Source organism: Negadavirga shengliensis, from assembly GCF_042652345.1.
GTDB classification, from domain to species: Bacteria; Bacteroidota; Bacteroidia; order Cytophagales; family Cyclobacteriaceae; genus Negadavirga; species Negadavirga shengliensis.
Genome location: NZ_JBHSJJ010000004.1, coordinates 519044 through 562760 on the forward strand (window position 1 = coordinate 519044; position 43717 = coordinate 562760).

Sequence of the window (43717 nt, forward strand, 5' to 3'; positions counted from 1 at the left end):
CGGGGAAACGGCGGCAGATGGCAGACAAAAGTACGATGATGCGCATTACCTGATCAAAAGGGAGGTCCTGCCCAACGGAGATGAAAAGCTGATTTTGAAGCATATCGCCACGGGAGAGGTGATCCAGAAAGTAAAGCAGGCCAGCGAATAACAAAGCCATCACTAACCCTGCTTTGTCAGGTTTTACCCCCGGCCCCTAAAGGGCAGGGAAAAATCAATCCGGTCCCCGTCCATCCACTCCACCCAGGAATTTTACAAATGACCGCAGATGGTTTTTCCCCTAAATCCAATCCGCTCTGTTTTTCATCTACCTGTTTCCATCCCGCCCATCGGAACCGTATCAAAAAAGACAGTAATAATACAATTGTAGTTTAAGGAATAAAGATTTAATTATAAAGTCATATTGTTAAAATATTATTATAATATATTTAAAAATTCATATATTAAATCATTAGGAAATTAATTTTTCTTCTTCTATTTTTCTTAAAAAAAGAAAATGATAAGGTATTTTTTAACCATCGTTTTTTTAGTGGGTTTCAGTGCATCCGCTTTATGCCAGCAAGGTAAGGCTTCCCCGGGAGAGCACCGGCTTTTTCCTGACAGGAACACCTACAGCTTGGGCATCAACACCCAGTTCGCGATAGACGGATTGCTGGACCAGAGCACCTTTACCCCGGTGGAAATATTATGGAGGAAGGGCATGAAAAGCAACCAGGCTTTCAGGACCAGGATAAAAGGCATGCTGGCCAATACCGACAGAAATGATGAGCAGGAAAGGCGGAAAACCCATCAATCCCAATTGGCCCTGGCGTTAGGGTACGAATGGCACCGGCCTCTTGGCAACCGATTCGGTTATTATTATGGGATGGAATTGGAAATGGGCGTTCAGTACCAGGATTCGGTAAGGAATTATATAGACTTTGAAATTGGCGAATTTCATACAAAAAGAAAAGAATCTACTAAAACCAATCACTTTATTATACTTCCTTTTGTTGGCTTCACATACCAACTATCTCCGAAGTTATATATATCTTCTGAATTTAAACTGGAAATAAATTATCATACAATTGAAAAATATTCCGAATTCTCATATGCTCTTTTCGAAAATCCAGACGATTACGTCATTGGATCATATGGAAAATTTGATGTTCATATTTTTAAATTGAACATGAGACCATATACAGGAGTTTATATTAACATAAAATTTTAAACGTGTGAAAAAGACTTATCCATTATTGCTGGCAAGATACTTTTTATCAATCATTTTTCTTACAGGTTTCAGTGCATCCGCTTTATGCCAGCAAGGTAAAACGTCCCCGGGAGAGCACCGGATTTTTCCTGACAGGAACACCTACAGTTTGGGCATCAACACCCAGTTCGCGATAGACGGATTGCTGGACCAGAGCACCTTTACCCCGATGGAAATATTATGGAGGAAAGGCACGAAAAACAACCAGGCGCTACGTGCCCGGCTAAAAGGCATGCTGACCAATACCGACAGAAATGATGAGCAGGAAAGGCGGAAAATCCATCAATCCCATTTGGCTTTGGCGTTAGGATACGAATGGCACCGGCCTCTTGGCAACCGATTCGGTTATTATTATGGAGGGGAACTGGAAATGGGAGTGAATAACGACAACGTTACAAGACATTTCATCAATAACACATCAATCGGGGATTTTTTTGTGAAGAGAACGGACTTTGAGAAAACGCGTAGGATTGGTGTTTTGCCTATAGCAGGTTTCACCTATAATCCATTATCTGGCGTGTTTGTTTCGCTTGAAATGCGGCTGGAAATTTTCTATGAAAAGCTCAAGTTTACTTCGGATTCGTTTATTGCCCCAATTGAAACTCCAAATGATTCCATGCCTGGTTCTTGGGGCAGATATAACATAACAAGCTGGAAATTGAATTTCCAGCCTTATTCGGGAATTTTTATTAACCTTGAATTTTAACCACATGAAACGAACGGTAATCATCACGTTTTTTGCCTTGATGGGCTGTATCCATGCATTTTCCCAAAACCATCCCAAGCAGGATGAAGCCCCGGTTTTTGTTCCCGATTCCTTGGGTAAATATGAGCTGGGGATCAACACCTATTTTGCCTTTGACAGGTGGATGGACCAAAGCATAAGGTCCCCTTTTGAGATCCTGTTACGTCGGAAAATAAAAACCGACAGGATGTTGAGGTTAAGGGTTTACGGCAATTTAAGCAGGTCCAGGAAGGTGGAATTCACCACCACGGACATGGACCGGCTAGGCAAGTACGGCCTGGCCATCGGGCACGAATGGCTAAAGGCCATCAACAGGAAATGGCAGTGGTATTACGGGCTGGAACTGGAAGGCAGCCAGGACCGCCGGCATATCCTTCATGAAAGGATGGGCTGGGATGCGGCAACGGATATTTCTTTTTGGGAAAAAAGGGATAACTACCATCACATTGACCGGCTGGCCCTGTCGCCTCTGGCGGGTATCCGGTTCTCCCTGTCGCCCCGGCTGCTGTTCAGCACGGAATTCCGCCTGGTCAGTTCCCTCGGGCGCCAAAGAATTACAATTGAAGATTCCACAAAAGCACTGGATGAGGGCGCCAGGTACCAGCTGCAGTCAACAGGTGGACATACCATAAAAGAAAACGGCATCCGGTTCCAGCCCTATACGGGAATATTTTTGAATTACCGCTTTTGATGGCAGTCCCTTTTTCTCCCCGGCTTGGTCCATGGATCTGATAAATTTCCACGGCTCAGGTTACTGATTTCTTCCGGACTTGCCTTCAAACCCTTGCTCTATATCTTGACCACAACCGCCTGTAACAAAATCTAACAGCCTGAGTAATTTTTGATCAACGGGATTATATTTGTAGACAATTTGCCAGATAAATTATTTTTGGATTTATATTGTCATTTGTCTAAAATTTACAAACAAAACGATGGGTTTTAGAATTATTTTTAAAACCTGTAGTGAAATAAGCATTGAATATGCGATCTGCATTGACCTTGGGTTTGTTGTTCCTTCTATATGGCGTGGCTTTTGGCCAGAAAATCAACCGTTCTTACCGGTTACACATCCAGAAAGCGGAATCCCCCATTATGATAGATGGGGTGGTGGACGAACAGGCATGGCTTGATGCGGATGTGGCCAAAGATTTTTATATGATTTTGCCCATGGATACCAGCTATTCGCAGGTGGAAACGGAGGTAAGGATGACCTATGATGATGAAAACCTGTACCTGTTGGTGATCAATCACCATGCCGTGCCGGGACCCTACTATGTAGAATCCCTGAGGAGGGATTTTGTCTTTGGAAAGAACGATAATTTCCTCCTGTTCATGGATACGTTTGATGACCAGACAAACGGCTTTTCATTCGGTGCCAATGCAGCGGGGGCACAATGGGACGGTATCATGTTCGAAGGCGGTAAAGTGGACCTGAGTTGGGACAACAAATGGGTTTCCAAGGTTCAGAATTACGATGACAAGTGGGTTTTTGAGGCGGCCATCCCCTTCAAAAGCATCCGCTATAAAAAAGGCATCAAAGAATGGGGCATCAATTTCAGCCGGCTGGATTTAAAAACCACTGAAAAATCCAGCTGGGCGCCCGTGCCCCGTCAGTTTCCCTCCGCCTCGCTTGCTTATACCGGTGTGCTGGTTTGGGACGAGGCGCCGCCGGAAGCCGGAGCGAATGTGTCCGTGATCCCCTATGTCATGGGAGGAAGAGTAAGGGATTTCGAAGGGGGTACGGAAACCAATTATCAAAACAGGGTAGGAGTGGATGCCAAAGTGGCCCTAAGTTCTTCCCTGAACCTTGATCTTACGGTGAATCCCGACTTTTCACAGGTAGAGGTGGACAGGCAGATTACCAACCTGGACCGGTTTGAACTTTTTTTTCCCGAAAGGAGGCAGTTTTTCCTGGAAAACGGGGATCTGTTCGCCAATTTTGGTTATGAAACCATCAGGCCCTTCTTTTCGCGGAGGATAGGGCTGGATGCCCCCATACAGTTTGGGGCCCGGCTTAGTGGAAAGATCAACCGGGATTGGCGGATAGGCGCCATGAACATGCAAACCGGCCGGGTGGAAGAAACCGGCCTTCCCGCCCAGAATTTCAGCGTGGTGGCCCTGCAGCGGCGGGTGGGCCAAAGGTCCAATATAGGCGCTATATTTGTCAACAAGACTTCCTTGGATTATGACCCGTCCCAGGAGCCCGGAGCACCGCAATATTCCCAGTTCAACCGCAATGTGGGGTTGGAATATAACCTGGCCTCCTCCAATAACCTATGGACTGGCAAAGCGCTTTTCCTGAAATCCTTCAGCCCGGATAAATCAGGTCATAACGGTATTCATGCGGCTAACCTGAGGTATTCCAGCGGCAACCTTACCTGGGAGTGGAAACATGAATACGTTTCCCCCAATTATACCGCAGAGGTAGGTTATGTGCCGCGGACGGGGTACTACAGGATCAATCCGAGTGTTGCCTACCTGTTTTTCCCAAAAAGCAAGAAAATCTTAAGACACGGTCCGCAAATCACTACCTCCCTTTTTTACAATATGGACCTAGAGCAAACTGATAATATCAGCATGTTGGCTTATACCGTCAGGTTCAGAAGCCAAAGCGATCTGACCGTCTGGACCGGACACGACCGGATACTTCTCCAGCAACCCTTTGATCCTACCAACTTCAGCGGGGATACTCTGGCCACCCATACGGACCACAATTGGAGGACCTTTGGAGCGGAGTATATTTCCAAACCCCAAAGCCTGTTCACTTATTCCCTTTCCTCTCAATTCGGGGGGTACTACGCGGATGGAGACCGATTTAATTTTGTGGGAGAAATGGGGTACCGGTTCCAGCCCTATGTAGGCATCACCATGAATGCCAACTATAATGAAATCCACCTGCCCAAGCCTTGGGGCAAGACCACCTTTTGGTTGGTGGGACCGCGGCTGGATGTGACATTCACCAATACGATCTTTTTGACCGCATTTGTCCAGTACAACGAACAGATAGACAACATCAACCTCAACACCAGGTTCCAATGGCGTTTTAAACCGGCATCCGACCTGTTTCTCGTATTCACCGATAATTATTTACCGGCTCCGTTTTATGTGAAGAACAGGACCCTGGCATTGAAATTCACCTACTGGTGGACCATGTAAAAAGCAACAAGAATTCAGAAAGAAGAATCAAGACCACTGGGGGGTGCATCTCAGGTATTTTTGTCATACGTGTAGTCTCCTCAAATTCCCACAGCAAAAATAGCCAAGCAATAAGGTAGTGTCATGTCAAATGTAAATTGACGGAAATATCGACGATTTTTTATCCACTCCTGACTTTTATCCACACCTCACTAAAATACATAAGGTAACCAGAATCTTAAAATGCCATGATGCCGGTTATATTTTGTGACATTCTTCTTATCTATTTTTAACTCAAAGACCATCGGACCAGCCAGAAACACCCCGGCAATTCCAGCCTATAGGAAGCGGCAGGAGTGTGGTCAACTTCTTCAAAAATGAAAGATCAATCTAAAAATAACACCCCTACACCTGTCGGGAAGTCAGAAAAAAGGTCATCTCTGGGATTTCTTCTACCGGTTATTTCGCTTGCTGCTTTTCTTTGGATGAGTAAAACGGGTCTTATCCCTGCAAAAGCACACCAATCTGACCATCCTGTTTGGCCGGCAATGCAGGAAAGTCCACCCTTCAAAGTTCTCTACCCTGCGGCGGATACAGTTCTGTTGGATACGGCTTTATATAACCGGATGATCTTGCATCTTGTTCATGACAGGCCGTCGGGGGGATGGCCAGTGGAAACCCCTTTTCCTTTACCTGATGCTGTCCTGCCCTTTAAAAGGATTGTGGCCTACTATGGTAATCTGTATTCACCGGGGATGGGGATATTGGGAGCCTTGTCTCCCGATGAAATGTTGGCCAAACTCCAGGAAGAAGTGAAAAGCTGGGAGGATGCTGATCCTTTTACACCCGTGCAGCCCGCATTACACTACGTAGCTGTCACGGCGCAGCCAGCCCCCGGTGCAGGAGGCAGATACCGGCTAAGAATGCCTTCCAGCCAGATCGATCGGGTATTGGAAATCGCAAAGGAAATCGAAGCACTGGTCTTTCTGGACATACAGGTGGGCCACAGTACGCTACAGGAAGAGATACCTTTGCTGGAAAATTACCTGTTGCTGCCACACGTGCATATAGGGATAGATCCTGAATATTCCATGAAACGGGGACAGGTACCTGGCAGCGCCATTGGGACGTTCGATGCTGCGGATATCAACTATGTTTCCGGATACCTGGCAGGCCTGGTAAGGGAGTACGGTTTACCTCCCAAGATCCTGATCGTGCACCGTTTTACCAAAGCGATGGTAACGGACTATAAAAAAATCGAAACCCTGCCGGAAGTTCAGATTGTTATGAACATGGACGGGTTCGGATTCCCCGCCAAAAAGATCAATACCTACCAGCGTTTTATAGCCGGAGAGCCCGTTCAGTTTACCGGATTCAAATTGTTTTACCGACAGGATACACGGGACAGCCGCTGGCCAGAGTTGATGCAACCCGGAGAAATTCTAAAGCTCTATCCCAAGCCCATCTATATTCAATACCAGTAAGACCATTACTTTTATGTAGGTCAGGGTCTTGACATTGAAATCCAAGTAATTAAGGGCTGATGCAACATCACTCCCAGCGATCCAGTCCCAGCAGCTTTTTGCCCAAGGGACTTAGTTCAGCTACAGGGTATTTGGTTTGTTCCCACTTTCTGGGATCCCCCGGGAAGGCAAAGCCCTCGGGAGGGAGTCTTTCTTTCCAGGATTTTATTCTCCATTGCCTCATCTCTTCATTGTCCTCTTCAGCCGGCATCATGGAAATATATTGGGCCATCCTGACTTTATTTTCACTGTGATTTGGCCTGATCCCATGGGGGAGGGTGCTGTTGAATATTAGCAGGTCTCCTTCTTCCAACAAGACTTTGGTCAGATCAAATCCTGTGATGTCCGGCTTGAAACGGTCCCTGTCTTCCGGCTGGTCTTTTTTCCAGGTGTCATAGCAACGGTACAATTCCGGCACACATTGGAAGCCGCCCTGCTTGGGATCCATCTGGTCATTTAAAGCGACTAACCCCTGGACATTTTGGGGCCTGGTTTCGGGATCATAATCCCAGTGGATAAACCCTTCGAATTCAAAGTCAGGCTGTACAGGAAGATTGAGGTTGGCCCGGTCTATGGTGACCCAAAGCTCGTCGATGCCCCAAATGTCGGTAAATGTATCATAAACCTTTGGATACTGCCTGATGTCCCATAAATATTGATGATGGTAGATTTCCACCATGCCGCTGTTGGTCAGTTCCTTCATTTTCATCTCTACCCCGCCAGGAGGGTACCAAGTACTTTTATCGTTGGGATCTTTCTCTTCAAATTCCCATAGTAAATCCGCAAGCCGGCCGGTATAGTCCCGGGGAACAGCATGCTTGATGATTACATACCCGTTTTGGATCCAAAACTCCCAATCTTCATCTGACAGTACTTTAAGCGGCTTACCGTTGGAGCGGTCGTTTAATTTTTTTCTACTGGAAGTTGCCGTAGAGGGGTTTCCGGGTATCTCCTGATGATATTTATTGGCTGCCATGGTTAGTTATAGTGGTTGTTTGCTGATCTTCTTAATTTACAACTTTATCTACAAATCACCAAAATCTACAGGCTAAGGTGCAGGAAAATCACTTTTGTCGATCGAGGGAGCTTTCTAGGGTTAACCTTTTTTGAGGACATACACCTAATTTAGGGAATTAGCCAATTTAAACCTTCGAAGGGGATGGCGACTGCAGGAAATCATCTTTTCGGAAGAATCAATTATATAAATAAATCGTTAACTTTAAAATGCAAATCATGACAGGAAACTGGAGAGAACCCGCCAATTAGAGGCCTTTTCCAAATCGGGATCACCCCAAGAGACCAACAAGGTAGTAAACCGTTCTTATCGCTATTTGATTAAAGGAAACTATAAGATCATCTATAGCATAGAAGGGAGATCTTTGTATATACAGGCAGTAGTAGATACTAGACAGGACCCAGCCAGTTCCAGAATTTAATCCCCGTCACTCCAACTGGATGTGGATTGTATTACATCCTTTTGTCCCTTTTGAAAACGGTGCAGAAGTGTATGTAATACCATTTTTTTAACCCGACGATAGCACAGTAGATGGTGTGGAATTACAAAGTAGGGCTACACCCATCGGCGCTCCGCCGGTTGTAAATGCCGTCTACAATTCGCTGGGATAACACCTGAAAGCTAACCTGTTGATGTATAGGGAGACAGGTCCCAGATCCTGGAGACCTGCTGATTTTCCATTTATATAAATTAGTTTTATGAACTTAATCACTTATTTTAGCTTGTCAGTTAAAACATCACTGTATGAACCTGGACAGATTTCTCAAAAAAACGGCGGGGCTATTGTTCTTAGCCCTCGCTGTCTTTTTGAACGGGCTGTATGCCCAGACCTCTTCTGAGATCTACCACGATCTCCTTAAACTCAAAGAAACCAAAAGGGTACTCTACATCGCGGCGCATCCGGACGACGAGAATACGAGGCTGATCGCCTACCTGGCCAATAAGGAACACATGCAGGTAGCCTACCTGTCCCTGACCCGGGGTGACGGTGGGCAGAACCTTATAGGAAAAGAACTGGGAATTGAATTGGGAATGATCCGCACCCAGGAGCTGCTCAGGGCCAGGGAAACGGATGGGGGCAAACAGTATTTTTCCCGCGCCATAGATTTCGGCTTCAGCCGCGATCCGGACGAAACCTTGAACAACTGGGACCGCGAAAAGTTACTATCGGATGTGGTTTGGGTTATCCGCAAGTTTCAGCCTGATGTCATCATCACCCGGTTCAATACCATTCCGGGGACCACGCATGGGCATCATACCACATCCGCCATCCTGGCAGGGGAGGCCTTCCAAAAAGCAGCGGACCCCAAGGTGTTTCCGGAACAATTGAAATGGGTTTCTCCCTGGAAAGCAAAAAGGATATTCTGGAATGCTTATAGTTGGGGGGGACAATATGAGCCCAAAGAAGACAAGCTTTATCATAATTTCCCGGTCGGGGAATACAATCCGCTCCTTGGCACTACCTATTCACAAATAGCCGCGGACAGCAGGACCATGCACAAATCCCAGGGATTCGGTGCCACAGCCCAGATCGGGGAAAGTGACGATTTCATGGAACTGGTAGATGGAGAAGAATTTGAAAATCATCCTTTTGAGGGCGTTGCAAACAGATGGGAGGAGCTGGATAATGGAAAACTTATCCAGCAGGAAATCGATAAGGTTTTGCGCGGATTCGATTTTTTGGTGCCTGCAAACAACCTGGCAGGTCTGCAGAAAATCAAAGCGCTTTTGGATCTCCGGAAGGATGGCCCCGGCTGGATGAAGGAAAAAAGGGAGCAGATCGACCGGATCATTTTGGACGTATTGGGATTCAAGGCGCTATTCACCTCCAACAAGGAATTGTCTTACCCATCCGATGAAATAAAAAGTACGCTAATAGCCAATAATCCTTCTGACATTCCCATTTTACTAAAAAATGTGAAGACAGTGGGGCATGCGGAAAACCTCCATGAAACCCTGGCAGGCAACCGGCCCTTTAATACCGCTATTGTCCTTCATTTACCGGATGATTATCCGGTTTCCCAGCCTTATTGGTTGGAGAGGGCGCCTGAAAACAACTTGTTTTCCATTGATGACCAGGAACGGATAGGAAAGCCTTTCAACGATCCTGCGGTAATGGCCGTCTTGACACTGGAAATAGAAGGTCAGGAAATCGAATGGCCTGTTCCCCTCCAATACCGCTACAACGATCAGGTGGACGGTGAGATCATCCAGCCATTTACCGTCTTGCCGCGCATTACCCTGGAAGTCAATGCCGATAACGTATTTTTACTCAATGATAACCCGGAGGAGATTACCGTCGAAGTAACTTTTGAAAATTCTTTTATAGAAGGGGATTTGGCGTTTGAAGGGTTGGATAAGGATGATTATGAGATATTGGAAAAAAAGGAGGACAAATCAAAAAGCAAAATCGTGTACAGGGTAAAGCTGAAAGGAGGGGATGGACCGGAAAAATCCACCATTTTGGCTCACTATAAAACAAGGGACGGCAGCATTTACAGCAAGGGCAAAAGGAGAATTTTGTACAAGCATATCCCGAACCTTACCTATTTCCCTCCGGCTGAGTTCAACCTTATCAGGCTTCAAATGGATATGAGTCTGCATAGAATAGGGTACATTCCGGGTGCCGGGGATGAAGTCCCAAAAGTATTGGCCGATCTCGGCTATCCGGTAGAGATACTGGACAACGGTCAGTTGACATTGAGCCGGCTAAAACAATACCAGACGGTAATCGTGGGAATAAGGGCTTTTAATGTCAACCAGGCGCTTGCCAACAGTACCGACCAACTTATGGAATATGTACATGGAGGAGGGAATCTTATTGTACAGTACAACACCATATCTCCTTTACTGACCAGGGAACTGGGCCCTTACCCGATACAACTCTCCAGGGACAGGATCACAGTGGAAGAATCACCGGTGGACATCAATTTTGAAGAACATCCGGTTCTCCGCTACCCGAACAAAATCCGACCCGCCGATTTTGACGGGTGGGTTCAGGAAAGAGGACTGTATTTTCCGGGTACCTGGGATAAACGGTATGTTACCCCTCTTACCATGCAGGATCCCGATGAGCCCGCCACCAAAGGTTCCCTCTTGCTCGCCGGATATGGCGAAGGCACCTATGCCTATTCCGGGATTTCCTGGTTTAGGTTATTGCCTGCGGGTGTACCCGGAGCCATCAAACTATTTGTCAACTTAATCGAGCAAAACGGTGAAGGGAAAAAATTATCTGAATTGGAATAGACTTTATCTGCTACAGGTTATTGTGCTCGCCATTTTAATCTTTTTGTTTTATTTCGTCACAAAAACTTATTCATGAGTACTTTTGATTGGATAATTCTATTTGGCACGCTCAGCGTCATAGCAGGATACGGCATTTACAGAACATATGGTCCAAAGGACATGGAGAGGTACCTCAAAGGGGGTAATGACATGAACTGGTGGACAATCGGACTTTCCATTATGGCCACCCAAGCTTCCGCCATCACTTTTTTAAGTACTCCCGGACAAGCCTATGCCGACGGCATGCGCTTTATCCAGTTCTATTTCGGTTTACCGGTGGCCATGATCATCCTTTCTATCGTGTTTTTACCGATATATTACAAACTTAAAGTATATACGGCCTATGAATACCTGGAGTCCCGGTTTGATCTCAAGACCCGGACATTGACGGCCCTTTTGTTTTTGGTCCAAAGAGGGCTGGCGGCGGGCATCACCATTTATGCCCCCTCCATCATTCTGTCCACACTGCTTGGCTGGAACCTTACCCTTACCAATATTTTCATCGGTTTTATGGTCATTATCTATACCGTATCAGGCGGTACGAAGGCCGTGTCCATTACACAGAAGCAGCAAATGGCGGTGATGATGGGAGGAATGATACTGGCGGGGATATTGGTCATCCAGATGATTCCGGTGAGCCTATCCGGTGCCATGCATGTGGCCGGAAAAATGGGCAAACTGAATATCGTCAATTTTGAGTTTGATTTGTCAGACCGGTACAATTTCTGGTCGGGAATGACGGGAGCACTTTTCCTTTTTCTTTCCTATTTCGGAACGGACCAGTCCCAAGTGCAGCGTTATTTATCAGGAAGGTCCCTTAACCAAAGCCGGATCGGGCTGATGATGAACGGCTTTCTGAAAGTGCCTATGCAGTTCATCATCCTTTTTATAGGGGTAATGGTATTTGTCTTTTATCAGTTTTACCAGCCTCCGGTTTTTTTCAATGCCATCCAACTGGATAAATTGAGGCAAACAGAACATCAGCCGGATTTGCAATCCCTTGAATCGGAATATGGCCAGGCTTTCGCATCGAAGAACCAAAGTATCTACCAGCTTTTGGAAGCCATAGAAGCGGGGAACGATGAGGAAATTCAAATACGCCAACGGGAAATTGAGGAAAAAGGCCAGAATCAGGAAGCAGTGCGTAACCAAGTAAAAGAACTTATCCTGGAAAGCGATCCTCTGGCAGAAACCAACGACACCGACTATGTTTTCATGCGCTTTGTGATGGATTATCTTCCAAAAGGTATTATCGGACTGCTGTTTGCGGTGATATTCTCCGCTGCCATGTCGTCCACCGCTTCCGAATTGAACGCCCTGGCTTCCACTTCCACGGTAGACATTTACAAAAGATCCATCAAAAAAGAGGAATCCTCCAGGCATTATATGTATTCCTCCAAATGGTTCACCGCACTATGGGGGATTTTTGCCGTGCTGTTTGCCACCTATGCTTCTCTTTTCGAGAACCTGATCCAGGCGGTAAACCTGCTTGGCTCTTTGTTTTATGGAACCATTCTGGGGATCTTTCTGGTAGGGTTCTTTATGAAGTGGGTAGGGGGGCATGCGGTGTTTTTGTCGGCCCTTCTCGCAGAAGCGTTTATCTTGTTGTTACATTATTTTAATGGGGGAGAGTTTTTGGGTATCCCCATCCGGGTGGGTTTTCTTTGGTACAACGCCATAGGATGTTTGTTGGTGATGCTTTTGGCAGCCGTCATGCAGCCATTAATTGGAAAAAACACCCCAAAATCCTTATAAGCCTGTCGGGTATAAAAACTGGATCATAATTAAATACCTCCGATAGCGAACCAAATATTGTTTCGATCTGGGGATAGGGAAGAAGCGCTCTTCAAGGGTTTAAAACCCTTGAAGAGCCTCATCATCAACTTATTCCGTTGACAAAAAAGGTTTGTAAGCAATTGAAAAGAATTGTGAGACAGCCTCATTTTGATCATTTTATGGATTTGATCAGCCTTTCGTTCAATCCCACATAATCCGGGTTGTTTGCTTCTCTGGCCAACTCCATGGATTGAAGCGCTGTCTTTTTGGCTTCTTCTTTCATGCCCAGACTGTGCTCGATTTTGGCTTTTAGATGGACTGTCCAGTATTTTGGATCGGCATCGACGGATTTTTCTATCCATTCCAAGGCCGTCCTAAGGTCTTTATTGTTGTTATAATAATAATTGGCGGCTTGAAAATACAGTCCGGGATTATCCGTGTTTTTGTCTATGATCATTTCCTTGATTTGCTGCATCACAATGGGATCCACTTCTGTTTCCACCCTGAATTCGGCTCTGGTTTTGTCCCACTGAATGCCGACAGTAGTGCCGGTATCGGTTATGCTGGAAAAATTGATTTCCATCGTTTCTACCGTGTTCTTCAGCTTTTTGGCCGGAACCGAAAAACGCACGATGTCATCAGCATCCGTATAACCTATGGAACCCCATAATTGGGTGTTGGTAGAGAGGATGATATCCCATTTCCCTTTACCGGGGATGGTGTAAAGCGCGTATTTTCCGGAAGGTATCCTGTTTCCCTGAATGATCACTTCCGTATCAAAAGCCAAAGTGGTGGCATTGTTGGCTCCTGTCCTCCATACCGCTCCATAAGGGACAAGTTCACCGAAAATTTTCCTTTCCCTTTTGCTTGGCCGGCTATACTCCAAGGCCATATTGGTCAGGCCAACCTGTTGGGTGACTTTGGTGGACGGGCTTGCCTGGGGCATTTTAATTTGGCCGTATGACGCAAAATTAATCAACAGTAAAAGGACCGACAGGACGTAAACATTTTTTGTTTTCATAGATTATTATAATTAAATTGTAGTTGTAATAGTCATGGGCTAGACTATCGGTTATATTTCCATTTGAATAGTAAAATATGCCGTTTCTTCTTGGTAAATTTATTAAATATTACCAATGTAGAACGACCATCACCCAAAGTATTTCAAATAAGTTAGATGAAAAGGAGTTTTGATTTTTGTTAGGTTTTAGGGGAATCATCAACTTTTGAAAATTAAATCATCAAATTTAAATCATTCATGAGTTTAGCGATAATAGCTCCCAACAAAGATGTTCAGGAATGGGTGGATTTATTCACCGAAATTGACCCCTCAATAACTATCCAGGTTTATCCCGAAATAGATGACCGGCAAAGTGTTGAGGTGGTGGTTTTATGGCAACATCCCCATGGTATCCTGGACAAATTCCCAAATCTGAGATTAATATGTTCCATGGGCTCCGGGGTAGACCATATTGTTTCCGATCCGAGTTTGCCCCGGCACCTGCCCATCACCAGAATAGTGGATCCCAGACTGACTTTTTCAATGACCAACTACGTGGTCATGGGGATACTGAATTTTCACAGACAGATATTCAGGTATATCAAAGATCAGCAAAGAAAAGTATGGGATATGAGTAACCCTGAAATCGACATTACTGTGGGGGTACTGGGAGTAGGCGAACTGGGAGGCGATGTTTTGGACAAAGTGGCCGGATTGGGTATAAAGACAGTTGGGTACGGCAATAACCCTAAAACAGATTTCCGCCATCCCTATTATTACGGTCACCAATTGGAGGAATTTTTGAAAAGTGTGAATGTCATTGTCTGTCTATTACCGCTTACGCAAAAGACAGAAGGCTTTCTAAACATAGGTTTTTTCAAAAAATGCCAAAAGGGAAGCTATCTGATCAATGTGGCCAGAGGAAAACACCTTGTAGAAGAAGATCTTATCACGGCATTGGATGAAGGATATCTTGAAGGCGCCATGTTGGATGTTTTTCATACCGAGCCCCTGCCGGAATCACATCCATTCTGGGACCATGACAGGATCATGATCACCCCCCACATCGCAAGCATAACCAATCCCTCTGCTGCTGCTCCCCAAATCATGACCAACTACAAAAACCTCAAAGAAAGCAAACCCCTGATCAACCCGATAAACCAACAACAAGGTTACTAAAGCTGTTACCTATGAAAAACTATACCATCCTTTGTCCAACGGACTTTTCAGAATGTTCATTGAACGCCATAGAGTATGCTACCAAACTCGGAGAGAAACTCCATGCGGAACTGATATTATTCCATGTACCCAACAAAGAAGATTATCTCAAACTTTTTCCTACGCAGTTTCCCAAAGAAAGCCTGAGTTTTGCAGAAAATAAATTGAACAACCTGGTCAAAACCGTGGAGAAAGAAGGCCTTCGTAACGGTCTTCATTCCTGCTTGGGACTGATCAGAGAAGGAAAAGCACTGGATAACATTCTGGAGCTGGGTGAAGAAAAAAAAGCGGACCTCATTGTGATGGGGACCGAAGGCGTCAACGAATACAAAAAGAATTTTATAGGCACCAAATCCAGCAGGGTGGTTCAGAACGCCGCTCAGGATGTGTTCATTATCCCAAGGAAAGTTTTTTTCAGACCCCCCCGGAAATTAGTATATGCAACAGATTATTTAGAAGAGGATAAATTGGCCATCCAAAAGGTAGTGGAAATAGCAGGTCAGTTTGACAGCGAAGTGGATGTGGTACATGTGAGTTCCCAGATAAGGGCCACAGACAAGGCGCTCCACCAATCCATGGTCACGGAAATGCTTCCCTTCGTCCGCTATGAGAAAATCAACTTTGTGCTTAAATCCTATAGGGATGACCCGGGACTTGGTTTGGAAAATTACCTGATCACCGCAAAAGGAGACATCCTGTTTACATTAAGCTCCAAAAAGAGCTGGTTTGAGAAGCTTTTTACCCAGAATCTTTCCAAGAAAATGTCCTATTTTATCAATAAGCCCCTGTACGTGATCAAGACCCTGTAATCTTGTTTTTTATGAAGCGGAAAAATTCCTTTCTGGTTTTCCCGTCTGAGATGATTTGAGAAAGCACCGACCAGAAATGGAGAAAACCGGTGTCTTTTTTTTCTGCATCGATGGCAGCCTCATCCCCCGCATTTGGAATACCGGGAGCGTGATGCTCACCCGGACGGTGGGGCTGATATCCGGTCAGGTGGTCCGCTTTGCTGAAGCTTTTTGTCGATTTCGCCAAATATCCCAGCTTTTCTTCTACCAGCCCCTTGTTGTTGTATGCAACGGCATCTTCCGGGTCCAGTTCGATGGCTTTTTCATAATCGGCAATGGCGCCGTGAAGATCACCCAGGCGGTCTTTCAGATAAGCCCTGCTGGAATACCTGTAGGGATTGTTGGGATCAAGGCTTTGCGCCCGGTCCAACTCCGACAGCGCCTCCTCATTCCTCTTCATCAGATGGAGAACAACGGCCCTGTCGCTTATATAATCCGTTTCATAAGGATGTCCTTTTATCAGCAGATCGAAATCCTCCAGTGCCTTGTCCAACCGCCCCATGCGGGACTGCACCCTTGCTCTATAGTGCAAATACTCTGTTTTGGAGGGGTTTTCCTGAGTCAACTGCTGAAATACCTCCAAAGCCTCCTCAAACTTTCCTTCTTTATATTTGGCAATGCCTCTTTCAAATATACTCACTTTCGTCAACGGGTTTGGTATCAAAATAAATACAAAACTAATCAAGCTATTGTTTCCTTCCTCCAAAATAAATCTTTTATTCTTTCTATATTTGGATGCGAAACCAAAAAGCATGTTCAGCAGAGATGCCTAGTAACCCAGAAAGCACGCTTAAAGATCTCAAGGCAGGAAAGTTTGCTCCCGTATATTTTCTTCATGGAGAAGAACCTTATTTTATAGATAAAATCACTTCCTATATCGAGGAACATGCCTTAGCTCCCCAAGACAAAGGCTTTAACCAGATTATGATGTACGGTAAGGATGCCAACATGAGCACAATCCTTACCAATGCCAAACGTTTTCCTATGATGGCCGAACGGCAGGTGGTTATCGTCAAGGAAGCCCAGCATGTTTCTGATTTGGGAAAGGAAGCGGGTGATCACCTTCTCATGGCCTACATTAAGAATCCCCTCCCCAGCACCATTCTGGTTTTTGCCCATAAGTATAAGTTGTTGGATGGAAGAAAGGCATTGGCCAAAGAACTGGATAAAAGGGCGGTCTTGGTAAAATCCGATAAAGTGCCGGAATACAGGCTCTCTCCTTACATAGAGCAATACATCAAGGACAAAGGCTTCAGCATTGAACCGAAGGCCTGTCAGATACTTGCAGAATCCATTGGAAACAACCTCGAAGTGCTGACCAACGAGATCGACAAGATGCTCATCAATTTTGATGAGCCGGTAGAAATCAACGGTTCCCATATCCAGCAGTATATAGGGATCAGTAAGGAATACAATAATTTTGAGCTTACCAAGGCCTTGAGTTACCGGGATGTGATGAAGGCAAATACCATTATCCAATATTTTAGCCAGAATCCCAAATCCCATCCGTTGATCCCTCTGCTGGCCCTGCTTTACCTTCATTTTACCAGGCTGTTGCTCGTCCATGCCAATAAAAACCTTCCGGAAAAACAACTCGCTGGAATATTGAAGGTTAATCCCTATTTTGTTAAGGAGTATATCGTTGCAGCAAAAAATTATCCCTTAGGCAAGATTATTGATGTGATCGGATATCTGAAAGAAGCGGATTTACGTTCCAAAGGTATTGATACCTATATGGAAGATCCTGAGGCGTTAAAAGAATTGATATTTAAAATTATGCACTAATTCCATTCGATGGAAATGAAAAGAAACCTGGTTTTTTGCTTACTGCTCATGATAGGGGTCAGGGCAGGGGCACAGTCTACCCTTTATCAAAACAGCCTTGAAAGTGATTTTCAAGAGGCTTTTGAGCTTTTTCAAAAAAACCAATATGCCGCATCCAAAATCGGATTTGAACGGTTGAAGGATAAGCCTCTGAGTGTCAACAGGGAAATGGAAAGGGACTACTATTATGCCGTATCGGCTCTCAGAACGGAAAATCCCGACGGCCCTTCGCTATTGGAAGCCTTCATTCTCGAATATCCGCAGCAACCCTTGAAAAACACCGCTGCGATGACCTTGGGAAACCACTATTTTGACCAAAGGAATTATCCCAAAGCCATAGAGAGTTATGGGAAAGTGGATTCCGAACAGACCTTTGGGGAACAAAGACCTGAGCTGCTCTTTAAGACGGGATATGCATTTTTTCAGCTGAAAAACTATCCCCAAGCCATTACTTATATGGAGCAGGCAAAGCGGTATCGGAGTGACTACCTGCCGGATGCCTATTATTATGCGGGATACGGGTATTTTCAGCAAGAAAACTACGAAAAAGCCATTCAGGATTTCCAACAGGCTGAAAAGTCCAAAACCTATGCGGGAAAAGTACCCTATATGTTGGCTTCCATCTATTACCAGCAGGAAAATTATGATGCGCTCATCCAATACACGCCGTCTGTTCTGGAAAGAAGCGGTCTGGAAAAAAAGGAAAGCATCCATTTATTGCTGGCCGAAGCTTATCATGAAAAAAGAGATCATCCGAATGCAGCCCATCATTATGGGGAATTCGTGAGGGCAAAAAAGGGCAGCTTATCCAGGGATCAGCAATACAAAGCGGGTGTGTCCTATTATCAGACCGGCAAGTATCAGGAATCCAGTGATTTTTTCAAGGAGGTAGCCCTTGTAAACGATCAGTTGGGACAGGTGGCCAGTTATTATTTGGGCCACGCTTATGTCAAGTTAAACAATCCCCAATTCGCGTCAAACAGTTTCAGCGCTGCATACAAAAGCGACCATGATCCCAAAATCAAAGAGGAAGCCCTTTTCAATTATGCAAAGGTAAACCTCGAGAGGGGCAATTTCCAGGATGCCGTGGTGGCACTCGACACCTATCTGGGGACTTATCCGCAGGGCACCCATTTGAGGGAGGCAGAAAATCTCCTCAGTGATGCCCTGGTCAACACCAACAATTACCTGCGTGCCATCGAGCACATGGAAAAAATGCAACAGAAATCCGACAGGATCAAAGGGGCTTATCAAAAGGTCACCTTCTATCAGGGTATTGCCTATTACAGGGACAATAAGTTCCCCGCCGCATTACAGTACTTTGACAAATCGCTCATATATCCTTTGGACAAAAGCCTGCAGGTACAGGCCCAGTTTTGGAAAGGAGAAACCCATGCGGCCAACAACAACCTCCAGGAAGCCATCAGGGCTTATGAAAGGGTTATGGCCATGCGGCCTGCTGCCAATGATCCAAGCCTTATCAAAACACATTATGGTCTGGGCTATGCCTACTTCAACACAGACCAGTATGCCAAGGCGGAACCCCAGTTCAAGGCTTACACCGATAAGCTCAGAAACAGTGCAGAGAAAGAAAATTATCATGATGCCCTTGTCAGACTAGGAGATACGTACTACGTCCAGAAAAAATTCCAGGAGGCGTTGTCGGCTTTTAACCGGGCTACCCAAGAAAACAGCCCTTATGCTGACTATGCTTATTTCCGTTCTGGAGTTGTGTTGAATTTTGAAAACAGAAACAGGGAAGCCATCCAACGGTTGGATCAGGTCATCAACAACTATCCAAACAGCCTTTACATAGAGGATGCGTTGTTCCAAAAAGCCCAGATCAATATGGAAGATACCCGTTATGCAGAAGCCAGGGACGGGTTTTCAGCCTTGATCAATAACAGGCCCAACAGCCCTTTTATCCCTTTCGCGCTGGAAGGACGGGCCGTGGCTAACTACTCCCTGCAGGAATATGACAGGGCTATTGAAGATTATAAACGGATCTTGGACAACCATCCCAATGCAGATAATGTGGAAGAAGCGCTGGTAGGTTTGCAGGAAAGCCTGGCCCTGCAAGGCAGATCAGGGGAATTTTCCCGTTACCTCTCTGATTACAGAAAAGTTAATCCCGGAAGCAGCAACCTTCAGCATGTAGAGTTTGAAGCAGCCAAAAACCTGTTTTTCAATCAATCCTACAGGGAAGCCATCCGTTCCCTGGAGTCCTTTATAAGAAGTTATTCCAATGCGCCACAGGTCCCCGAAGCCAGGTACTTTCTGGCGGATGCTTATATGCGTACGGGGGACCACAATAAGGCATTGGAACTTTTTTATCAGCTCGAAAATACCCAGGACAATAACCTGAGGACACGTGTGGTCCAAAAAATCGGTGAGATAGAATTCGAAAACGGTAATTATGCCAAAGCCATCCCTTATTTCAGACATTCGGTTCAGAATGCAAGGAACAAGGTGGAAGAATATGAGTCCAACCGGGGATTGATGCAGGCTTATTACGAAACTGACCGGTTCGACTCTGCCATCTATTATGCTGACCAGGTCCTTGGCCTCGGCAACATCACGGTGGACGCAGCGCCCCGTGCCATGCTTATCAAAGGAAAATCCCTGATGAATAGAGGTGATACAGAAAATTCATCGAAAGTGCTTATGGATTTGGTAAATGAATTCAAAACGGAGCAAGGGGCTGAGGCCCTGTATCTGCTGGCCCGCAGCTACCATGAAAGGGGAGAATACAGCCGTTCAAACGATTTGATTTTTGATCATTCACAGCCTTTTGGAGGTTACGATTATTGGTATGGAAAACAATTTATCGTGCTTGCTGAAAACTATATCCAAATGGATGAAAAATTTCAGGCCAAAGCCACACTTGAGTCTATCGTGGAAAACTCCACCAATGAACAGGTAAAAAAAGAGGCATCCCAATTATTATCCACTATTAATTGAGCCAACGTTGTTTACGATGATAAGGAAAGTTGTTTTGATATTGTTTTTGGCTGGAAGCCCGCTCATGGCAGCGCTTTCTCAACAGACTCCCGGAGAAAGAGGGGAGATAAGGGACACGGAGTTTATAATCCGGAAAGACAGGGTTTTGACCCTGCCGAAGCAGCCAAGGGTCTTTGAAAGGACACCGAGTCTCCCTCCGGTAAGTTCAAGGGAGAATTATTCGTATTCGGTTCAGAACTTTTTTGTTGACCTTGACCCCGTAAAGTTAGACATTCAGCCCTTTACCAAGGCTTTTCCCCGGGAAGAGGCGGAGCAGTTCAGTACGTTTGGTAAACTGGGCTTCGGGAATTATTCATCCCCCTTGTTACAACTTCGAATCCACAGCCTGCCGGATCCCGATATGAATTACGGTATTGACATCAGTCACCAGGGATTTTATGAAGGTCCGGTTGACGGTAAAAATTCTGCGGAAGACCATAGTAAAGTGGATTTAACCGGAAGCCTTTTTAGAGATAATGTGGAGTTTTTTGGTAAACTCGGATTTCACAGGGACATGTACCATTTTTATGGATATACCCCTATTCCAGCCATAGAGATTGTTCCCGAGGACATCCGGCAGGTTTTCAACACCTTCAGGGCTACTGCGGGACTTAGAAAAATTGAACGGACAGAATCTTTTGACTTTGATGCGGCACTTGGTCTCAGGCTGTTTGCCGACCGTTATGAAGCGAGTGAAAATGAGGCCAGTATAAAGGCCCATGCTGGCTTCAGAGCCAATGAATCCCTACATGGGGGAATCCATTCCCGTCTTTATTTTACGTCGCCTTCGGATATTACTTATTCGGATATCAACAGAAATTATTTCAAACTCAATCCTTATATCGCTTTTCAGCAGGAGGGTTTTAAGATAAGAATCGGGGCAAACGTGGTGCAGGAGAATGATATCGTACCCAATAAAAACATGGACTTCCACATTTTCCCGGAAGCGTTTATTTCTTATCATTTTGTTCCGGGATTTGGGATATACGGCGCTTATGAAGGGGATGTGATCAGAAATACGTATTATGATTTTGTCATGGAAAATCCTTTTCTGGGACCTTCTGCACAGCTACGGAATACCATTCAAAACTACCAGGTGGATGCCGGTGTGACCGGAGCCATAAACGGGGAATTGACCTATAAGGCGGGTTTTAAATACGGGGATTTTACCAACATGCATTTTTATGGAAACAATGTGCAGGATAGCACCCGTTTTCAGTTGATTTACGACGATGTGACCACTGTGCTTCAGTACCACGTCAATGTGGGATACAACTTCGATGAAAACTATAAGCTGGATGCGTCGGCAAATTATTACCAATACACGTTATCTGAGCTTGCGGCCCCCTGGCACAGACCCGAATGGGAAATCAATATCACCAATACCTTCACACCTACCAAAAAATGGTTGATCAATGCCGATTTCCGGGCAATGGGGGGAATAGCGGCGGTGAACCTTGCCTCGGGGACCAGGGACACGCTGAAACCTATTCTGGATCTTAACCTTGGCGTGGACTATTCCATACATCCCCAGTTTTCCGTTTTTGCCGCAGGCAATAACCTGATGAACCAACGCTATGAAAGGTATTGGAATTACCGTGTAAGGGGCGCTCAGATAATAGGAGGGATCAGCTTTAAATTTTAGTTGGAACGACAGGTCTTAAAAAAGGAATTAATAGACCCATTATTGGGGAATTGAAGGTTTTGCGTTAGTTTAGTACATTCAATTAAATGTATTTTTGAGATGTCTGAAAAAAAATCCAACGATCATGAAAACCATTCCAATGAGGATGAGGATTTTGGCTTGCCTGAAGTGAACATCACCCCTTTAAGCGAGGTGCCCAAAAAGGAGGCCCGCGATACGGTTAAGGGTGCCGTACCGCCGCCCCCGGTTTCTGAACCCGCTGTCCATATAAAAAAGGAAACTTATGAGGTCACCGAAGACAGAAAACAAGGGAAAAAGCGTTCTTATATCATCCTGCTGATCCTGTTGGTGTTGCTTTTGGGTATAGGGTATGGACTTTATCATTTTAAGGTGATCGATTGGCCCGGAACCCCTGAAAGCGAAGACACGGTAGCCGTTGAGAGGGAGGAGGAACCAGCGGCTCCTCCTGCTGATATGGAAATAGCTGAGGAGGAACCGGAAGAGCCGGAAGAAATAAAATTAACAGAAATTACATCTAAAATAGATGTTCCCCGTTATTTTGTCGTAGTCGGAAGCTTTATTGACGACGATTTGGCAAGAGACTATTCTGAAAAACTCAATAAAATGGGAAAAAACACCTTTTTGATCCATCCCTATGGAGATATAGCCTTCTACAGACTTTCTGTAGGACAATTTGAGAATTTGGATTCGGCATTGGCAACAATCGACGAAGTCCGGTCCGATTTTGAAGAAAATTTATGGGTACTCAAATATTAATATGATCTTACTACAAACTTTGTCAACCACCGGTGACCAACAGGTTATCGACACCCTGGCCAATATTGAAGATGCGACTGGCAGCAGCATAGGCCTCATGGATCTGCTCATAAGAGGAGGATACATGATGATACCCCTCTACGCCCTTTTTGTTCTGGCTATTTTTATTTTTGTGGAGCGGCTGATCACCTTGAAAAAGGCGGCCAAAACGCCCAAAGGAATGGTAGATCAAGTCAAAATGATGGTACAAAGCGGAAATATTCAACAGGCCAGAATGATCTGCCAGGGAGAGGAAACCCCGGTGGCCCATATGATTGCGAAAGGGCTTGAGCGAATAGGACATCCACTGAAAAACATAGAGGTAGCCATAGAAAACGTGGGCAAAATAGAAATCTACAAGCTTGAAAAAAATCTCGGGTTACTGGCCACGGTTTCCGGTGCCGCCCCGATGATCGGATTTCTCGGGACAGTGGCGGGGATGATCCGCGCCTTCATAGGTGTGGCTCAGGAAGAAGGGATGGTATCCCCTAAACTGCTTTCTACGGGGATTTATGAGGCGATGATCACCACGGCTACAGGACTGGTGGTGGGGATCCTGGCTTATTTAGGATACAATTACTTGGTTACCCAGGTTTCCAAACTCATCCATAATATGGAATACACCACCATAGAGTTTATGGACCTGTTACAAGACAAGAAATAAAATGGCACTTCAATCCAAAAATAAGATAGAGGCCGCTTTCAGCATGTCTTCCATGACAGACATCATCTTTCTGCTGTTGATATTTTTTATGCTGACCTCTTCATTCATTACCCCGTCCGGATTACCGGTAAACCTGCCTTCGAGCGAAACGTCCGATATCGTCATGCAGGAGGTTACCGTCAGCGTCACCAAAGATCTTCAATTTTCGGTCAATGACAGACGGGTGGACCGAAATGAAATTAAAAATGAACTGACCGCGTTATTAAAGGAAAATAAAGGTCATGTGGTCCTTCATATTGATAAAGAGGTTCCTGTGGAATACCTCGTCGAAATAGGAGGGATTGCGGCCACGCTAGAAGCTAATGTTTCTATAGCAACTAAACCTTTTAAATAAATCATGCAAGTCTGGGAAGGAAAAGAAGGAGAATACAACAACAACCGCAAGGCATTGATCATTACTTTTGTCGTCAATGTCCTGTTGCTGGTAGCCTTGTATTTTATCGTGGTGTGGCGATCTCCCGTACCGCCGATGTCTCAATTCGGGCTGGAACTGAATCTGGGCTTTACGGATGCGGGAAGCGGCAGCAACCAAACCACCATGCCCCCTTCCGAAGTACAGGACAGGGCTACAGAAACACCCGCGCCGGGGGATCCTGCCCCCCAACAGACAGAGACAGTTGTACCACCGGTTTCCCCTTCACAACCTGCTGCTTCCAAGCCGCAACCCACTGAAGCGCCCAAATCTTTTGAAGCAAGGTCTAAGGTGCCAAGTCCTCTGAGGGGAAATGAAGAAGCATCGGAAGCCCCCAAGGAAGCTGAGAAAAAGGCGGAGACAGCTCCGCCCACCACAAAACCTGCGGAAGCAGAAAAAGAAGTGGAAAAACCCGCCGAAAAACCGGCTGAAGAAAAGCCAAAAGTGGACCCAAGGGCCATCTTTGGGGCTGGTGGGACCTCTGGAAGTGGACAACAGCCTTCCTCAGGAAGCAATCAGGGCAATACTGCCCAGCGTGGTGATGAAGGCAAGCCCCAAGGCACGGTGGATGGCAGGTCTATATTGCAGTCCGGAAAAGGAAATACAGGTGATGGTGCAGGTTATAACCTGGAACTTGCGGGATGGGATTTTGCCTCCAAACCCAACATCAATGACAACATTTCTAACAGAAACGGCAAAATTGTTTTCAGGATTACCGTAGACGATAATGGAAAGATTGTTCAGGCTATACCATTGGAATACAATGTCAGTAATGAAGTCCTCACTTATTACCGTTCCGTGGTCAACCAGCTTTCCTTCAAAAGACAAAGCGGCAACCCTACCGCCGAATATTCCACAGGTAGGATAACTTTTATCATTAAAGTAGATTAACGAAGACCTGTATGAACTATAAGGAAACTTTGGACTTTTTGTTCAATGCACTTCCGATGTACCAAAGGGTAGGGGCTCCGGCTTTTAAAAAGGACCTGGGCAATACCATACGGCTGTGCGAACGCTTGGGAAATCCTCAGACCCGGTTTAAAAGTATACATATCGCAGGCACCAATGGCAAAGGCAGTACTGCACATGCCCTGGCCTCTGTTCTTCAGGAGTCAGGCTATAAAACCGCACTGTATACTTCCCCTCATCTCAAATCTTTTAGGGAGAGAATAAAAATCAACGGAAAAGAGATCCCGGAGAAGGCAGTGATCCATTTTGTGGAAGACCATAAAGATTTTCTGGAAGATCTGAAACCGAGTTTTTTTGAGATGACGGTGGCTTTGGCATTTCAGCATTTTGCAGAGCAAAAGGTCGATTATGCCGTGGTGGAAGTCGGCATGGGAGGAAGGTTTGACAGCACCAATGTCCTGGTTCCGGAACTCTCGGTCATTACCAGCATAGGCATGGACCATATCCAGTTTTTGGGAGACCGATTGGAAAAAATCGCCTTCGAAAAAGCGGGGATCATCAAACAGGGTGTGCCCGTTATCATTGGCCAAACACATCCGGAGACCATGCCGGTTTTTAAAGAGGTGGCCCATTGCCAAAAAGCCCCCATCATCTTTGCGGATCAGCATGTGAAGGTCATGCCGGGAGAACGGGTCAAAAAATTGGCACTCGGTTCTAAAATGGAATACTCCCTAGTATGGGATGGCCACAAAGAGAAAGTTTTGCTGGATTTACTGGGCTCCTACCAAGTACAAAACCTGCCGGCTATCTGGCTGGCCATTCAGCAGCTGCAAAAGATGGGTGTCGCCATGGATATGCGCCCTATGAAAAAAGGGTTGTCCAACATCGTTGAAAATACGGGCCTTAAAGGCAGGTGGCAGATATTGTCGGATAGACCGTTGGTCATTTGTGATACAGGACATAATATTGACGGCGTAAGAGCGGTCGTTGACCAAATAAAAACCATGCGCTATCAGCAACTTTACATGGTTTGGGGAATGGTAAATGACAAGGATGTGGACGGGGTGCTTGCCCTGTTGCCTAAAAAGGCCCATTATATATTTTGTCAGGCCCAACTCCCCAGGGCAATGCCAGCAGACGCGCTGAAAGAAAAAGCAAAAGCCTTTGGCATAGACGGCGTGGCTATAGATGACGTGAACGAAGCCATAGCTTACGCAAAAAGAAAAGCCACACCCGATGATTTTATTTTTGTAGGAGGAAGTACTTTTGTCGTCGCTGAAATCAACGATCTTTAGAATGGGAAGAAAAAAACTGGAGCGGTTTAAACAAAACGAAGCCAATCCTATCGTAGTGCAACCGGGCAAACCGGTTTTTGAAACTGTAAAAGGCAACTGGAACAAGATCCAGTTTGAAAAGGATCTCCCCCTGGTAGTTGAACTGGCCTGTGGCAGAGGGGAATTTACCGTGGGACTTGCCAGGGAATACCCCCGAAACAACTTTATCGGCGTGGATATCAAAGGTTCCAGGATATGGAAGGGAAGTACCATTGCCAGCGAATCGGGATTGACCAACGTGGCTTTTTTAAGGACCCAGATCGAGTTGTTGAGCGATGCATTTGAAGAGGGGGAAATTTCAGAAATCTGGATCACGTTTCCCGATCCCCGGCCAAAAGACCGGGATGAAAAAAGGCGGTTGACATCTCCAAAGTTTCTGGAAATGTTCAAAAAGTTGTTGGTAAAAAGAGGTGTGATCCACCTTAAAACAGATAATACCGGCCTTTATGAATATACCCAGATGGTCCTTTGCGCGAGACAGGACGTGAAGGTATTAAAGGACACTTCGGACTTTTACCGGTCTCCCTGGAAAGATGACCATCACGGTATCATGACGCGGTATGAAAAAATGTTTATGGAAAAAGGGGAAAGCATCAAATACCTCCAGTTTATGTTTACATGATCCGGGATAAAGAAGCGTCATCAATCCTCGATTTCCAGGGCTTCCAGTATCTCCGCGAGTTCATCAAAATCCTTGATACCCGGTTTGATTTCATGGCCGCCCTTCATGTTTATTCCTTTTACCCCGGTTTGGGCCACCAGGGTTTCTACATTCCCTGCGTCGAATCCAAAGCCCAAAAGGACTTCACAGCTGGCGGCAAGGTTTTTCACCCCTTTCCAGGTGGTCTCATCCACTTGAAAACCGTTTTCGGATTCCAACAACAGGATGATTCCGTGCTCACCAAAACTGGAAACAATCGTGTTTAGCTTTTCCAAATCATCGTTTGAATGAACGGTTTGTTTAAGGATCAGTTGATAGCCCGAATTATATAGCATCTGGATATGGGCCGGTTCTTCTATCTGGATATAGGTAATGCCCTCATAATCCATCAATGTTTCCAGGATGTTTTCAGGATGGCTCACCCGAAACTCAGCGGCATATTCCAGGCCGGAAAGCCAGTCTGTGATTTCTTTGTAGGTAGCGGGGCTTACAAAATATTCATCATTTTCCTCAAGCGAAAAACCCATCAGGTCCACATACATCCCTGCACAATAGCGGGCGTCACTTAAGTTGTTTACATTGCCTATCTTTACAAAAGTTTTTAAAGCCATTTTAATTTGATCGATTATTTGTGTAATTTTTCAACGGTTCTCAAAGATAAAGAATGAATGTTTTTGATAAAAGGTATTGGATAAGCCTGTCCTTGTTTTTCCTCTGGAGCTGTCAGACAGAAAGGGAAGAACCCACGGTGGTGGATATGGATTATTATCCATTGGAAACAGGTAAATTCTGGGTGTATGAAGTTAACGAAACGATATACTTTGGAGAGGGTGATTATGAAGAAATTCATTATTTTTACCGGGATGAAATCACTGAGCTGTACATCAATGAAGCTGGGGAATCTGTGTACATCGTGAACAGACAAAGATCGGAGGACAGGACAGAATGGACAAATAAGCAGGTATACGCACTGAGAGTAAGTGATAACCGGCTCATCAGATTGAGCGATAATTTGCAGGAAATCATCCTGGTTTTCCCGTTGCGGGTGAATCTGGAATGGGACGCCAACGGGGCCAATTCCCATGCACCCCATGTTTATACCCTCGATGCGGAAGGGCCTTATGTGGTAAAAAACAGGTATTTTCCCAGTACAGTGAGGGTTTTACACAATGATGAAGATGATATGATTACCATCCGGGATATTCGATATAACATCTATGCTGAAGGCGTGGGATTGGTTGAAAGCTACTATGAAGTTTTTAACTACTGTACCCGAAACGACTGCCTTGGAGAACAAATCATACAGAACGGACGTTTGACACATTTGAAATTGGTATCTGATGGCAGCATATAAATACAGCATACTCCTATTGTTTTTTATCGTCTCCTCCCAGATCTGCGCTCAGGACCGGTACGCGGTACATTATAAATATAAACCGACTACGGTTTACAGCTTGGAACACCCCGGAGATTTTTTGGTAGATAAGGCCCTCGACAGAAGAGGAAGGGAGCAAATCGCGGTTGACAGTACGGATTTACCGGTTTCCGGCCAGTATATCGAACAAATAAGTGAATTTGTAGACCGGTTTATTTTTCATTCCAAGTGGTTAAACGCTTCCGTGGTGACGGCTGATGAAGCAGCCATCTCAAAAATCGAAGGAATGCCTTTTGTGGAAAAAGTGGAGCTGGTTGCCCGTGGTGGCGTCAGCCACATGGAAAACAGCAAAAAAGAAATCGGTGAAGCATACATGCGTATAAAGAGCAAAGTTTTCAAAAAAACGAAAACATACGAATTCCAGAATGATATTCTGGGAATACCTGAGATGCATGCCGAGGGCTATAACGGTGAAGGGTTAAGAATCGCGGTTTTTGATGCCGGTTTTTTGAACGCCGATCATATCAGTGGGATGGAGCATCTTTTCGAAAACGGGCAGATCATTGCCACCCGGGATTTTGTCATTCCTGAATCGGACAATGTATTCAGGACAGATACCCATGGAACCGGTTCACTTTCTTTGTTGGCTTCAAATGACCCCCAGAAATTGATAGGCGGCGCTTATGCCGCGGAGTATATCCTTTGCATCACCGAAGATGTAAAATCCGAATACAGGATTGAAGAATACAACTGGGTGAGGGCAGCTGAATTTGCCGACAGCCTGGGGGTAGACATCATCAACAGCTCGCTTGGCTACAATCTTTTTGACGATCCCGCCATGAATTATTCCAAAGAGGATTTGGATGGGAAAACTTCCGTGGCTTCCATAGGCGCGGGCATAGCTGCTGAAAAAGGCATATTGGTGGTCTGTTCTACAGGCAACGAAGGAAACATCAGTTGGAAAACCATCACCGTGCCTGCCGATGCGGAAGGGATTCTCTCAGTAGGCGCGATTTCCAATGATTTCCAAAAAGCGGGGTTCAGTTCAATCGGTCCCACCAGTGATGGCCGGATCAAACCCGAACTGGTGGCTTTTGGTACAGGCGTGACCATCTGGAGATTCATCAACGGCCCCAGTTTTTCAAGTGGAACTTCTTTTTCCGCCCCTCAGATCGCCGCTTTGGCGGCCGGATTGTGGCAGGCAAAGCCCGAATGGACCAGAGCCGAGCTCAAAGAATATATCCTTAAAAGTGGAAGCCAGTTTGACGAGCCGGATTATGAACTGGGTTACGGCGTCCCCAATTTCCGCCGGGCTTTGTATGGAATGATAAATGGTTTTGAGGAGGAATGGGTATACCGGCAGACCAAGATATATCCCAATCCCCTGGACGGGAACAGGCTTTTCGTTGAGTTCGGAAACGCCTCTCAATGCAATTTCCGGTTGTATGACACAGCAGGTAAACAAGTAAGTTATCTGAGCCTTGCCCGGAACATGGTGAAAGATCCGTATGAAGTGGATTTGGGAAGCGTACATCCCGGAATATATCTGGTTGAATTACAGGACAATTCAGGAGCCAAAGTGATTAAGTTGTTAAGAAAATAAGGATTTACCTAGGGAATTTATTTTTTTTGTAAAAATTGCAACAAGAAAAATTAGCTACATCTACGGAATGGGAAATCATTCCGTATTCACCCTAACTCAGATGTTTCCATGAATCCCATTATAGCACCATCCATTTTGGCAGCAGACTTTGCCAACCTTCAGAGAGAGGTAGAAATGATCAACCAAACCAACGCGGACTATATTCATGTGGACATCATGGACGGCGTGTTTGTCCCCAATATCTCTATGGGCATTCCCGTGACCGAAGCCATCCATAAACACGCCAAAAAACCTCTGGATGTTCATTTGATGATCATGCATCCTGAAAATTACCTCAAACAGTTTAAGGATGCCGGTGCGGCTTACCTCACCGTACACTATGAAGCATGTCCCCATTTACACAGAACGGTTGAAGAAATCAAGGCACTGGGCTGTAAGGCAGGGGTGGCATTGAACCCACATTCGCCGGTTTATCTATTGAAAGATATCCTCAAAGAGGTGGATATGGTATGTCTCATGTCCGTTAATCCCGGATTTGGCGGACAAAAGTTTATCGAAAACACGTTCAAAAAAGTAAAATCCCTGAAAAAACTGATTGTGGAAACAGGTTCGAATGCCAAGATTGAGATAGATGGTGGGGTAAGTATGGACAACGCGAAAGCTCTATTTGATGCAGGTGCCGATGTATTGGTGGCCGGGAATTTTGTTTTTTCTTCCCAGAATCCAGCTGAAACCATTAAAAATCTAAAAAATATTGTTTAAATTCAAAAATGGGAGGCAAGGTATAATTTGTGGTGCATTTTTTGTGTTTAGATTTGCTATATTGCTCCCAAACAAGTTTATTAGTAAATGATTTGTATTAAATTAACTTAAAAATACCTATGAAAAAATTAATTGTGCTGGCTTTCATGATGCTGGCTTCGATTGGATGGAGTAACGTATATGCCCAAGATGAAGCAGAAGAGGAAGTCACAGAAGAAGAAATGATGAAATTTGCTGTCATGGAAGACTCCGTTATGGCCTTTTATGAACAGAAAAATGAAGAGCTGATTGATATGATCCGTAATAATGAAGTCATAGACGGAGCGGCAAGATACAATGAAATCAAAGCCGCCTGGGATGATGAGGAAAAAATGGCTGAAATAGAAGTTACGGAAGAAGAAAAAGCCGCATACGAAGAAATACTCGCATTCATGGGGTCACTAAGTGATGAAGTGAGGGAATTGAAAATCGACTTGATTAAAAATGATGAGGTAATCGGCGTGGCTACATACAATAAAGTAAACAAAGCCATCAAAGAAAATCCGGAAGTGAAGGAAAAAGTCGATTCGCTTATGGCCGAATTGAAGGAAAAAAGAGGGGGCGATGATGAAGAAGCCGGTCCTGACACAGGGGAATGAGCCGCATGAAAAATAATACATAAAAAAACCCTCCATACAATGAGGGTTTTTTTATGTATATTCGTTTTTAATTTGAAGCATCATAGCGGTTTCCCATGAATCAGTTAGCGGCATCCAAGGTTTATTCTGCGTTTTTTTTGACCATCTGTTTGGTTTTCACGGCATCGGTTTATGCACAGGAAGATGACATCTTCGGCATTGAAAGAAAAATCAGGAGCAGGAAAAGTGAAAATGAACTGGGCAATGTTTTTAGGAACATGGTCAGTAATTTTTCTTTTGAAATTTCAGGGGGAGGTTCTTTCCACCAAAATAATTTGAACTTCAACAGTGAAACCCCCGGGCAATATCCGATTTATCCGACCCTTCAGGAAAACACGCTGGACCTCAACAGAGAGGACACCGTAAGTTTCAGCAGCAGTCAGTTTGCTTTTCCTTTAGGTGTAGGGGCCAGGGTAAATGTATTTGACTTTCTTTCCCTTGGTGTAGGTTATGGAAGGGAGTGGGGTAGGATTGACCCCTTCAAAACCCCTGCTTATGAATTCAGGATGGATCATGGTAGGTATACCTTTGACAAATTTTACGGGTCCGTAGGCATTATTCTCTATGATGCCAATAAACGGATTTCTTTTCTCAAGTGGCGCTACCGGAAATTTTCATCCGGGAACCATTATATGCAGTCTGAACTCAAGCTAAGGGCCAGGCAGGAATTCCCCTGGCGTTATGTCCTGGAAGGCGAATTCGGTTCCTTATTTATAAGGGAAAGTTATGATAAGCTGCTCACGGCCCCCGACCCCTATTATGCCGTGGGATTAAGGGTGGAAAGGGAGTTTTCAGAATACACCAAACTTTTTGTCAGGCCTGCGGTGGAACTAAGAAACCTCCAATATGAAAATGTGGATTTGATGGAAATGCAGCCGATCCGGCAGTTGCTCTATACTGTGCATGTAGGAGTGGGGCTGAGGCTCCCCGGAACCAAAAGGTGCAAAGTCCCGGGATGTGCCGTAGTGATGAAGCATATCCATAACGGGGTCGAATACAGGGGGAGCTCCATATGGAAAAGGCAGCACCGAAAAATAGGGCAATGGTATGGTAATTAACCCATGTTTTAACCAGGAATAATATAACGCTGTGAATATAAATTAAATATCATGTTTTTGCACTATAGGTAAAATTATGTTTTTCAAAACATATACTTTTTGCTATCTTGCAAACTATTAGAGAAATTTTAAATATGGCTCAAGGAGAGAACGAGAACATCATACCCATTAATATCGAAGAAGAAATGCGCGGTGCCTACATCGATTATTCGATGTCGGTAATTGTTTCCCGGGCATTGCCGGACGTAAGAGACGGATTGAAGCCTGTTCACAGAAGGATACTTTACGGAATGCAGGAACTTGGGGTGACCCACAACAAACCTTATAAGAAATCTGCCAGGATTGTCGGGGAAGTGTTGGGTAAATACCACCCGCATGGAGATTCCGCCGTTTACGAGACATTGGTAAGAATGGCCCAGAATTGGTCATTGCGGTATCCGCTCATTGACCCGCAGGGTAACTTTGGCTCTATTGACGGGGATAATCCCGCGGCCATGCGTTATACTGAAGCCAGGCTTAAAAGAATCGCAGAGGAGTTACTGATCGATATCAATAAAGAGACCGTAGATTTTCAGCTTAACTTTGACGACACACTCAAAGAACCTGTCGTATTGCCAGCCAAAATACCGGCACTTTTGCTTAACGGTGCATCAGGTATTGCGGTAGGCATGGCCACCAACATGGCTCCCCATCATTTGGGAGAGGTGGTGGACGGCATCACCTCCTATATAGACAATCCGGAAATAACCGTTGAAGAACTTATGGAGCACATTATTGCTCCCGATTTCCCCACCGGGGGGATCATTTATGGTTATAGCGGCGTTAAATCAGCGTTTGAAACGGGTAGAGGCAGGATCATCCTTAGGGGAAAGGCCACTATAGAAACCAAGGACAACGGGAGGGAAATGATCGTGATCACCGAAATTCCCTATCAGGTCAATAAGGCTTCCATGGTAGAAAAAACCGCCCAGCTAATCAATGAGAAAAAGCTGGACGGCATTTCCGCCATCAGGGACGAATCGGACAGGCACGGCATGAGGATCGTCTACGAACTCAAGAGAGATGCGGTAGCCAATGTCATTCTCAATAACCTGTACAAACATACCCAGCTACAGACTTCTTTCAGTGTCAATAATGTGGCGCTGGTAAAGGGTAGGCCCCATATCCTGAACCTCAAGGACCTGATCAGGCATTATGTCAACCATCGTCATGAAGTGGTCGTCAGGAGGACGGAATACGAGCTGAGAGAGGCGGAAAAAAGAGCGCATATATTGGAAGGGTACCTGATTGCCCTTGACCACCTGGATGAGGTGATTGCGCTCATACGCGGATCCAGAGACCCGGAAACCGCCAGAAATGGCTTGATGGAAAAATTCGAACTGAGTGAAATACAGGCGAGGGCGATTTTGGACATGCGGCTTCAGCGACTTACCGGAATGGAGCGCGAGAAGATCCAACAGGAATATGCCGATCTGATGAAACTGATAGAGGAACTCAAGGAGATCCTTGCCAATGAAGACCGGAGGATGCAGATCATAAAGGACGAGCTGAAAGAAATGAAGGACCGTTATGCCGACGAAAGAAGAACAACGATCGAGCACAATGCGGAGGATTTCAGCTATGAGGACATGATCCCCAATGAAGAAGTGGTGATCACAGTATCCCATCAGGGATATATCAAAAGAACAGTCCTGACCGAATACAGGAGCCAGGGCAGGGGAGGGATCGGCTCCAGAGGAGTGGCTACCAAAGAGGATGATTTTACCGAGTACCTTTTCACCGCATTAACCCACAATTACCTCCTGATATTCACCGACAAAGGAAAGCTTTTTTGGTTGAAAACCTATGCCATTCCGGAAGGGGGAAAAACCTCCAAAGGAAGGCCCATACAAAACCTGATCAACATAGAAAGTGATGATAAAATCCGTTCCATAATCCAGGTCAAGGACCTGTCTGATGAAGACTACATCAACAACAACTTCTTGGTCATGGTAACCAAAAACGGTATCATCAAAAAAACAACCTTGGAGCAATATTCCAGACCCAGGACCAACGGGATCATTGCGCTGAACATCAGGGAGGATGACCAGTTGCTTAATGTAGAAATGACCAATGGTGATTCCCATATCATCATTGCCTCAAGTTCGGGCAGAGCGGTCCATTTTCATGAGTCCAATGTGAGGCCCATGGGACGGACAGCCACCGGCGTGAAAGCCATCAACATAGAGGGCGGAAACTACCATGTAATTGGCATGGTTTGTGTTAACAGAGAGGATGCCACCCTTCTGGTAGTCTCTGAGAAAGGCTACGGCAAAAGATCATTCCTCACCGAATACAGAATCACCAAAAGAGGAGGTAAAGGTGTGAAAGCCATGAATGTAACCGAAAAAACAGGAGGGCTGGTGGCCATCAAGGAAGTTGTGGATTCGGATGATTTAATGATCATCACCCGGTCCGGCATCATCATCAGAACACCAGTTTCAGGAATCCGGGTTATGGGAAGGGCTACACAAGGCGTCAGACTTATTCGCTTGAATGACAATGATGAAATATCTTCGGTGGAAAAAATCGAAAACATTATTGTGGATGCGGTTGATGCCGAAGAAGTTGAAAATCCGGAAAATCCCCTTGGGGATGCCGGAACAGAAGGTGATGAGAAAGAATAAATAAATCAAATAAATAAACAAGAACCTATCAATCAGAATAACAAGAGATTAATATGAAAAAGTTAATTCTATCATTGGCTTTGGTCGGTATAGCTTCAACAGTGGCCTTCGCTCAAAAAAAGGTAGTAAGATCCGCGGAGAGAAACCTGAAAAGGGGAAACCTCGAGGAAGCATATAAAGATATACAGGAAGCTTTACAGGATGCTGATACCGGTAACGAATCCAATACTTATTTGATAAGAGGAAAGATAGAAACAGCCATGTTTGAGGCGGATTCATCCAACACCCAGGAGACGGTTGTGGTGGGTCAAAAAGCCAAAGAGAGTTTTATGAAGACGTTCGAAATGGAAGAGCGTGATTCTACCAGTAAAGTCAGCAAGGACCTGTTCAAAGAGGTGGTTCCCGAAATGCCCGAGAATTTTCAGGGCCAGGGCGTGTACCGCCTGAAAAATGCTTCTTTTAACAAAGCGATAGAGAGATACGAAGAGGATGATATGGATCTGGCATTTGAATTCTTCGCGCTGGCCGCGGATCTGGATCCCAAAGATACTTCCATCGTATTCAACGCCGGCTATACGGGCAATATGGTGGGCAAGTCAGAGGAGGCCAAAAAATACTTCACCCAACTTCTGGACATCGAAGAATACAACAAACTCAATGCGTATTATTTCCTCATACAGATCGCCAGCGCAGAGGACAATGATCCCGAAGAAGCTTATCGCTTAGTCACCATGGCCAGAGAGGATTACCCTGAAGACAAAGGCCTGGCGGAGTTTGAAATCCAGTTGTTGCTTCAACTGGACAAAATGGATGAAGCGATGACTTCCATCGAAAGTGCCTTACAGAATGACCCTGATAACCCGGCAATCCGCTTGAGATATGGCTACCTGAAGGAAAAATCAGGCGATATGGACGGGGCGCTGGAGGAATATAAGAAAACCGTACAAGCTGATTCTGAATTCTTTGAAGGTAATTACTATGCCGGGGCAATCTATCTGGACAAAGCAAGAAACATTATTACTGAGGTAAACAACCTTTCTGATGATGAATGGGAACAGAAATCAGGTGAAATGCTTGCAGAAGCGGACAGTCTGTACGAAGAAGCCCTTCCGTATTTCACCAAAGCTTCAGAACTGCAACCTGACAATACCGATATCATGGAAATCCTTTTCCAGATCCACACCAGATTGAAAAACGAAGAAAAAGCCGAAGAATACAACAAAAAGCTTTCCGAGAAATTGGGTCCTGATTGGATGGAAGGAAATTAATTGGTCGTTTATCATTTTCTTACGAAGGTTACCGGGGTCAGCTCCGGTAACTTTTTTTATTTAATTAACCTATCATTAGCTTTTAATTATGGATTTACAACTAGGCGGTAAAAAAGCGTTGGTAACCGGTTCCACAGCGGGGATTGGCTTTGCGATTGCGCTGGAATTATGCAGGGAAGGCGCTGTGGTAACCCTTACCGGAAGGACGGAGGAAAGGATCAATGAAGCAATAGAGCACATTAAATCACAGGTACCAAACGCCCATATCAACGGTTATGCTGTTGATTTCGGTAAAAAAGATGAGGTTGAAGGATTGATCAGAGCACTTCCTCTACTTGATATTCTGATCAATAATGTAGGAATATTTGAACCGAAAGCCTTTGAAGAGATTCTTGATGAGGATTGGTACAGATTCTTCGAAATCAACGTGATGAGTGGCATCCGGCTCTCCAGACATTATTTTCCTAAAATGATGCAACAAGACCAAGGGAGAATCCTTTTCATTTCCAGCGAATCCGGGATACAGATACCTGATGAAATGATCCATTATGGCATGACCAAAAGTGCACAGCTGTCCGTATCAAGAGGCTTGGCTGAACTTACCAAAGGGAGCAATGTCACCGTAAACTGCGTGTTGCCGGGACCTACAAAGAGCGAGGGAGTAACCGCATTTGTGGAAAAGATTGCCCAACGGGAAAACAAATCAACGGAAGACATTGAAAAAGACTTTTTTAAGGAAGAACGGCCGACCTCTCTTCTTCAACGTTTTATAAGCGTCGAAGAAGTGGCGGCAATGGCGGTATATCTGTGTAGTCCCCGGGCCTCAGCTACCAATGGAGCCGCCGTGCGTGTGGATGGTGGCGTAGTAAAATCCATGACGTAAATAGGATCACCGCCACGCTGAAGGGAACCGGTAGATGTTGAAATCCCAGATTATGGGCAGCAGCCATAACACCAACGCCACCACAAAAAAAATGGATATGAAATTCATCCATATTCCCGTTCTGATCATGGCAGGAATGGTGAGGTAACCCGACCCAAACACCACCGCATTTGGGGGAGTGGCCACCGGCAACATAAAGGCGCAGGAGGCCGCTAAAGTGGCCCCTACCATCAAACCAAAAGGATGGACGCCCATGGCCAGGGCGACTGCGGCGAGGATGGGGAGCAACATGGAGGCTGTGGCCACATTGGAAGTGATTTCAGTAAGAAAATTCACCGCGGCAATGATCAACAGCAGAAACAGCCAGAACGGCACGTTTTGCAACAAAATAAACTGTTCGCCTATCCATTTGGCAAGCCCTGTTTCCTGAAACGCGCTTGCCAATGCAAGACCGCCGCCAAAAAGTATCAGGATGCCCCATGGAATTTTTTCGGCTACTTTCCAGTCCAGTAATTTGCTTTTACCTGCCCTCTTGGAAGGGATTACGAAAAGCAACAGCACCCCAGTAAGCGCAATCAGGGTATCATCGAGCTGGGGAATAAACCGCTGAAGCACAAATGTTCTGGAGATCCAACTCACACTTACCCCGACAAACACCCATAATACCCTTTTTTCCTCTTCGCTGATGGCACCCAGATCCAACAGCTGTTTCCGGATTTCCTGCCGGCCACCTTCCATTTCCAAGACAGACGAAAAACGGTAGGCCATGTACACCAGGTAATACCAGCAAAGAAACAACAACCCCGCGGCAATGGGAAAACCGATCAGCATCCATTCCCCAAATCCGATTTCAATGCCATAGGTTTTTTTGATCACACCCACCAGGATAATATTGGTAGGTGTCCCAATAATGGTCGCAATGCCCCCGATAGAGGCGCTGTACGCAATACCCAGCATCAGGGATTGCCCAATCTTGTTTTCCGTGTCAGCAACACCTTCTTTTTTACGGCTGATCTGGGAGACGACCGCGATGGCAATGGGCAACATCATCAGGGTGGTGGCGGTATTGGATATCCACATGGAAAGGAATGCCGTGGCCAGCATAAAACCCAAAATTATCCTTCTTAAGTCTGTACCCAGATAATAAATGATGTTCAAAGCAATCCGCTTGTGAAGGTTCCACTTTTCAATACTCACCGCAATCATAAAACCGCCCATGTAAAGCAACACCATAGGGTCGGAGTAGGGGATAGAAGTGGCTTTGATTCCCATAATGCCGGTAAATGGGAACAAAACCAGAGGCAGCAACGCCGTAGCGGCGATGGGGATGGCCTCGGTGATCCACCAGACGGCTATCCATACCGTAACAGCCAATAAGGAAGCCCCTTCTGAAGATAAACCAACGGGTTGGACAAAAAAATAGATCAGAAGAAACAGTACAGGGCCAAGAAAAAGCCCGATTCTGGATGCACTCATAGGGGCATATCATGCTTAAAGATGGAGATTCGGTTCATATCACAAAAGTAAAAGTCCAATATAACGATTGGCCAAAAATAAAAAAACCATTTTTATTTTGAACAGATTGGCTTAAGCTTGTAGACCATGTGTAAAAAACCTTTCGGTCAGCACAGTACAGGATAGATCCTGTCAATTTAGGTATTTTATTTAAGCATAATTTGGATTACCGTGTCTAAAATTATATTAATATTGAAGAGCGAAGAATATAATAAAAGAACAAATCGATGATAAAACCCAAATCACAACCCGCAGGATTCATATGGAATATGCTATGGGTATTTTTAGTGGCCGCCATGTTTGTCCAATGCGGCCCTGAACAGCCGACATTATCGTTGAAAAAGAGCGACCACATTGTACTGATTGGTAATAATCTGGGTTCCAGGATGATGAACTACGGGCATTTCGAAACAGAGATGCAGGTAAGGTATCCTGATTCCCTGTTGTTTATAAGGAACATGTGTGATGGGGGAGACACGCCGGGTTTCCGTCCCCATGCCGGAAGGAAATCCCCCTGGGCTTTTCCCGGAGCCGAGGAATTCCAGACGGAATTGGCCACACCGTCCGGAAGCGAGGGGCATTTTGAAAGCCCGGATGAATGGCTGACGAGGCTCAAAACGGACATCATCATTGCCTTTTTCGGCTATAATGAGTCATTTGAGGGACCCGAGGGGTTGGAAAACTACAAGGCCGAGCTTGAGGCTTTTATCCACCATACCCAAAATACAGCCTATAACGGGAATAACCCTCCCCAGTTGGCCCTGGTGTCACCCATAGCTTTCGAGGACCTTAGCGCTAAATTTGATCTGCCTGATGGCAAAAAGGAAAATGAAAACCTGGAATTGTATACCCAGGCCATGAAGGAAGTTGCGGAGAGAAACAAAGTGTTGTTCGTCGACGCTTTTAGCCCCTCCAAAAAATGGTACGCTTCGGGGGAGGGCGACCATACCATCGACGGTTTTCAGCTGAATGAAACAGGTTACAAAAAGTTTTCCACACTGTTGGTCAACCAGATTTTCGGCAAAACATCCGCCAAAGTCGAGGAATACAGAGACCTGATCCACGAAGCGGTCATGGAAAAAAACTGGATGTGGCACAACGATTACAAAATCCCGAATGGGGTCCATGTTTTCGGAAGAAGATACAATCCCTTTGGACCGGACAACTATCCCTATGAACTGGAGAAAATACGGGAGATGACCGACAACAGGGACCAGGCCATCTGGCAGGCCACAAAAGGGGAGAGGTTTGACCTGGCTGCGGCAGACGCCAAAACGCGGGAGCTGCCGCCCGTGGAAACCAACTACAACCCGGATAAAAACGGGAACATGGAATACCTCTACGGCCAGGATGCTTTGGACAGGTTAAAAGTACCGGATGGCTATAAAATCGAGTTGTTTGCCTCAGAGAAGGAGTTTCCCGATCTGGCCAATCCCGTGCAGATGACCTTTGATACCAAAGGCCGTCTTTGGGTGGCGTGTATGCCCAGCTATCCCCACTACAAGCCCGGAGACCCCAAACCGAATGATAAGATCATTATCCTCGAAGATACCGATGGGGACGGCAAAGCTGACAAACAGACTGTTTTTGCCGACGGCCTGCATCTGCCCATCGGGGTTGAAATCGCACCTGAAGGCGTGTATGTGTCCCAGGGAACCAACCTGATCATCCTGAGGGATACCGATGGGGACGACCGGGCCGACACGAGGGAGATCCTCCTCAGCGGCTTCGATGACCACGATACCCATCACAATATCAGCGCCTTTGTGGCCGATCCATCGGGGGCCATTTATATGGGAGAAGGGGTGTTTCTCCATACCAACGTAGAAACCCCATACGGCCCCGTAAGAGGTACGAATGGCGGATTTTACCGTTATAATCCCGCCAGAAAACATCTGGAAAGAACGGCCCAGCTTCCGATACCCAATCCCTGGGGCATCGCCTTTGACGACTGGGGGCAGAATTTCTTTGCGGAAACCTCCGGACCGGATGTAAGATGGATGATGCCGGGCTCAGTAAAACCGCGTTATGGAGAAGGCACCCACAAAGGTTTCAACCTTATAGAAGACGCGCACAGGGTGAGACCCACTTCCGGACTGGAATTTGTGTCCAGCCGGCATTTTCCGGATGAGATCCAGGGAGATTTGCTGATCAACAACACCATCGGCTTTTTGGGTATGAAAATGCATACCATGGAGGACGACGGCACCGGTTACAAGAGTAAACACAGAATGGACCTTGTGGTGGGCGATGACCGTAATTTCCGTCCGGTGGACATGGAATTCGCGCCGGATGGTTCGCTGTATTTTATCGACTGGCACAATATCCTGGTAGGCCATATGCAGCACAACGCCAGGGATCCACTCAGGGACCATGTGCATGGCAGGGTGTACAGAATCACCTATCCTTCGAGACCTTTGGTACAGCCCGCCAAAATCCATGGCGCAACGGTGGATGAATTATTGGAGAATTTAAAGCTGCCCGAATTCCGGTCCCGGTACCGGACCAGGACCGAGCTGAGAGGGAGGGATGCGGATGAAGTGCTGACCAAACTCACCTTGTGGGTAGGCGGGCTGGATACAAACGACCCGAATTACGAACACCACATGCTGGAAGCCCTCTGGGTAAGCTGGGGGCTCAACAAGGTAGACCAAAGGCTGTTGCGCCAGCTGATGGAATCACAGGACCATAAGGTCAGGGCCGCCGTGGCCCGGGTACTCCGGTATACCGGCCATCAAGTAGACGACCAGGTGGAGCTGCTGAAAAGATTGGCGGCCGACCCACACGGCCGGGTGAGGCTGGAAGCCATCGTAGCGGCTTCCTGGTTGGAAAAAGAAGACGGGCTGGCCATCTTGGAAGTGGCCAACGAGCACCCTATGGACGAATGGATGATGAAGCCATTTGAAACTTCTCTGGCTCATCTGAACGACATGTCGGTGAGCAATATGGTGGTCAATGCAGACGGCAGCATTGTGTTCCAACCGACAGCAAACCAGAAGAAGGAAGAGGATAAGCCGGACACGAACCTGAAAGGAGAGGCCCTTACCTTATATGAGATGGGCAAGGAAATCTATAGCAGGGAAGGCTTCTGCATCACCTGTCACCAGGAAGACGGAAAAGGGCTGACCGCTTCCGGATTTCCGCCGCTGGCAGGTACCCGCTGGGTGCTGGGAAGCGAGGAACGTCTTATAAAGATAGTTTTAAACGGATTGATGGGGCCGATAGAAGTGCAGGGCAAGGAATATCCCGGCCAGGTACCCATGACGCCTTACCGCGGCATGCTCAATGACAAGGAAGTTGCCGCGGTGACCACATATGTCAGAAACTCCTTTGGCAACGAGGCCGCGCCGGTTTCCCCGGAAACCGTGAAGAAGGTAAGGGATGCCACCGAAAACAAACAAGGGTTCTATTCACCCACAGAGTTGTTGCAGGAACATCCGCTGGAGAAACCCACGGCCAGCCGGTGATCAAGGTTGATGGCTTGTAAATAGCTTTTAACCCCTGGAGGATTCGAACTCCTCCAGGGGTTTCTTTTTCTTTGCAGGCTGGTCAATATCGTGTCTTTGAAAGGGGGGAACCTTCCATTTCATTGGTAGGTAACAGATCGGTCAACTGGTCATTGACGTTGGCTTTAATTTTCACCTTACTTCATAGGCCCTTTCCGGATACTCGTCGATTACGGTTCCTTCCTCATTGACCATCAAAAAATGCTGATGGGGGCCATGTAAAGTGACGATGATGGCCGAATTCTCGCTGGCGGATTTTTTCAGGTACCACACTTCTTCAGGGGTTTTGGGTTCTTTTTTTTCCACACCCCAGGAGCCATCACCAAGGTAGACAATTCCAGAGGGATCCACCATGTCCCGGCGCAGGGGATACGTGCGCTTATAAGTATGGTCATCGTTTTCCAGGGCTACCCGGACACCGAATTCCTCAAACAGCGGCACCCAATGCTGGAAAACCTGCTCGGACCAAAACTGGTTGCGTATGCCTCCAGGTTGTACCCGTCCTGATGGATAAGCGGGTTTATGGTAAACAGGAATAACATGAGGCCGGCCCGCACGGGACTTCAATACTTCTTTAAGCCATGATGTTTGTTGTCCGCTGATCAGGTTGCTGTGGGAACTGTCCAGGATAATCAGGCTCAGGTAATTGCCAAAGTCCAATACGCCATAGCCTGGCTGACCCGGAAAAGCAAACAAAGCATAGAAATAGGGGCCTTTTTCAGCCCGCATTTTGTCGGTCGCTTCAGCAAATTCGCCGCGTTTTACTTGGGTAATAAAATCGGGCATGCCCAGGGTCTTTCCGATGGTGGTCTCCGAACCGGGGTAGTGGTGGTCCAGCACATCATGGTTCCCTATGGCCAGGACAACGGGAACCACGCGCCCGTCCTCTGTAACCAAATCTTCCCGGAGGCGATCAAACCAACTGATCCATCGATCGAGGTTCTCTTCCCGGCCATTGGCATAAGCCAGGTCACCTCCCCAGACGATAAAGTCCGGGTCATATTTCATCGCTGTGCAGTTCATCTGTCTGAACATTTCTCCATGGGAGGTATCGCCGCCGGCGGCAAAACGGATAGGGGAGTAATTCTTCTCCGGCATGGTCCGGAACGAATAGACCCGCTCAAATTCACCCACACGAAACTGGTAGTTGGATGCCGGTGTAGTCGGTAACTGAATATGCACCAAAAACGGTAATTAGGAATGCACCAAAAATGGCAACAGGAATGCACCACTTTGTAAATATAGGTTGTTATTCCTGATGTCCAAAAAAAGTTTTTCTGTTTTT

General features: G+C 45.9%; 34 protein-coding genes (1 of these 34 only partly in view). 28 read left to right on the top strand and 6 right to left on the bottom strand.

Annotation, left to right across the window (positions count from 1 at the left end; translation table 11 throughout):
• The 6 genes from ACFPFU_RS09835 to ACFPFU_RS09860 all read left to right on the top strand — a co-directional run.
• On the top strand, positions 1-151 hold the 3' end of the coding sequence (locus tag ACFPFU_RS09835) for a Gfo/Idh/MocA family protein (RefSeq protein WP_377063979.1). 1049 nt of this gene lie to the left of the window's left edge; 151 of the gene's 1200 nt are visible here — the last part of the coding sequence; its start codon lies off the left edge, out of view; it ends in the stop codon at positions 149-151.
• 345 nt (positions 152-496) lie between these two features.
• Positions 497-1210, top strand: a complete 714-nt coding sequence (locus ACFPFU_RS09840) for a hypothetical protein (protein ID WP_377063980.1) — start codon at positions 497-499, stop codon at positions 1208-1210.
• A gap of 4 nt (positions 1211-1214) precedes the next feature.
• Entirely contained in the window at positions 1215-1955 is a 741-nt protein-coding gene (locus ACFPFU_RS09845) for a hypothetical protein (RefSeq protein ID WP_377063982.1), read from the top strand.
• Positions 1956-1959: 4 nt separating this feature from the next.
• Positions 1960-2685: a hypothetical protein gene (locus tag ACFPFU_RS09850; protein WP_377063984.1), complete on the top strand. Its 726-nt coding sequence runs from the start codon at positions 1960-1962 to the stop codon at positions 2683-2685.
• 290 nt (positions 2686-2975) lie between these two features.
• Entirely contained in the window at positions 2976-5150 is a 2175-nt protein-coding gene (locus ACFPFU_RS09855) for a DUF5916 domain-containing protein (protein ID WP_377063985.1), read from the top strand.
• A 356-nt stretch (positions 5151-5506) separates the two neighbouring features.
• The gene (locus tag ACFPFU_RS09860; RefSeq protein ID WP_377063987.1) at positions 5507-6613 is read left to right on the top strand and encodes a hypothetical protein; all 1107 of its coding nucleotides are present in this window, start codon (positions 5507-5509) and stop codon (positions 6611-6613) included.
• A gap of 67 nt (positions 6614-6680) precedes the next feature.
• Here ACFPFU_RS09860 and ACFPFU_RS09865 read toward each other — a convergent pair whose 3' ends face one another.
• The gene (locus ACFPFU_RS09865) at positions 6681-7628 is read right to left on the bottom strand and encodes a phytanoyl-CoA dioxygenase family protein (protein ID WP_377063989.1); all 948 of its coding nucleotides are present in this window, start codon (positions 7626-7628) and stop codon (positions 6681-6683) included.
• A gap of 783 nt (positions 7629-8411) precedes the next feature.
• Here ACFPFU_RS09865 and ACFPFU_RS09870 point away from each other — a divergent pair.
• Together ACFPFU_RS09870 and ACFPFU_RS09875 are read left to right on the top strand one after the other, a co-directional pair.
• Positions 8412-10913, top strand: a complete 2502-nt coding sequence (locus tag ACFPFU_RS09870; RefSeq protein WP_377063991.1) for a PIG-L family deacetylase — start codon at positions 8412-8414, stop codon at positions 10911-10913.
• A gap of 72 nt (positions 10914-10985) precedes the next feature.
• On the top strand, positions 10986-12707 hold the full coding sequence (locus ACFPFU_RS09875; protein WP_377063993.1) for a sodium:solute symporter family protein: 1722 nt from the start codon (positions 10986-10988) through the stop codon (positions 12705-12707).
• 193 nt (positions 12708-12900) lie between these two features.
• On the opposite strand, the gene ACFPFU_RS09880 is transcribed toward ACFPFU_RS09875, so the two are convergent.
• Complete coding sequence (locus tag ACFPFU_RS09880) at positions 12901-13749, bottom strand: DUF2911 domain-containing protein (protein ID WP_377063995.1); 849 nt, start codon at positions 13747-13749, stop codon at positions 12901-12903.
• A 237-nt stretch (positions 13750-13986) separates the two neighbouring features.
• On the opposite strand from ACFPFU_RS09880, the gene ACFPFU_RS09885 reads away from it, so the two are divergent.
• Positions 13987-14907, top strand: a complete 921-nt coding sequence (locus ACFPFU_RS09885; RefSeq protein WP_377063997.1) for a 2-hydroxyacid dehydrogenase — start codon at positions 13987-13989, stop codon at positions 14905-14907.
• Positions 14908-14918: 11 nt separating this feature from the next.
• A complete protein-coding gene (locus ACFPFU_RS09890) occupies positions 14919-15755 on the top strand; it encodes a universal stress protein (RefSeq protein ID WP_377063999.1) in 837 nt (278 codons plus the stop codon).
• Here the strand turns inward: ACFPFU_RS09890 and ACFPFU_RS09895 are convergent.
• A complete protein-coding gene (locus ACFPFU_RS09895; RefSeq protein ID WP_377064001.1) occupies positions 15742-16434 on the bottom strand; it encodes a tetratricopeptide repeat protein in 693 nt (230 codons plus the stop codon). The two genes, ACFPFU_RS09890 and ACFPFU_RS09895, sit on opposite strands and share 14 nt — an antisense overlap.
• A 125-nt stretch (positions 16435-16559) precedes the next feature.
• Here ACFPFU_RS09895 and holA point away from each other — a divergent pair, with 125 nt between their 5' ends.
• From holA to trmB, 9 genes are all read left to right on the top strand, one after another.
• The gene (gene holA, locus ACFPFU_RS09900; protein WP_377064003.1) at positions 16560-17579 is read left to right on the top strand and encodes a DNA polymerase III subunit delta; all 1020 of its coding nucleotides are present in this window, start codon (positions 16560-16562) and stop codon (positions 17577-17579) included.
• A gap of 15 nt (positions 17580-17594) precedes the next feature.
• Complete coding sequence (locus ACFPFU_RS09905) at positions 17595-20579, top strand: tetratricopeptide repeat protein (RefSeq protein ID WP_377064005.1); 2985 nt, start codon at positions 17595-17597, stop codon at positions 20577-20579.
• 16 nt (positions 20580-20595) lie between these two features.
• Positions 20596-22263: a TonB-dependent receptor gene (locus ACFPFU_RS09910; RefSeq protein ID WP_377064007.1), complete on the top strand. Its 1668-nt coding sequence runs from the start codon at positions 20596-20598 to the stop codon at positions 22261-22263.
• 99 nt (positions 22264-22362) lie between these two features.
• Positions 22363-23040 (top strand): SPOR domain-containing protein, encoded by a 678-nt coding sequence (locus ACFPFU_RS09915; protein ID WP_377064009.1) that lies wholly within the window; start codon positions 22363-22365, stop codon positions 23038-23040.
• A gap of 1 nt (position 23041) precedes the next feature.
• Entirely contained in the window at positions 23042-23743 is a 702-nt protein-coding gene (locus ACFPFU_RS09920) for a MotA/TolQ/ExbB proton channel family protein (protein ID WP_377064011.1), read from the top strand.
• Position 23744: 1 nt separating this feature from the next.
• On the top strand, positions 23745-24137 hold the full coding sequence (locus ACFPFU_RS09925) for an ExbD/TolR family protein (protein ID WP_377064013.1): 393 nt from the start codon (positions 23745-23747) through the stop codon (positions 24135-24137).
• Between the two features lie 3 nt (positions 24138-24140).
• Complete coding sequence (locus ACFPFU_RS09930; protein WP_377064015.1) at positions 24141-25106, top strand: energy transducer TonB; 966 nt, start codon at positions 24141-24143, stop codon at positions 25104-25106.
• An 11-nt stretch (positions 25107-25117) separates the two neighbouring features.
• Complete coding sequence (locus ACFPFU_RS09935; RefSeq protein ID WP_377064017.1) at positions 25118-26419, top strand: bifunctional folylpolyglutamate synthase/dihydrofolate synthase; 1302 nt, start codon at positions 25118-25120, stop codon at positions 26417-26419.
• A 1-nt stretch (position 26420) separates the two neighbouring features.
• Positions 26421-27080: a tRNA (guanosine(46)-N7)-methyltransferase TrmB gene (trmB, locus tag ACFPFU_RS09940; protein ID WP_377064019.1), complete on the top strand. Its 660-nt coding sequence runs from the start codon at positions 26421-26423 to the stop codon at positions 27078-27080.
• A gap of 20 nt (positions 27081-27100) precedes the next feature.
• Here trmB and trpF read toward each other — a convergent pair whose 3' ends face one another.
• Positions 27101-27730, bottom strand: coding sequence for a phosphoribosylanthranilate isomerase (trpF, locus tag ACFPFU_RS09945; protein WP_377064021.1), 630 nt, complete (start codon positions 27728-27730; stop codon positions 27101-27103).
• A gap of 53 nt (positions 27731-27783) precedes the next feature.
• Here trpF and ACFPFU_RS09950 point away from each other — a divergent pair, with 53 nt between their 5' ends.
• The 8 genes from ACFPFU_RS09950 (at position 27784) to ACFPFU_RS09985 (ending at position 37411) form a co-directional block, all read left to right on the top strand.
• Positions 27784-28473, top strand: a complete 690-nt coding sequence (locus ACFPFU_RS09950) for a hypothetical protein (RefSeq protein WP_377064023.1) — start codon at positions 27784-27786, stop codon at positions 28471-28473.
• Complete coding sequence (locus tag ACFPFU_RS09955; RefSeq protein ID WP_377064025.1) at positions 28460-30097, top strand: S8 family serine peptidase; 1638 nt, start codon at positions 28460-28462, stop codon at positions 30095-30097. Before ACFPFU_RS09950 ends, ACFPFU_RS09955 begins: the two co-directional genes overlap by 14 nt.
• 108 nt (positions 30098-30205) lie before the next feature.
• Complete coding sequence (gene rpe / locus ACFPFU_RS09960) at positions 30206-30859, top strand: ribulose-phosphate 3-epimerase (protein WP_377064026.1); 654 nt, start codon at positions 30206-30208, stop codon at positions 30857-30859.
• A gap of 119 nt (positions 30860-30978) precedes the next feature.
• Positions 30979-31497 carry a hypothetical protein gene (locus ACFPFU_RS09965; protein WP_377064028.1) on the top strand — a complete coding sequence of 173 codons (519 nt, stop codon included), beginning with the start codon at positions 30979-30981 and terminating at the stop codon, positions 31495-31497.
• Positions 31498-31592: 95 nt separating this feature from the next.
• Positions 31593-32594, top strand: a complete 1002-nt coding sequence (locus ACFPFU_RS09970) for a hypothetical protein (RefSeq protein ID WP_377064030.1) — start codon at positions 31593-31595, stop codon at positions 32592-32594.
• 134 nt (positions 32595-32728) lie between these two features.
• On the top strand, positions 32729-35260 hold the full coding sequence (gene gyrA / locus ACFPFU_RS09975; protein WP_377064031.1) for a DNA gyrase subunit A: 2532 nt from the start codon (positions 32729-32731) through the stop codon (positions 35258-35260).
• Between the two features lie 53 nt (positions 35261-35313).
• A complete protein-coding gene (locus tag ACFPFU_RS09980) occupies positions 35314-36528 on the top strand; it encodes a tetratricopeptide repeat protein (protein ID WP_377064033.1) in 1215 nt (404 codons plus the stop codon).
• An 88-nt stretch (positions 36529-36616) separates the two neighbouring features.
• A complete protein-coding gene (locus ACFPFU_RS09985) occupies positions 36617-37411 on the top strand; it encodes an SDR family NAD(P)-dependent oxidoreductase (RefSeq protein ID WP_377064035.1) in 795 nt (264 codons plus the stop codon).
• Positions 37412-37417: 6 nt separating this feature from the next.
• On the opposite strand, the gene ACFPFU_RS09990 is transcribed toward ACFPFU_RS09985, so the two are convergent.
• The gene (locus tag ACFPFU_RS09990; protein WP_377064037.1) at positions 37418-38887 is read right to left on the bottom strand and encodes an SLC13 family permease; all 1470 of its coding nucleotides are present in this window, start codon (positions 38885-38887) and stop codon (positions 37418-37420) included.
• A gap of 335 nt (positions 38888-39222) precedes the next feature.
• Here ACFPFU_RS09990 and ACFPFU_RS09995 point away from each other — a divergent pair, with 335 nt between their 5' ends.
• The gene (locus ACFPFU_RS09995; protein WP_377064050.1) at positions 39223-42393 is read left to right on the top strand and encodes a PVC-type heme-binding CxxCH protein; all 3171 of its coding nucleotides are present in this window, start codon (positions 39223-39225) and stop codon (positions 42391-42393) included.
• A 171-nt stretch (positions 42394-42564) separates the two neighbouring features.
• On the opposite strand, the gene ACFPFU_RS10000 is transcribed toward ACFPFU_RS09995, so the two are convergent.
• Positions 42565-43614: a metallophosphoesterase family protein gene (locus tag ACFPFU_RS10000; RefSeq protein WP_377064039.1), complete on the bottom strand. Its 1050-nt coding sequence runs from the start codon at positions 43612-43614 to the stop codon at positions 42565-42567.
• Positions 43615-43717: the final 103 nt, after the last annotated feature.

Coding starts and splice junctions, on each gene's coding strand:
- ACFPFU_RS09875 (WP_377063993.1), top strand. CDS start 10,986: ATGAGTACTTTTGATTGGATAATTCTATTTGGCACGCTCAGCGTCATA.
- ACFPFU_RS09905 (WP_377064005.1), top strand. CDS start 17,595: ATGAAAAGAAACCTGGTTTTTTGCTTACTGCTCATGATAGGGGTCAGG.
- ACFPFU_RS09855 (WP_377063985.1), top strand. CDS start 2,976: ATGCGATCTGCATTGACCTTGGGTTTGTTGTTCCTTCTATATGGCGTG.
- ACFPFU_RS09930 (WP_377064015.1), top strand. CDS start 24,141: ATGCAAGTCTGGGAAGGAAAAGAAGGAGAATACAACAACAACCGCAAG.
- ACFPFU_RS09935 (WP_377064017.1), top strand. CDS start 25,118: ATGAACTATAAGGAAACTTTGGACTTTTTGTTCAATGCACTTCCGATG.
- gyrA (WP_377064031.1), top strand. CDS start 32,729: ATGGCTCAAGGAGAGAACGAGAACATCATACCCATTAATATCGAAGAA.
- ACFPFU_RS09920 (WP_377064011.1), top strand. CDS start 23,042: ATGATCTTACTACAAACTTTGTCAACCACCGGTGACCAACAGGTTATC.
- ACFPFU_RS09995 (WP_377064050.1), top strand. CDS start 39,223: ATGTTTGTCCAATGCGGCCCTGAACAGCCGACATTATCGTTGAAAAAG.
- ACFPFU_RS09950 (WP_377064023.1), top strand. CDS start 27,784: ATGAATGTTTTTGATAAAAGGTATTGGATAAGCCTGTCCTTGTTTTTC.
- ACFPFU_RS09885 (WP_377063997.1), top strand. CDS start 13,987: ATGAGTTTAGCGATAATAGCTCCCAACAAAGATGTTCAGGAATGGGTG.
- ACFPFU_RS09910 (WP_377064007.1), top strand. CDS start 20,596: ATGATAAGGAAAGTTGTTTTGATATTGTTTTTGGCTGGAAGCCCGCTC.
- rpe (WP_377064026.1), top strand. CDS start 30,206: ATGAATCCCATTATAGCACCATCCATTTTGGCAGCAGACTTTGCCAAC.
- ACFPFU_RS09970 (WP_377064030.1), top strand. CDS start 31,593: ATGAATCAGTTAGCGGCATCCAAGGTTTATTCTGCGTTTTTTTTGACC.
- ACFPFU_RS09860 (WP_377063987.1), top strand. CDS start 5,507: ATGAAAGATCAATCTAAAAATAACACCCCTACACCTGTCGGGAAGTCA.
- ACFPFU_RS09890 (WP_377063999.1), top strand. CDS start 14,919: ATGAAAAACTATACCATCCTTTGTCCAACGGACTTTTCAGAATGTTCA.
- ACFPFU_RS09850 (WP_377063984.1), top strand. CDS start 1,960: ATGAAACGAACGGTAATCATCACGTTTTTTGCCTTGATGGGCTGTATC.
- ACFPFU_RS09980 (WP_377064033.1), top strand. CDS start 35,314: ATGAAAAAGTTAATTCTATCATTGGCTTTGGTCGGTATAGCTTCAACA.
- ACFPFU_RS09965 (WP_377064028.1), top strand. CDS start 30,979: ATGAAAAAATTAATTGTGCTGGCTTTCATGATGCTGGCTTCGATTGGA.
- ACFPFU_RS09840 (WP_377063980.1), top strand. CDS start 497: ATGATAAGGTATTTTTTAACCATCGTTTTTTTAGTGGGTTTCAGTGCA.
- ACFPFU_RS09985 (WP_377064035.1), top strand. CDS start 36,617: ATGGATTTACAACTAGGCGGTAAAAAAGCGTTGGTAACCGGTTCCACA.
- ACFPFU_RS09915 (WP_377064009.1), top strand. CDS start 22,363: ATGTCTGAAAAAAAATCCAACGATCATGAAAACCATTCCAATGAGGAT.
- ACFPFU_RS09880 (WP_377063995.1), bottom strand. CDS start 13,749: ATGAAAACAAAAAATGTTTACGTCCTGTCGGTCCTTTTACTGTTGATT.
- holA (WP_377064003.1), top strand. CDS start 16,560: ATGCCTAGTAACCCAGAAAGCACGCTTAAAGATCTCAAGGCAGGAAAG.
- trmB (WP_377064019.1), top strand. CDS start 26,421: ATGGGAAGAAAAAAACTGGAGCGGTTTAAACAAAACGAAGCCAATCCT.
- trpF (WP_377064021.1), bottom strand. CDS start 27,730: ATGGCTTTAAAAACTTTTGTAAAGATAGGCAATGTAAACAACTTAAGT.
- ACFPFU_RS09870 (WP_377063991.1), top strand. CDS start 8,412: ATGAACCTGGACAGATTTCTCAAAAAAACGGCGGGGCTATTGTTCTTA.
- ACFPFU_RS09955 (WP_377064025.1), top strand. CDS start 28,460: ATGGCAGCATATAAATACAGCATACTCCTATTGTTTTTTATCGTCTCC.
- ACFPFU_RS09925 (WP_377064013.1), top strand. CDS start 23,745: ATGGCACTTCAATCCAAAAATAAGATAGAGGCCGCTTTCAGCATGTCT.
- ACFPFU_RS09865 (WP_377063989.1), bottom strand. CDS start 7,628: ATGGCAGCCAATAAATATCATCAGGAGATACCCGGAAACCCCTCTACG.
- ACFPFU_RS09990 (WP_377064037.1), bottom strand. CDS start 38,887: ATGAGTGCATCCAGAATCGGGCTTTTTCTTGGCCCTGTACTGTTTCTT.